At 42.5% G+C, this 57,671-nt stretch carries 44 protein-coding genes, 6 tRNA genes, 1 rRNA gene and 1 other RNA gene (1 of these 52 running past the window's edge); 46 read left to right on the forward strand and 6 right to left on the reverse strand.

The features are described 5' to 3' along the window. The 16 genes from LI288_RS06110 to LI288_RS06185 all read left to right on the forward strand — a co-directional run. A 23S ribosomal RNA gene (locus LI288_RS06110) occupies window positions 1-129 on the forward strand; the annotation flags it as partial. 197 nt (window positions 130-326) lie between these two features. Next, window positions 327-400 (forward strand) — tRNA-Asp (locus tag LI288_RS06115). Between the two features lie 34 nt (window positions 401-434). Continuing rightward, window positions 435-507, forward strand: a tRNA-Val gene (locus LI288_RS06120). A 4-nt stretch (window positions 508-511) separates the two neighbouring features. Next, window positions 512-583 (forward strand) — tRNA-Thr (locus LI288_RS06125). 56 nt (window positions 584-639) lie between these two features. Further along, window positions 640-721: transfer RNA gene (locus tag LI288_RS06130), tRNA-Tyr, on the forward strand. Between the two features lie 64 nt (window positions 722-785). Further along, window positions 786-859: transfer RNA gene (locus LI288_RS06135), tRNA-Met, on the forward strand. Between the two features lie 4 nt (window positions 860-863). Next, a tRNA-Phe gene (locus LI288_RS06140) sits at window positions 864-936 on the forward strand. 410 nt (window positions 937-1,346) lie between these two features. Further along, entirely contained in the window at window positions 1,347-2,432 is a 1,086-nt protein-coding gene (locus LI288_RS06145) for a L,D-transpeptidase family protein (protein ID WP_227089803.1), read from the forward strand. Between the two features lie 142 nt (window positions 2,433-2,574). After that, window positions 2,575-4,038 carry an aminotransferase class I/II-fold pyridoxal phosphate-dependent enzyme gene (locus LI288_RS06150; RefSeq protein WP_227089804.1) on the forward strand — a complete coding sequence of 488 codons (1,464 nt, stop codon included), beginning with the start codon at window positions 2,575-2,577 and terminating at the stop codon, window positions 4,036-4,038. Further along, window positions 4,017-4,631: a hypothetical protein gene (locus tag LI288_RS06155; RefSeq protein WP_022432109.1), complete on the forward strand. Its 615-nt coding sequence runs from the start codon at window positions 4,017-4,019 to the stop codon at window positions 4,629-4,631. The genes LI288_RS06150 and LI288_RS06155 overlap by 22 nt, the downstream gene beginning before the upstream one ends. Before the next feature lie 123 nt (window positions 4,632-4,754). Further along, entirely contained in the window at window positions 4,755-5,198 is a 444-nt protein-coding gene (locus LI288_RS06160) for a YaaR family protein (protein WP_227089805.1), read from the forward strand. 41 nt (window positions 5,199-5,239) lie between these two features. Then, on the forward strand, window positions 5,240-6,232 hold the full coding sequence (locus LI288_RS06165) for a DNA polymerase III subunit (RefSeq protein ID WP_227089806.1): 993 nt from the start codon (window positions 5,240-5,242) through the stop codon (window positions 6,230-6,232). A gap of 78 nt (window positions 6,233-6,310) precedes the next feature. After that, window positions 6,311-7,225, forward strand: coding sequence for a PSP1 domain-containing protein (locus LI288_RS06170; protein WP_227089807.1), 915 nt, complete (start codon window positions 6,311-6,313; stop codon window positions 7,223-7,225). After that, window positions 7,215-7,940 carry a tRNA1(Val) (adenine(37)-N6)-methyltransferase gene (locus LI288_RS06175; protein ID WP_227089808.1) on the forward strand — a complete coding sequence of 242 codons (726 nt, stop codon included), beginning with the start codon at window positions 7,215-7,217 and terminating at the stop codon, window positions 7,938-7,940. The genes LI288_RS06170 and LI288_RS06175 overlap by 11 nt, the downstream gene beginning before the upstream one ends. 31 nt (window positions 7,941-7,971) lie before the next feature. Then, the gene (gene rsmI, locus LI288_RS06180) at window positions 7,972-8,817 is read left to right on the forward strand and encodes a 16S rRNA (cytidine(1402)-2'-O)-methyltransferase (RefSeq protein ID WP_227089809.1); all 846 of its coding nucleotides are present in this window, start codon (window positions 7,972-7,974) and stop codon (window positions 8,815-8,817) included. A gap of 76 nt (window positions 8,818-8,893) precedes the next feature. Further along, on the forward strand, window positions 8,894-9,727 hold the full coding sequence (locus tag LI288_RS06185; protein ID WP_022432103.1) for a deoxyribonuclease IV: 834 nt from the start codon (window positions 8,894-8,896) through the stop codon (window positions 9,725-9,727). Window positions 9,728-9,807: 80 nt separating this feature from the next. On the opposite strand, the gene LI288_RS06190 is transcribed toward LI288_RS06185, so the two are convergent. Further along, entirely contained in the window at window positions 9,808-10,449 is a 642-nt protein-coding gene (locus LI288_RS06190; RefSeq protein ID WP_022432464.1) for a TetR/AcrR family transcriptional regulator, read from the reverse strand. A 210-nt stretch (window positions 10,450-10,659) separates the two neighbouring features. On the opposite strand from LI288_RS06190, the gene LI288_RS06195 reads away from it, so the two are divergent. The 4 genes from LI288_RS06195 (at window position 10,660) to LI288_RS06210 (ending at window position 16,607) form a co-directional block, all read left to right on the forward strand. After that, the gene (locus LI288_RS06195) at window positions 10,660-12,792 is read left to right on the forward strand and encodes an efflux RND transporter permease subunit (protein WP_022432463.1); all 2,133 of its coding nucleotides are present in this window, start codon (window positions 10,660-10,662) and stop codon (window positions 12,790-12,792) included. 68 nt (window positions 12,793-12,860) lie between these two features. Further along, window positions 12,861-15,437: a membrane protein gene (locus LI288_RS06200; protein ID WP_022432462.1), complete on the forward strand. Its 2,577-nt coding sequence runs from the start codon at window positions 12,861-12,863 to the stop codon at window positions 15,435-15,437. 187 nt (window positions 15,438-15,624) lie between these two features. Next, window positions 15,625-16,086: a hypothetical protein gene (locus LI288_RS06205; RefSeq protein WP_227089810.1), complete on the forward strand. Its 462-nt coding sequence runs from the start codon at window positions 15,625-15,627 to the stop codon at window positions 16,084-16,086. A 38-nt stretch (window positions 16,087-16,124) separates the two neighbouring features. Then, a complete protein-coding gene (locus LI288_RS06210; RefSeq protein WP_227089811.1) occupies window positions 16,125-16,607 on the forward strand; it encodes a QueT transporter family protein in 483 nt (160 codons plus the stop codon). Between the two features lie 29 nt (window positions 16,608-16,636). Here LI288_RS06210 and LI288_RS06215 read toward each other — a convergent pair whose 3' ends face one another. Continuing rightward, window positions 16,637-17,083: a MarR family winged helix-turn-helix transcriptional regulator gene (locus tag LI288_RS06215; protein WP_022433206.1), complete on the reverse strand. Its 447-nt coding sequence runs from the start codon at window positions 17,081-17,083 to the stop codon at window positions 16,637-16,639. A gap of 100 nt (window positions 17,084-17,183) precedes the next feature. On the opposite strand from LI288_RS06215, the gene LI288_RS14305 reads away from it, so the two are divergent. Together LI288_RS14305 and LI288_RS06220 are read left to right on the forward strand one after the other, a co-directional pair. After that, window positions 17,184-17,312 (forward strand): hypothetical protein, encoded by a 129-nt coding sequence (locus LI288_RS14305; RefSeq protein ID WP_022433205.1) that lies wholly within the window; start codon window positions 17,184-17,186, stop codon window positions 17,310-17,312. A gap of 102 nt (window positions 17,313-17,414) precedes the next feature. Beyond that, window positions 17,415-18,428 carry a sugar kinase gene (locus tag LI288_RS06220; protein ID WP_022433204.1) on the forward strand — a complete coding sequence of 338 codons (1,014 nt, stop codon included), beginning with the start codon at window positions 17,415-17,417 and terminating at the stop codon, window positions 18,426-18,428. A gap of 97 nt (window positions 18,429-18,525) precedes the next feature. Here the strand turns inward: LI288_RS06220 and LI288_RS06225 are convergent, their stop codons facing one another. Next, entirely contained in the window at window positions 18,526-19,365 is an 840-nt protein-coding gene (locus tag LI288_RS06225) for a helix-turn-helix domain-containing protein (protein WP_227089812.1), read from the reverse strand. A gap of 171 nt (window positions 19,366-19,536) precedes the next feature. On the opposite strand from LI288_RS06225, the gene LI288_RS06230 reads away from it, so the two are divergent. From LI288_RS06230 to LI288_RS06240, 3 genes are all read left to right on the forward strand, one after another. Then, entirely contained in the window at window positions 19,537-24,243 is a 4,707-nt protein-coding gene (locus tag LI288_RS06230; protein ID WP_227089813.1) for a glycosyl hydrolase family 95 catalytic domain-containing protein, read from the forward strand. Window positions 24,244-24,345: 102 nt separating this feature from the next. Beyond that, complete coding sequence (locus tag LI288_RS06235; RefSeq protein ID WP_227089814.1) at window positions 24,346-25,176, forward strand: Uma2 family endonuclease; 831 nt, start codon at window positions 24,346-24,348, stop codon at window positions 25,174-25,176. A 125-nt stretch (window positions 25,177-25,301) separates the two neighbouring features. Continuing rightward, on the forward strand, window positions 25,302-26,291 hold the full coding sequence (locus tag LI288_RS06240; RefSeq protein ID WP_227089815.1) for a LicD family protein: 990 nt from the start codon (window positions 25,302-25,304) through the stop codon (window positions 26,289-26,291). Between the two features lie 109 nt (window positions 26,292-26,400). Here LI288_RS06240 and LI288_RS06245 read toward each other — a convergent pair whose 3' ends face one another. Then, window positions 26,401-26,763, reverse strand: a complete 363-nt coding sequence (locus LI288_RS06245) for a DUF3368 domain-containing protein (RefSeq protein WP_227089816.1) — start codon at window positions 26,761-26,763, stop codon at window positions 26,401-26,403. Continuing rightward, a complete protein-coding gene (locus LI288_RS06250) occupies window positions 26,760-27,050 on the reverse strand; it encodes a UPF0175 family protein (protein ID WP_227089817.1) in 291 nt (96 codons plus the stop codon). The genes LI288_RS06245 and LI288_RS06250 overlap by 4 nt, the downstream gene beginning before the upstream one ends. Before the next feature lie 614 nt (window positions 27,051-27,664). Between LI288_RS06250 and ileS the strand changes: the two genes are divergently transcribed. From ileS to LI288_RS06280, 6 genes are all read left to right on the forward strand, one after another. Continuing rightward, the gene (gene ileS / locus LI288_RS06255) at window positions 27,665-30,877 is read left to right on the forward strand and encodes an isoleucine--tRNA ligase (RefSeq protein ID WP_022433200.1); all 3,213 of its coding nucleotides are present in this window, start codon (window positions 27,665-27,667) and stop codon (window positions 30,875-30,877) included. A gap of 104 nt (window positions 30,878-30,981) precedes the next feature. After that, entirely contained in the window at window positions 30,982-33,024 is a 2,043-nt protein-coding gene (locus LI288_RS06260; RefSeq protein ID WP_022433199.1) for an ArnT family glycosyltransferase, read from the forward strand. Window positions 33,025-33,152: 128 nt separating this feature from the next. Further along, window positions 33,153-35,621 (forward strand): glycogen/starch/alpha-glucan phosphorylase, encoded by a 2,469-nt coding sequence (locus tag LI288_RS06265; protein WP_227089818.1) that lies wholly within the window; start codon window positions 33,153-33,155, stop codon window positions 35,619-35,621. 179 nt (window positions 35,622-35,800) lie between these two features. Further along, a complete protein-coding gene (locus LI288_RS06270; protein ID WP_227089819.1) occupies window positions 35,801-36,757 on the forward strand; it encodes a SpoIID/LytB domain-containing protein in 957 nt (318 codons plus the stop codon). An 87-nt stretch (window positions 36,758-36,844) separates the two neighbouring features. Continuing rightward, the gene (locus LI288_RS06275) at window positions 36,845-37,681 is read left to right on the forward strand and encodes a M23 family metallopeptidase (protein ID WP_227089820.1); all 837 of its coding nucleotides are present in this window, start codon (window positions 36,845-36,847) and stop codon (window positions 37,679-37,681) included. A gap of 322 nt (window positions 37,682-38,003) precedes the next feature. After that, window positions 38,004-38,351: a hypothetical protein gene (locus tag LI288_RS06280; RefSeq protein ID WP_022433195.1), complete on the forward strand. Its 348-nt coding sequence runs from the start codon at window positions 38,004-38,006 to the stop codon at window positions 38,349-38,351. Window positions 38,352-38,450: 99 nt separating this feature from the next. Here LI288_RS06280 and trhA read toward each other — a convergent pair whose 3' ends face one another. Then, complete coding sequence (trhA, locus tag LI288_RS06285; RefSeq protein WP_022433194.1) at window positions 38,451-39,119, reverse strand: PAQR family membrane homeostasis protein TrhA; 669 nt, start codon at window positions 39,117-39,119, stop codon at window positions 38,451-38,453. 620 nt (window positions 39,120-39,739) lie between these two features. On the opposite strand from trhA, the gene gdhA reads away from it, so the two are divergent. The 15 genes from gdhA to LI288_RS06360 form a co-directional block, all read left to right on the forward strand. Continuing rightward, window positions 39,740-41,086 (forward strand): NADP-specific glutamate dehydrogenase, encoded by a 1,347-nt coding sequence (gene gdhA, locus LI288_RS06290; protein WP_227089821.1) that lies wholly within the window; start codon window positions 39,740-39,742, stop codon window positions 41,084-41,086. A gap of 58 nt (window positions 41,087-41,144) precedes the next feature. After that, entirely contained in the window at window positions 41,145-41,351 is a 207-nt protein-coding gene (locus tag LI288_RS06295) for a hypothetical protein (protein WP_227089822.1), read from the forward strand. After that, window positions 41,309-42,064, forward strand: coding sequence for a flavodoxin family protein (locus tag LI288_RS06300; protein WP_227089823.1), 756 nt, complete (start codon window positions 41,309-41,311; stop codon window positions 42,062-42,064). Before LI288_RS06295 ends, LI288_RS06300 begins: the two co-directional genes overlap by 43 nt. A gap of 77 nt (window positions 42,065-42,141) precedes the next feature. Continuing rightward, complete coding sequence (locus LI288_RS06305) at window positions 42,142-43,272, forward strand: 2-aminoethylphosphonate aminotransferase (protein WP_022433190.1); 1,131 nt, start codon at window positions 42,142-42,144, stop codon at window positions 43,270-43,272. 21 nt (window positions 43,273-43,293) lie between these two features. Next, a complete protein-coding gene (aepX, locus tag LI288_RS06310; RefSeq protein WP_022433189.1) occupies window positions 43,294-44,589 on the forward strand; it encodes a phosphoenolpyruvate mutase in 1,296 nt (431 codons plus the stop codon). 23 nt (window positions 44,590-44,612) lie between these two features. Beyond that, on the forward strand, window positions 44,613-45,332 hold the full coding sequence (locus LI288_RS06315) for an NTP transferase domain-containing protein (protein ID WP_022433188.1): 720 nt from the start codon (window positions 44,613-44,615) through the stop codon (window positions 45,330-45,332). A 25-nt stretch (window positions 45,333-45,357) separates the two neighbouring features. Next, entirely contained in the window at window positions 45,358-46,485 is a 1,128-nt protein-coding gene (gene aepY / locus LI288_RS06320; RefSeq protein ID WP_227089824.1) for a phosphonopyruvate decarboxylase, read from the forward strand. A 41-nt stretch (window positions 46,486-46,526) separates the two neighbouring features. Then, window positions 46,527-46,789, forward strand: an RNA gene (gene ffs, locus LI288_RS06325) — signal recognition particle sRNA large type. 160 nt (window positions 46,790-46,949) lie between these two features. Then, the gene (dnaX, locus tag LI288_RS06330) at window positions 46,950-48,644 is read left to right on the forward strand and encodes a DNA polymerase III subunit gamma/tau (protein WP_227090120.1); all 1,695 of its coding nucleotides are present in this window, start codon (window positions 46,950-46,952) and stop codon (window positions 48,642-48,644) included. Next, a complete protein-coding gene (locus LI288_RS06335; RefSeq protein ID WP_022433185.1) occupies window positions 48,644-48,994 on the forward strand; it encodes a YbaB/EbfC family nucleoid-associated protein in 351 nt (116 codons plus the stop codon). Before dnaX ends, LI288_RS06335 begins: the two co-directional genes overlap by 1 nt. Then, entirely contained in the window at window positions 48,994-49,590 is a 597-nt protein-coding gene (gene recR / locus LI288_RS06340) for a recombination mediator RecR (protein ID WP_022433184.1), read from the forward strand. The genes LI288_RS06335 and recR overlap by 1 nt, the downstream gene beginning before the upstream one ends. 6 nt (window positions 49,591-49,596) lie before the next feature. Then, window positions 49,597-51,093 (forward strand): hypothetical protein, encoded by a 1,497-nt coding sequence (locus LI288_RS06345; RefSeq protein ID WP_022433183.1) that lies wholly within the window; start codon window positions 49,597-49,599, stop codon window positions 51,091-51,093. Further along, the gene (locus tag LI288_RS06350) at window positions 51,093-51,821 is read left to right on the forward strand and encodes a DUF6063 family protein (RefSeq protein ID WP_022433182.1); all 729 of its coding nucleotides are present in this window, start codon (window positions 51,093-51,095) and stop codon (window positions 51,819-51,821) included. The genes LI288_RS06345 and LI288_RS06350 overlap by 1 nt, the downstream gene beginning before the upstream one ends. Then, complete coding sequence (locus tag LI288_RS06355; RefSeq protein WP_227089825.1) at window positions 51,808-56,364, forward strand: hypothetical protein; 4,557 nt, start codon at window positions 51,808-51,810, stop codon at window positions 56,362-56,364. Before LI288_RS06350 ends, LI288_RS06355 begins: the two co-directional genes overlap by 14 nt. A gap of 135 nt (window positions 56,365-56,499) precedes the next feature. Beyond that, window positions 56,500-57,671, forward strand: the 5' portion of a protein-coding gene (locus tag LI288_RS06360) for a tetratricopeptide repeat protein (protein WP_227089826.1). Its footprint extends 1,720 nt past the window's final position; the window shows 1,172 of its 2,892 coding nt (coding positions 1-1,172); it begins with the start codon at window positions 56,500-56,502; the stop codon falls past the right edge of the window.

Here is a 57,671-nt window from a genome sequence, read left to right on the forward strand (position 1 = left end):
CCTCAAGATGAGATATCCCATAGAGTAATCTAGTAAGACCCCTTGAAGACGACGAGGTAGATAGGTGAAAGGTGGAAGCGTGGTGACATGTGGAGCTGATTCATACTAATAGGTCGAGGGCTTAACCAAAGAAGGTTAGGTTTGCAAAAAGGAAACGGATAGAACGAGAGTTATCCAAAGGATAATCGGATGAAAAAGGTATTGCAAAAGCAGTTCCTGTATGATATATTTAATGTGCAGTTTTGAAAGAATAGTTTTAAATTTCTTTAAGACATTTCTTTTATAAAAGTTTCAGTTATCACTGTTTTTCATTGATAATAGAAAATGGCCTGGTGGCTCAGCTGGTTAGAGCGCCGCCCTGTCACGGCGGAGGTCGTGGGTTCGAACCCCATCCGGGTCGTTTACAATTTATAATTGTATATAGCATGTTTAATGGGATCATAGCTCAGCTGGGAGAGCATCTGCCTTACAAGCAGAGGGTCATAGGTTCGAGCCCTATTGGTCCCACTTTGCCGACATGGCTCAATGGCAGAGCAGCTGATTTGTAATCAGCAGGTTGTTGGTTCGACTCCGACTGTCGGCTTTCGCGGTGGCTTATCTACGGATATGAAGATGGGTTATTGCGTTTTAATTGAATATGGACGGATTCCCGAGTGGCCAAAGGGGACAGACTGTAAATCTGCTGGCGATGCCTTCGAAGGTTCGAATCCTTCTCCGTCCATTATATTCTTTTATAATTTTGCATATTTGTTATATGTTTTGCATATAATAAATTAAATGAATAACGCGGGGTAGAGCAGTTCGGAAGCTCGTCGGGCTCATAACCCGAAGGTCACAGGTTCAAATCCTGTCCCCGCTACTATGCCTAGATAGCTCAGTCGGTAGAGCAGAGGACTGAAAATCCTCGTGTCACTGGTTCGATTCCGGTTCTAGGCACTAAGTTAGGGAACTCAATCTTTTTGAAAGGTTGAGTTTTTTTTGATTGCAGATTTATAGAACAGAAAAAGAGATAATCCTAAATATAATGGGAGAAGAAAGATACTGTATAATTTTGGACCTTTGTCAAAAGGGGGAAAAAATGGTGTTTTGTCGGGAATAGAAGGTAAAAGTCCCGGAAAATATAAATACAGGTTGAATTATTATACCGATGTGTTATCATAGTAAATGTATGTGCTGAAATGGATTGAAAAAATAAAGTATTTTGAGAACATACACAGGAATGGATACAAAAACATTTTAAATTTATAAGAAAAATGTGCAATTTGCAAAAACAGCGTGAGTTGAAGCATTTTGAGCGGAAATGTTTTTAGAAGAATTTTCGGGGACTGTCCGAAACGGAGGATAAAATGAGTAAAGGAAACATTAATTATAAATATTTAAGAAGACGGAAAAACTGGTTTCAGCGCAATTGGAAAGCACTGATAATCTATATCGTACTGATTCTTGCAGTGCTGGGCGCCGGTGCATTTGTATGTATCCGGTTCACACCGCTTGGCAGTAAGTTAGGCATTACGCAGAGTAATGAAAGTAAAGAAAATAAGGCTTCACCGGGTGCGGATAATAATGCACAGGGTGACGGCAGCAATAAGAATAACGGCGAACAGCAGACCAAAGAAGTGACATGGATAGATTTAAAAGAGCCGGAACAGCAGAAGGAAGTTTCTTATACCGTACCGGCCGGAGTGGCATATCCGTATCACATTAAAGTCAACAGAGCGGCAAACTGTGTAACGGTCTACGGGATTGATGAGAGCGGTTCGTATTCAATTCCGGTAAAAGCATTTGCGGCATCCTGCGGCAGAGCAGGAGAAGAAACGATTACCGGTGAAAATTATAAAACATCGGATATGTATGTATGGCGTTTAATGGTGGACAATACCTATGGACATTATGCGTACCGTATCAGCGGCGGATATCTGTTCCATTCCGTACCGTATTTAAAGGCAGCCAATAATACACTTGAAACAGAAGAATATAATAAGCTGGGTACATTTGCATCACTGGGTTGTGTCAGAATGTGCGTCCGTGATGTATTATGGCTGTATGAAAACTGTCCGCAGGGAACAACGGTTGATATTTATGATGATGCTGCGAATCCGGGACCGCTTGGCAAGCCGGAATCTATTAAAATTCCGTTAGACAGCCCAAATGCAGGCTGGGACCCGACAGACCCGGATGAAACAAATCCATGGCATAAGGAGAGTGCGACACTTTCAGGAGTACAGGATATTACCGTAAAGGTGGGAGATACCGTTGATTTCTTAAAAGGTGTGACGGCAAAAGATACCTGCGGCAATGATATTACAGATAAAATCGCAGTAAGCGGACGATATACAACCGATGCGGCAGGCGAATATACGATGAAGTATCAGGTAACAGATGCAATCGGAAGCACAGCAACGGCTGAAATGAAATTAATTGTGACAAAATAACAGATTTAAAAGCAGACTTTGACAGAAATGTCGGGTCAGAATATAAAAGCAAAGGAGCTGTCTAAACCGGACAAGGTCAGAAAAAATAGAAATCTGGCTTTTTGCAGGTTTAAGCAGCTTTTTTGCATGAAACGGAGAAAGAATGAAAAAAGATTTATTAGAGCGGCTGGAAGAATACTGCGGTGCAGATTATGTGCCGTTACATATGCCGGGAGCAAAAAGAAATACACAGGAGTTTGTCATGCCAAACCCCTATGCGATTGACATTACGGAAATTGACGGATTTGACAATATGCATCATGCAGAGGATATTTTAAAAGAAGCCTTTGAGCGGACGGCAAAATTATTCGGTGCAGAGGAAAGTCTGTGGCTGATAAACGGAAGCAGTGCGGGGCTGTTGGCGGCAATCTGCGGAGCAACGAAAAAAAATGATACGGTGCTTGTGGCAAGAAACTGTCACCGTGCCGTGTATAATGCCATTTACTTAAATGAATTAAATCCGGTGTATCTGTATCCCAAGGAAGTCACAAGCGGCATTTACGGTGCGGTATCACCAAGTCAGGTTGAACAGGCATTCAAACAGCATGAAAATATCCGTGCGGTTATTATTACTTCGCCGACGTATGAGGGAATTGTATCGGATGTAAAAAAAATTGCGGAAATCGTACACCGGTATGGTAAGATATTGATTGTAGATGAAGCGCACGGCGCGCATTTTGCATTTCATGAAGCTTTTCCGGAATCGGCGGTATTCTGCGGTGCCGATGCGGTAATCCAGAGTATTCATAAAACACTGCCGTCCCTGACACAGACGGCGTTACTGCATTTGCAGGGAAATATTGATAAAGAGCGGGTGCGGCGGTATTGGGATATGTATCAGACTACCAGTCCGTCCTATGTGTTAATGGGTGGCATTGACCGTTGTATGACAGTGCTTGAAACGAAAGGAAAACCTCTTTTTAATGCGTATGTGACACGGCTTCTGGCATTGCGGAAAAAGTTAGAAACACTTACGAATATCCGACTGTTTCCGACCGATGACATTTCAAAGATTGTACTGCTTGTACGGGACGGAAAAAAATTGTATCAGGAATTGTTAAATAAATATCATATCCAGCTTGAAATGGCTTCTTTGCAATATGTCATTGCGATGACCAGTATCGGGGATACCGATGAATATTATGAGCGTTTTTTTGAAGCGCTCAGACAGATAGATGATGAAATGCAGACGAAAATCAGAAGAGGACAGAAATCACAACTACAGACGGAACAGGACATAAAACAAAGGAATGAATTGCCAACAGAACTTGAAAACGTAGAAAAAATAACCGCTTTTATGGAATGTTTTCCGGAGGTGAAATGTAATCCGTATGATGCGCAGAATGGGGACGCCGAGCCGGTAGAACTGGGTTTATGCGTGGGAAGAACTGCGGCGGCAGGCGTGTGCTTTTATCCGCCGGGTATACCGCTTATTCAGGCGGGAGAGGTTTATACAGGAGAAATTGCAGAGATTATCCGTGAAGGAATCCAGAAAAATCTGGAAGTTATCGGTATTGAAAAAAGTGAAAAAGGAGTATATGTTTCATGCCTGAAATCATATTTTTAATGGGAAAAAGTGCAACGGGAAAAGACCACATTTACGAACAGCTTGCACACGATGAGCAGCTTCATTTAAAGAGAATTACCATGTATACGACAAGGCCGATGCGGGCGGGAGAAGCGGAGGGCGTTGAGTATCATTTTGTAAATGATGATGAAGCCGCGCGGCTTGAAAAAGAAGGAAAAATCATCGAAATGCGCTGTTATGATACGGTTATCGGCGTGTGGAAATATTTTACGGTCAATGACGGGCAGATACAGTTAGGCGGAAAGAACCGCTATATTGTTATCGGAACGCTTGAAGCGTATGACGGATTTTGCAAATATTACGGAAAAGAACATCTTTTGCCGATATATATAGAAGTAGAGGATAAAATCCGGCTTCTGCGCGCTATTCACAGGGAAGAAGAACAGGAAAAGCCAAAGTATGCGGAACTGTGCCGTAGGTTTTTGGCAGATGAGCAGGATTTTTCCGAAGAAAATTTAAAAAAATCCGGGATTACAAAGCATTTTTCAAACAATGACGGGTTAGAAGACAGTGTGGCGGCAATTAAGCAGGAGATTTTAAGGAATATTGGTGAACAAAAAAGCCGCGATTAAAAATGTTTACTGTATATGTAAATGATATATGGATGAAACTGTGGAAACTTAGGTAAAGATTTATTGGTTTATGCGGTAAAGTATGCTATAATGCTTATATAGTGCCAAAATGGGGGTATTTTTGTGGATATTAAGGTAAATGACGTATCAAAGATACAACAGGTAGAAGAACCGACAAAGAGCGTGGACAGTGGAGATGACAGCTTTAAATTTACGCTGATCCGCAATATCGAAGAAAAGGATCTTCAGGAAAAATTAAATTCCATGATGGAGGAAATCACGGTGCAGGGTGATAAGATTTCCAAACACATGGATATTAAAGATATGAAAAAGTACAGGGAACTGGTTAAGGGATTTTTAAATGAAGTGGTGAGCCGTTCCCATGAATTTTCGCGTGAGAATTTCCTCGACAGACGCGGGCGCCACAGAGTTTACGGTATTGTAAGACTGGTGGATAAGAATCTCGATGACCTTGCGGGCGAGCTGGTCAAGGACGAAAAAGACCACCTTGCCATTATCAGTAAGATTGATGATATCCGTGGTCTGCTTTTGGATATTTCAACGTGATACAATCCGGAAATTGGAACGGAAAACAGAAAGGACAAATCATGAGTAAGTTTGCAGATATTTACGGACACGAACAGATAAAGGAACATTTACAGAATGCAATAAGACTCAATAAGGTTTCACATGCCTATATTTTTAACGGACCGATGGGTTCGGGGAAAAAGATGACGGCGGGCATTTTTGCCGAAACACTGCAATGTGAACGGCACGGACAGGAACCCTGCGGTACGTGTCATTCCTGTATCCAGAGTGAATCGGGCAATCAGCCGGATATTATCTGGGTGCATCATGAAAAACCGGGCAGTATCGGTGTCGATGATGTAAGAGAACAGGTTATCGGCGATATGCAGATTAAGCCATACAGCAGCCGGTATAAGATTTATATTATTGACGAGGCGGAGAAGCTGACACAGCAGGCGCAGAATGCCCTGTTAAAGACGATTGAAGAACCGCCGGCATACGGCATTATTATTTTGCTGACAACCAATGCGGATACATTTTTACAGACCATTTTATCAAGATGTGTCAGACTGGATTTCAGACCGCTGCGGGATACACTGGTAACACAGTATTTACAGGAAAAGTATGATTTAACGGACTATGAGTGCCGTTTTGCAACTGCATTTGCACAGGGAAAAATCGGCCGTGCCGTAACGATTGCAACATCAAAAGAATTTGCACAGTTAAAAGAAGAAGTGATGCACGTTATCCGCTATGCCAAAGAGATGACAACAGCGGAAATTATGGCGGAAGTCAAAAATATCGCCAATTATAAACTCACGATTGATGATTATTTAGATTTAATGGCAATGTGGTACCGGGATGTTTTAGTCTTTAAAAGCACAAAGGATTCCAACGCCCTGATTTTTAAAGATGAAATGTCATTGCTTGCAGAGCAGGCAAAGAACTGTTCTTATGAGGGGCTGGAAGACATTTTAAAATCCATTGACAAGGTGAAGCTGCGGTTAAAGGCAAATGTTAATTTTGACCTTGTTATTGAACTGCTGATTATGGCAATTAAAGAGGCGATGTAGGTAAAAACGGCAGTCCTGCATTTGCAGGCGGCAGTGGAGTTAGAACAGAATGAAAAGGAATAAAATGGAGGAAAACTCGTGACAAAGGTTATTGGAGTCCGGTTCCGTCAGGCAGGAAAAATTTATTTTTTTGCACCGGGAAAGTATGAAGACATTGAAACCGGACAGCATGTTATCGTGGAAACCGCGCGTGGCGTGGAGTACGGACATGTTGTTTTAGGAATCCGGGAAGTTGAAGATAAAAAGGTAATTCAGCCGTTAAAGGCAGTCATCCGGATTGCAACGCCGGAGGATGATGAGCGGGAAGCAAGAAACCGCCGGAAGGAAAAAGAAGCCTTTCAGATTTGTCTGGAAAAGATTGCAAAGCACAAGCTGGAAATGAAACTGATCAAAGTCGAATATACATTCGATAACAATAAGGTGCTGTTTTATTTTACGGCGGACGGACGAATTGATTTCAGGGAACTGGTAAAGGATCTGGCATCGGTATTTAAGACCCGAATCGAACTGCGCCAGATTGGGGTGCGCGATGAAGCAAAGATTATGGGTGGAATCGGCGTGTGCGGAAGACCGCTGTGCTGTGCGACTTATATGCCGGAATTTGTGCCGGTTTCGATTAAAATGGCAAAAGAGCAGAATCTTTCGTTAAATCCGACCAAAATATCGGGCGTATGCGGAAGACTGATGTGCTGTCTGAAAAATGAAGAAGAAACCTACGAAGAATTGAACAGTCATCTGCCAGGCATCGGCGATTATGTGACGACACCGGATAAGTTAAAGGGCGAGGTATTAAGCGTGAGCGTACTGCGCCAGCGCGTCAAGGTGGTTGTGACAACCGGCAATGACGAAAAAGAGGTGCGGGAGTATCCGGTTGCGGAAATCCGCTTTAAGCCGAAGCGCCGCAACGATAAGATGCATATTGATGATAAAGAGTTAAAGCAGCTTGAAGAATTAGAAAAAAAGGAAGGAAAATCCCATATCAATGACGAATGATAATGAGAGAATTGATGACTTACAGCGCAACGGGTACCGGATTATCCAGAATAAAGACTGCTTTTGTTTTGGAATGGATGCCGTGCTTTTGTCTTCCTTTGCAAAAGCGCAGAAAAATGAGCAGGTTCTTGATTTAGGTACGGGAAATGGGGTCATTCCCATTTTAATGCAGGCAAAAAATCCCGATGCCGCCGGATTTACCGGACTGGAAATTCAGGCGGTCAGTGCGGACCTTGCCAGAAGAAGCGTGGAACTAAACGAAATCGGAGAAGCTGTAAAAATTGTACAGGGTGATATTAAAGAGGCTTCCACGATATTCGGGGGAGCTTCTTTTAATGTTGTAACGACCAATCCGCCGTATATGAATGAGAATCATGGACTGACCAATCCGCATTCCGCAAAAGCGATTGCGCGCCATGAACTGCTCTGCACACTCGAAGATGTGGTGCGGGAAGCCTCGCGGTGTCTGAAAATGTGCGGCAGATTTTATATGGTGCACCGCCCACAGCGACTTGTGGAAATTTTTGAAGTGATGACACGGCATCATTTAGAACCCAAAAGAATCCGTATGGTATATCCGCATGAAAATAAGGATGCCAATATGGTGTTAATCGAAGCAGTCAAAGGCGGTAAAGCACTCTTAAAAGTAGAGCCGCCGCTGGTTGTATACAAAGAAGACGGCACGTATACACAGGAGCTGCTCAAAATGTACTAAAAGGCCGTTTGGCGGCAGAAAGAGTGAAGTTATGGAACATACGGGAATGTTGTATTTGTGCGCAACACCGATTGGAAATTTAGAAGATATTACCTACCGTGTGCTTCGGACCTTAAAAGAAGTGGATTTAATTGCGGCAGAGGATACCAGAAACAGTATTAAGCTGCTCAATCATTTTGAAATCAAGACCCCGATGACCAGTTATCATGAATATAACAAGGTCGAAAAGGCAAAAGTATTGGTAGAGAAAATGCTGGCAGGCACAATGGTTGCCCTGATTACCGATGCGGGAACGCCGGGCATTTCAGACCCCGGTGAGGAACTGGTGCGCCAGTGCCATGAAGCAGGCGTAACCGTGACTTCCCTTCCGGGACCGGCGGCATGTATTACGGCACTGACGATGTCTGGAAGACCGACCAGACGGTTTGCATTTGAAGCATTTCTGCCGCCTGACAAGCAGGAGCGCAAGGCAGTACTTTCCGAATTAAAGGAAGAAACAAGAACGGTTATTTTATATGAAGCGCCACACCGTCTGCTCCGGACATTAAAGGAGCTGTGTGAGGTGTTTGGCAAAGACCGCCCGCTCACGATTTGCAAGGAACTGACCAAGCGGCATGAAAAGGCGATGCTTACGACCTTTAAAGAGGCGGTTGACTTTTATGAGGAACAGGAGCCGCGCGGTGAATATGTGCTGGTCGTGGAGGGCAAGAGCCGGAAAGCGATTGAAGCGGAAGAACAGGCACAGTGGGCACAGATGAGTATTGCAGACCATGTTGACCTGTATATCAGCCAGGGCATGGATAAAAAAGAAGCGATGAAAGCGGCGGCAAAAGACCGCGGTGTATCGAAAAGAGAGATTTATCAGGCGCTGCTGTAAAAGTGGACGTACGCGGTACGCAACGATTGCAGCGTACCGGCAGTGAAAAAGAAGAATAAAAACGGGAGGAAAAAGTATGTTTCAGATAGGCTGTCATCTTTCGGCATCTAAGGGCTTTCTTCACATGGGAAAGGAAGCTGTTGCACTCGGAGGAAATACATTTCAGTTTTTTACAAGAAACCCGCGCGGCGGTGCTGCAAAGGCAATAGATGAAAAGGACGTGGAAAGTTTTAAAGCATTTGCAAAAGAAAACGGTATCCATGTGATTTTAGCACACGCGCCGTATACGTTAAATGCATGCTCCGCAGATGAAAGCACGAGAGAATTTGCAAAAAATACGTTTGCAGATGATTTAAAAAGAATGGAATATGTACCGGGAAATCTTTATAACTTTCATCCGGGAAGCCATGTAAAACAGGGCGTTGAAATAGGAATTGACTATATTACACAGATGTTAAACGAGGTGTTAAAGCCGGAGCAGACGACAAAGGTACTGCTTGAAACCATGGCGGGCAAGGGTTCGGAAATCGGAAGGTCCTTTGAAGAACTGCGCGCGATTATTGACCGCGTGGAATTAAATGACCATCTGGGTGTATGCCTTGATACGTGCCATGTCTACGATGCGGGATATGACATTGTAAATGACCTTGACGGCGTGTTAAAGCAGTTTGATGAGATTATCGGCATTGACAGACTGTATGCCATTCATATCAACGATTCCAAGAATCCGTTTGAAAGCCATAAAGACCGCCATGAAAAGATTGGTGAGGGTTCAATCGGAACGGAAGCCTTTGAACGGATTATCAACCACCCGATGTTAGCGGATAAGCCGTTCTTTCTGGAAACACCGAATGAATTGGACGGTTATGCAAAAGAAATCGCGCTGTTAAAATCCCTGCGCAGGGAGTAAAAACGGTAAAATTAAAAGAAGAAAGCACCGACAGAAAATGACATCTCATTTTCTGCCGGTGCTTTTTTAAGCGGGTAGTGTTACTGCATTTCGGCCTGCGCCTTTGGTGCGGTTTCATGCTGACGGATAATGCCGCGGATTGTGGTAAATAAATATGGCTTAATCGTTTCGATATTTGCCGGTTCTTCGTAGAGAATTGCGCTGTAGCAGGTGGAGCTGACAAGCTCGGTAATTAAAAACAGCATAATTTCCGGTTCTTCGATTTCGTATTCGGCACAGTCAATCATGGAATAAAATACATCTTTGAAATTTACATCGTCTTCCGCAATGTTACTTGTCAGGGCTTCCCTGAAAATTCCCCAGCTTAAATTTTTGGAAATAAAGGTGAGCAGGGTCTTATCTTCATTTAAAGCATTGATAATGTGGTCCGCAATAAAAATAATTTTATCTTCAAATCCCAGTGTCAGATTATTCTTTAAACAATACTGCGTAAGATTGGCGGCTGCATGTTTAAACAGCTTGCTGGATTCATGCGAAACCAGTTTATTGCGGATATCATATTTATCTTTAAAATACAGATAGAATGTACCCTTGGCAATGCCTGCATTTTTAGAAATCTCTGCAATAGAGGTCTTGCTGACACCTTTGGTCGTAAAAAGGTTAAATGCGGTATTGAGCAGAGAGGTCCGTTTTTGCAATTTATTTGATTCTAACTTTCCCATAACGTCTCCTTATCTGCAATTTTTTATAAATTACGTTTGTCTTCCATGCATAATAGAGGTTTTTAATCCGTTTGTCAATAAAAAATGACTAAAAGTCATAAATTTTTATAAACTATATTGACTACTGGTCATTTTGTGCTATAATGACAATCGCAAATGAGAATGACCAACGGTCAGTAACAATTTTGAGTATTAAAAGGAGGAATAATAATGGAAAAGGTAGGAAAAGCGATAGTTAAGCTTAGAATTCCAATTTTGATTTTAAGCGTATTGCTGCTCATTCCGGCAGGCATCGGATATGTCAAGACAAAAGTCAATTATGATATTTTGTATTATCTGCCCGGTGACATTGACACAATGAAAGGGCAGGACATTCTGATGGATGAATTTAACAAGGGTGCGTATGCCACGGTCGTTGTTAAAGGAATGGACGCTAAAGGAATTGAAAAGATAGAAGATAAAATTGAAAATGTAGAACATGTAACAGATATTATTTCTTATAACAGTATGGTAGGTGCAGAAGTACCGACTGAAATCATTCCGTCAAAGTACCGCAGCTATTTTGAAAATCAGGAAAGCGGCTGTACGATGTTTATGATTTTCTTTGATGATACAACATCAAGTGACGGCACAATGGCAGCGATTCAGGAATTAAGAAATATTGCTGACGGACAGTGCTTCATCAGCGGTATGTCAGCCGTTGTTACAGATACAAAGAACATCACACAGCAGGAAACGATTGCATACGTTGTGATTGCCGTAGTCCTTACAAGTATTGTACTGGCACTGTTTATGGATTCTTTCCTTGTACCGGTATTCTTTATGTTAAGTATCGGTATGGCGATTGTTTACAACTTAGGCTCTAATGTTATTATGGGTGAGGTTTCTTTCCTTACCAAAGCACTTGCAGCGGTATTACAGCTTGGTGTTACAATGGACTACTCCATTTTCTTATGGCACAGCTATAAGGAACAGAAAAGCGAGTATCCGGATGACCATAATAAGGCAATGGCAGTGGCTATCGGAAATACCATTACTTCCGTAGTCGGTTCTTCCATTACAACAGTAGCCGGATTTATCGCACTGTGCTTCATGACATTTACACTGGGCTTAGACCTCGGTATTGTTATGGCAAAGGGTGTTGTAATCGGTGTTATCGGCTGTGTAACGATTCTTCCTTCCATGATTCTGACATTTGACAGGGCATTGGAAAAGACAATGCACAAAGAAATTATGCCGGCAAAATTCGATAAGCTTGCAAATTTCGTTGTCAACCACGCATGGCTTCCGATTATCGTTTTCCTTGTATTATTATTCCCGGCAATTTACGGATATAATCATACAAATGTTTACTATAACTTAACAGATACATTCCCTGAATCTACAGCCTGCTCACAGGCAAATAAGATTCTGGAAGAAAATTTTGATATGAATTCCGTCTACATGATTCTTGCAGATACGAACATGACAGCAAAAGATGCAACGAAGATGTTAGACGAACTGGAAAATGTTGAAGGTGTTTCTTTTGCATTAGGATATAATTCCCTTGCAGGAACAACCATTCCGGACGAACTTATTCCGGATGACTTAAAGGATATGTTAAAAGGTAATAAGCATCAGATGATTGCAATCGGTTCAGATTACAAGCTGGCATCCGATGAAATCAACAATCAGATTTCTACGATTGATGCGATTGCAAAGAAATATGACCAGAACTCCATGGTTATCGGTGAAGCACCGTGTACAAAGGATTTGATTACCATTACAGATAAAGATTTTAAGACCGTAAGTGCCGTATCCATTGTGGCAATCTTCATTATTATCTTCTGTGTATTTAAGTCCGTTTCATTGCCGATTATTCTGGTTGCGGCAATTGAATTTGCTATTTTTATTAACATGGGACTTCCGTATTACTTAGGAACGACACTTCCGTTTATCGCATCGGTTGTAATCGGTACGATTCAGTTAGGTGCAACGGTCGATTATGCGATTTTGATGACAACAAGATATAAGAAGGAACGTAATGAGGGTGCAGGAAAGAAGGAAGCCATTGCAACGGCTCTTTCAACCTCTATTCCGTCTATCATCGTAAGTGCCTTAGGCTTCTTTGCCGCAACATTCGGTGTTGGTGCTTACTCAAGCGTAGATATGGTTGCTTCTCTTTGTAAGTTAATGTCAAGAGGTGCGATTATCAGTATGTTTGTCGTTATCTTTGTATTACCGTCATTCTTCGTTGTATTTGATAAGGTTATCAGATACACAAGTATCGGATTCGGACAGAAAGATAAGAAAGAAAAAGCTAAAAATGTGGCTTATGCTTCAACAGATACTTACAGCAAATAGTTCTGACGGCAGATGAGAAATGGAAATTAGATTGTAAAAGCCGGATTACGGCGGAAATGGAGAATTATATGATTAAGAAGAAATTATTCAAATATGGTTCAGTATTTATGTGTGCAGCATTAATGGCGTGTTCTTTCGCAGCCTGCGGAACAAATACATCATCAGCAGTTCAGAATGAAGTTGCTGCAAACGAACAGGATACAGACACAGAAACAATGATTGCAGATGTCCTGACATCACAGCTTTCTTCAGCACCAAAGGTTGCAACCGAAGCAAAGACCGATTCAAAGGAAGAAACCGTTTTTGTATTTACAAAGGCTGACGGACAGCAGGATCATGTTATCGTTAATGAAAAATTAAAGAATGTAACAGGAAAGTCTTCTATTACAGATGTTTCAAGCTTATCAAACATTACTAATTTAACAGGTGATGAAACAAGCACAACCAACGGAAACAGCCTGACATGGGCAGCAGACGGCAACAGCATTACTTATCAGGGTACAACAACACAGACCGCACCTGTCAGCATGAAAGTAACTTACTATCTGGACGGCAAGGAAATTTCAGCAAGTGACCTTGCAGGAAAGAGCGGTAAAGTCACAATGCGTTTTGACTATACAAACAATGCGAAAAAGACCATTACCGTAAACGGAAAGACAAAGACGGTTTATGTTCCGTTTACAATGGTAACAGGCATGCTTCTTCCTTCCGATAACTTTTCAAATATCGAAGTAACAAACGGAAAGATTACAGAAGTCAACGACAGCAATGTTGTATTCGGTATTACAATGCCGGGCTTAAAAGACAGTCTGGATATGAAGTTTGACAATGAAAAACTGGATTTAGATGTTCCGGAATACTTTGAAGTCACAGCCGATGTGACAGATTTTGAACTGGATATGATGATGTCTATGGCAACCAGCAACTTCTTATCTGACATTGATACAGATGATTTAAGCATTGATAACTTAAAGGATAAGGTCAATGAATTACAGGATGCGGCTGACCAGCTCACAGACGGTACGAACCAGCTTGCAGATGCAACTCCGCAGCTTGTAGACGGAAGCAAGGCACTTGCAGACGGTACACAGCAGTTAAATGACCAGGTTCCGACATTAACAGACGGTGTATCCCAGTTAGACAACGGTGCAGGACAGCTCTCAGACGGTTTAAGCACAGTAGTATCTTCTATGCCGACATTAACTTCCGGTATTTCACAGTTATATGACGGTTCAGGTAAGTTATTTGACGGTGCTAAGACTTTAAATGACGGTGTAAACCAGTTAAAGGCAGGTACATCCCAGCTTGCAGATGAAACAAACGGACTTCCGGCATTACAGGCAGGTATCAGCCAGTATACAGAAGGTGTTGCAAGTGCGGCAGACGGTTCTGACGCACTCGCAAGCGGTTCCGCACAGGTTGCAGACGGACTGGCACAGTTACAGGCACAGCTTTCAGGTGAAAACGGACTGATGGACGGTATGGTAAAATTAGCAGACGGTTCAGCACAGGTCAGCAATGGACTGGCACAGTTATCAGACGGACTGACAGCTTCTATCAGTGAGTATGAAAGCAATAAGACAAAGTTAAAGACAAGCGCACAGGCACTTGAAGCCGCAGGCACACAGTTAAACGGTACACTCTCAGCATTAGGAAATGATAACCTGCTGATCCAGCCTGCTACGGATATGTATTCAGAAAGCGGACTGACAACAGCAGCTCAGACAGCACTTGCCAATAAATACATGGATGCATATTCATTTGTAACAGCAAATGCTTCTAATCCGGTTGTAACAGCTTTAAATGCCGGTATTGCGGCAAACGCACAGTTACAGGCAGCAGGCATTACCGATTTAGCTTCTATTTATAAGAATGAAATGGTTATCCTTGTAAATACGGCAGCCAATGAAAGTGCCGGTAAGGTAGAAAATACTGTAAACAGCAGCGTGGCACAGCTTGCCGCAGGCGCAGCACAGGTTAACGCAGGTTTACAGAGTGCCGTTGCAAAGAAGGATACATTAGAAACAGCACTTGGACAGCTTGTAGCGGGAAGCAGCAGTGTTTCTTCAGGAAGCGCCCAGTTAAACAGCGGACTTTCACAGTTAAAGAGTAACAACGATACGTTAAACGGCGGTATTGCAAATGCTGTATCCGGTGCAAAGCAGCTTGATGCAGGTGCATCACAGCTTACAGCAGCATCCGGTGTTCCGGCACTCGTATCCGGCACATCTGATTTAAAGAACGGTATCGGTCAGCTCTCTGAGAGCAGCCCGGCACTTGTAACAGGCATCAATGCTCTTGATGATGGTGCAAAGCAGTTAAAGATTGGTACAGCACAGTTATTACAGGGAGCAGGTGCATTAGCAAGCGGTGTAACCCAGTTAAATGACGGCGCACACGAATTAAGCGACGGTGCAGAACAGTTAAATGACGGTGTGGTTGAATTAAACAACGGTATGATTCAGTTCAACGAAGAAGGAATCAGCCAGATTACATCTCTTGTAGGCAGTGATGCAGACGATGCAATTGATACAATTAAGAAGGTTATCAACCTTGGAAAAGATTATCAGTCCTTTGCAGGAAAGGCAGATGACATGGACGGTTCTGTAACATTTATCTACAAGACAGAAGGCGTTACAAAGTAATCTGATTTTGCGGCTGTTACAAGTAGTGCAAAATATATTTTAATAAAATAAATCAGAATCCGCCGGTGGGAATGACCGGCGGATTCTTTGTTGCGTTTTAGCATTGAGATATTGTTATGAAAATGGTAGAATTACAACGGAAAAGGAATTTGAACAGGCTGTTGAAATGCTGTAAAGGGGTGGTTCTATGATAAATAACACACTTGCAAAGAAACGGATTATAGCCGCAGTGGCAGTGACCGTAGTTTTGATTGCGGCGATAGTGGCAGTGCCGGTAATACGGCGTGAAATTTGTTATGGGACAGTTGTGGGCGAATGTGACAATCAGGAACTGGTTGAGCGCTGGCAGCAGTATGGAGAAGCTTATGCGATAGGTGCAAATAAAGACGGAATGCCTATTTTTAAAGACAGAGAGGCAGCGATGAAGCAGGCAAAGAAGGATTACGGGCTGGGATTTGAGTATTTAAGGGAATACCGGAATTTTCCAAAAATATCAGATAATCCAAAGGTCTGCCAACAGTATAAAATGTTAGGCTGGCAGACTGTACCGCCGATGACGGTGGAAAATTATGAGGAAATCGGAAGACAGTGTGGTATGGTATCTAGATTTCTGGATATTTACTGCAACAGCTTTGGGGAGGATGGATAGTATACCGGCTGAAATACAAGGAAATGAGGAATATACAGATGAAAATGAAAAAAACAACGTTTATTACGCAGGGCGCGGTCATTGCGGCAATTTATGTCGTGCTGGTATTTGTCTTTGACTACTGGAGCTTTGGTCCGATACAGTTCAGGGTTGCGGAAGCACTTACAATTCTTCCGGTATTTACACCGGCGGCAGTGCCGGGGCTTTTTATCGGCTGTCTGATTGCCAATATTACGGGTGGTGCGGTTATCTGGGATATTGTCTTTGGCAGTCTTGCAACACTGATCGGTGCAGTTGGAACCTATATGCTGCGCAAACACCCGTGGGCAGCGCCACTGCCGCCGATACTTGCAAACACTGTTATCGTGCCGTTTGTATTAAAATATGCGTATGGTACAGAAGGCATGCTGTGGTATTTTATGCTGACCGTGGGACTTGGGGAAGTGATTGTCTGCGGTGTATTAGGCAGTCTGCTCAGAGTGGCATTAAAGAAGTACCGCAATACACTCTTTCATGAATAAAAAAAGCTGCGTTTATAAGACGCAGCTTTTTAATGTTTATCTGTCCACTGTCCGAAAAATGTTTCCAGACGGTTAAAGGTCTTATTTAACACAACGGCTTCATCTTCGCTTAAATCCTGCATAATGCTATCAATCATACTCTTATGGAATTTCATGTGATGATGATATGCGGCAATTCCTTTTTCGGTCAGCGAAGCGTATACGATACGGCGGTCGCGGTCACTGCGGTTGCGGACAACGTAGCCTTTGCGGACCAGTCCGTTGATACCGGTTGTCAGTGTGCCCATTGTGACACCGAGGGACTTTGAAATCATAGACATGGTACGAGGTTCTGCAATACCAATTGCTTCGATAATGTGCATATCCGTTACGGAAATATCTTTAAATTCTTCTGTAATTAATGCCTTTTCTTCGATATTTAAAATGTCGTTGAAAAGCTTTACCAAAATGGAATTGAGTGCTGCAAATGTATCCATATTATGTACCTCTTAAATCCTGTTCCGTGTGAAAATTTCGTAAGTTTATTATAGCTTACACGCAGATAATATGCAACAAAAATAGAAAATGAGGGGAAGCATGAAAAGGTATGCTGACACGGCGATGACAGCCGTTATCGGATTCTGCATTTTTGAGGGCATTACAGACGGCAGTGTGTCCGTAAATCCGCTGTTATGGGTTGTGCTTGGCAGATTGGCAGGCAGATAAAAGACGGCAAGATTTATGTTTGCATTTTAGTGCAATCCGTAGTATGATTATTTTGTAGTATTAGCGTTTATACGACTGTGAAAATACAGAGAAGGAGACAACATGAAATTTATAGCAATTGGAGAACTGATGTTAAGATTATCTCCGCCGAATTATGAAAAAATTGTTACAACACATGATTTTATCGTAAATTATGGCGGTGCGGAAGCAAATGTTGCAGTATCATTGGCAAATCTTGGCGTAGACAGTACATTTTTTACGGTACTTCCAAATACCGATTTAGGAAAGTCTACGATTAATTACTTAAAGGCAAATGATGTACATACAAAGCACATTATCAAGGCAGACGGAAGAATGGGTCTGTATTACCTTGAGGAAGGTGTTGCCGTAAGAGCTTCCCAGGTTATTTATGACAGAGGCAACTCCGCATTTGCAGAATATGATTATAGTGATGTTGACTTTGAAGATATATTAAAGGATTATGACTGGCTGCATTTAAGCGGTATTACACCGGCGCTTTCTTACAACTGCCGCCGTATGATTGATAAGGCGGTAAAGGTTGCAAAGAAGCTGGGATTGACAGTCAGCTTTGACCCGAATTTCAGAAGTACACTCTGGTCTTTTGGAACGGCAAGAGATGTATTAAGCAAGTATCTTCCATATGTAGATGTATTAATCGGTATTGAGCCGATTCATGTATACAATGAAGACGGAACAGATGTAAAAGACGGTCTGACCATGGACCCTTCATTTAAAGATATGGACAGGGTATTTAAGGCGATTGATAAGCAGTACCATATGAAGGCGATTGCAAGAACAGTCCGCTATGTCCATTCAGGAAGCAACAACTCCTTAAAGGCATTCTTCTATACCAATGGGGAGACTTACGAAAGCAAGACCATTAATTTCGATATCGTTGACCGTGTCGGCGGTGGCGATGCGTTCTCATCAGGTCTGATTTATGCGTTGATGGAAAATATGGATCCGGAAGATGTTGTCAATTTCGCAGTGGCTTCTTCCGTAATGAAACATTCTATCCGCGGCGATACGAATATTACAAGTGTTGCACAGATTAAGAGTCTGATGAACAATGCTTCCTTTGATGTGCAAAGATAATAAATGAAGCGTAATTAATATACAGGAGCGTTTTGTCGGTGGTTTTGAGACTGCCGTAACGCTCCTGTTTTTGTTATTCGCCCAATATGGGCAAGCTTTAATTTATACCTTTAGCGTAATTTTTAGGCGAACTTCCGTAAAATTGCTTAAATGAATTGCTGAAATGTTCGCATGATGAGTAGCCGAGAATTTCAGCAATTTCACGGATTGGTTTTTTGGCTTCCAGCAGTATAATAGCGGCGGACATTCTCGCTTCAGTTCGTTTTTGTAAAAAAGTTTTTCCGTACTGTTCTTTTAACAGCCGTTCAGTCTGCCGTTTGCTTAATCCGATTCTTTCCGAGAGCAAATCTAAAGTAATAGAACTGTAATCATATAAAAAGGCGTTCTCAATTATAAGATTTCTTGCCGTATTCAGGGAAAATTCAGGCAAAATACTAAAGCTGCGTGAGGAATCTTCGTAATTTCTGATAATCAGAATCAACAGCATTTTGCATAGCGCTTCAAGATTATAAGTGTAGCCTGTAAACCGGTTTGAGAGTTCTTCAAATATTTGTTTGAAAATAATAATCAAATTCTGGTTGTCCTGTCCCAACCAGAAGGTGTTGGATAAAAATGTGTGAACTGCACTGCTTTTTTTAACCTTTTCACTTTTAAAAAACACATCAAAATTAATTCCGTATTCAGACATCGGCTCGTCCTGATTTGGGATTTGTTCGTGAAAAACTCCCGGCCCTGTTGTGTAAAGTGTATTAGGCCCGATTTCGTATGAAATATCATCTACAATGACGCTGCCGTAACCGGACGGAATATAGTGGATTTCATAACTGTTTTTGCTGTGACAGTGCTTTGGATAAGTGGAGGTAATAAGCTTATTGGATATACTTGTCACAACAAATTTTACATCATCAATTTTAAATTCAATACATAAATCTTTCATCGCAATCAATTCCTTAAAAATATATAACTAATTTTAACATAAGAAATGTAAAAATGCGACATAAATGTGTGCGTTTGTCGCAGGTATATATTTTATTTAATGTAGAAAAATAATATAATAAAAATAAGTGATTAATCGCTTAGAAATGTATATAATTTTGGAGGAGAGTACATGAAAAGAGGAAAGAGGGGATTTAGTATGGCAGCAGCAATAACGCTGTTAGCCGGTTCTATTTCATTTCCGTCTGTAAGTCAGGGTGCTGAAAATGGGTTGAAAAAATTTGACGCACAGACAACCTTGTGGATGGATACTTGTGTGGAAGAGGTGCTTGGCGAAACAGCAGCAACAACGTATGGCAATCTCGCAGAGGTAAATCCTAATGCGGATTCCAAAAATTCAAGCGGACATCAGAATCCGTACGGAAAGAGCGGAGAGACTCTGACCGACTGGGCTTATTCAGAATATCTCTGGACATACAGCTATCCTGTTGGTAACGGACGTATGGCAGGTATGGTTGCCGGAGGTGTAGACAAAGAGGTTATTCAGATTAATGAGGATACTATATGGGACGGTTCTCCGTATGGTACTATTACAGATGAAAACGGAAACACGATTACTAATATTGATGATACGGCAAAAGCCACGACAATCAGTACAAAAAATCAGACAAGCGGAAGTGTTGCAGACGGTTGGAAATTTTACCGTGGTGCAAATGAGGACGGTACGCCTGCCGCAATAGGTTCCGCAAATGCGATTGTCGGAGATGAAGCATTTCGTCAGGCTTACCCTGAATTTTCAAAGATGTCGATATCATATCAGTCATTAAATATAGATAATTCTAAAACGCAGGAAGCGGTGCAGTACAGATATTCAATGGAGCGTATGGTTGAAAGTACGGTACTTGGCGAGCCGTCTTCACAGCATGCTTACAAGTCTTTTGTCGAGGTTTATCTTGATTTTGGACAGAAGCATGAAAATACATCAAATTACACAAAGAGCCTTGATTTGACAAAGGGTATTGTGACAGTTGATTATGATTATGAAAATGCACATTTTACAAGAGAAACATTTGCAAGTTATCCTGATCAGGCAGTGGTGACACATATAAGTTCAACAAAAGGCCTTTCTTTTAGTGCGCAGCTTCATTCTTATCATAATGCAGAGGGACGCTATAAGTATGAAAAGGTAAGTGATAAAGAGGTAAAACTGACGGCAGCAGTAAGCGACGGAAATAAAAATTCCACAGTGCCGTCACAGATTAATGCTATTCAGTTTGAGGCACATATGCTTCTTGACGGTGACGGGGTATTTTCTGTATCTGATGACAATACGACTGTTACGGTTACAGGCGGCAAAGAGGCTGTAATCTATGTTGTAGGTGCATCAAATTATGTGGATTATTTGAATCTTGATAATACCAAGCCGGCAAGCGACTGTGCAAGGTACATAAAAAATATACAGTCAAAGACTTATGAAACAATTAAAGCGAGACATTTAGAGGACTTCTGTCCGTTATTTGCAGAGACTTCACTGTATCTTGAAAATGCAAACGGCGTGGATTATTCTACAACACCGACAGAGGAGAGAGTAAGAAAAGACATTAACGGTGAGTCGGGATTTACAGTTGGAGCAGGTTCTAACCTTGATTATGCACATAAGACTTCAAATGTATATTCTACATATTCAGAAGGTGATAATCAGCTTGCAGTGCTTGAATTTAACTATGGAAAATATCTGATTATCTCAGGTTCAAGAGACGGAGAAGAGGCAGAGACATCGGAAGATATTGATATTTATGAATCACAGCCGCTTAATCTTACAGGTAAGTGGAATGCTGCATTATCTGCTTCATGGAAGGGAAAATATACGGTTAATATAAATACACAGATGAATTATTGGGCAGCTCAAGGGTTAGGTCTGTCAACATGTGAGCGTCCTCTTATCGATACATTTGATGAGCTGGCGCAGTCAGGTTCAATAACTGCGGCTAACCAGTATGCAATTTATAATGAACGCGGCGATGACACTTATCAGCCGGGAGATCCATGGGTTACACACCACAATTTTGACTTGTGGAGAGGAACACAGCCAATCGATAATGCAACGGCAGGTTTATGGCCGACAGGCGGAATATGGCTGCTTGACCATGCATGGCAGTATTATCAGTACAATTTTGATACGGAATATCTTTCAGAAGTGTATCCGTACATGGTAGGTGCTGCTAAGTTTTTTACGCAGTTCGTTGTTGTAGATGAAAAGACAGGCTATCTTGTAACAGCGGCTTCATGTTCACCTGAACAGGGCGGCGTACAGCCGGGTGCGGCAATGGATACGCAGTTAATCCGTAACTTATATGATATGGTAACAAAGGCAAGTGAAATATTAGGAAAGACTGAAGAAAATAAAGAGCTTCTTGCAGTTATAGACAAGCAGATGCCGTCAACATATTTAGGAGACGAGAAAGGAACTGTTGCACCAAATTTAATAGATAATTCAGGACTTATCAAGGAATGGGCAAGAGGAGATGTAACATTTGATATTTCAAAGAGTTCATCACCTACATGGAATGTTGTAAATCCATTTGCAGCAGACCCGACACAGGCGATAGGTGTATATGCACATGGGGCTTCCAATGCATCAGGACACCGCCACTGCTCACATTTGTTGGAAATGTATCCGGGAACACATTTGAGTGCATATTCAGAAGATGAAAATGAACAGGCAATTTATGAAGCATTCTGCAAATCTGTTGCGGCAAGAGGTGCAGGAAGCGGACAGGGCTGGGGACTTGCATGGAGAATTTCATTAAATGCAAGAGCCTTAGGCGGTGATGCAGCTTCTTCTATGCTTGAACAGCTTTTTACAACGAGAACTTCTCCAAATCTGTTTGACCAGCACCCGAATTTCCAGATAGACGGAAATTACGGAGCTACGGCAGGTATTTTGGAAATGCTTATACAGTCACATGACGGAGCTATTGATTTATTACCGGCATTACCGTCACAGTGGACAGAGGGCTCTTATTCAGGCTTTAAGGCAAGAGGCGGTGCAAGCGTTGACTGCTCATGGAAAAACGGCGTTGCAGATTCAGCAGCCGTTACACCATCACAGGACGGAACGGTAAACGTAAGATATGATTATATTGCAAAGACACAGGTTATCGATTCAAACGGAAATGTAATAAAGACGCAATTAAATGAAGCTGAAAATATGATTACCTTTGAGGGTAAAGCAGGCGTTACATATACAATCAGCGGATTTGGAAAAAATGAGCCGGAATTTATTGAGGGAAGCTGGACAGCAGACGTTTCAAAGGCAACGGGATTTTTTAATACAGAGGCAGGAAAGGCACTTCCTAAGCTTGAAAACAGCAATACTAACGTAGGCTATGTATATAATAATGCTTACAATACAACCGTTGAGGATAAGGAAGTTGGAAGTGTAGGCTTTGCATATCCTGACTGTGATGTCACAGGACTTACAAGGCTTTCAATAAATTGTGCAAGAAAAGCAAAGAACGGAAGTCAGTATGTTTCAATAAGACTTGATGATAAGGACGGAACAGAAATAGCAAAGGCACAGATTACGGCGTCTTCGTATACCGATTTGGAAATGGAGGTTACAATTCCGGAAGGCGTAAGCGGCAAACATAAATTATATGCAGTTGTAACTTCGGTTGGAACGACAACTGATAAATATATTGCTAACTTTAAAGACCTGAAAGGATATTATATGTATAGTAATCCTGATTATGTGGGAGATGACGCTGTAGTATCACTGATTGCAAGTGTTGTTCCGGGAACATACAGGGAATTAAGGGAAATTGAGTTATATTCAAAGGCAGACGGAGTAAAGATTTATTATACAACGGACGGTTCTGATCCAAAGACTTCCGCAACAAAAGTGTTGTATACGGAAAAAATACAGCTTAAGGGTGAAGCAGGAAAGAGTGTAACGACAACAATTAAAGCGTATGCAGTAAATGCAGACCTCGTTGAAAGTGATGTTGCAGAATATGTATATGTTATTGAACTTCCTGAAAATACATTTACAGGTGTAGCTGCCGATGAGAACGGAAGTCTGCATTATTATGAAAATGGTAAGATTGTTGAGAAGTATAACGGAATGGCATCAGATGAAAACGGCAGAAGATACTGGTTTGATTACGGAACAGTGTCAAGAGATAAACAGGTGTATGACCCTGTTAGCGATGGCTGGTACTGGTTTGACGCTGACGGAACGCTGGCAGTCGATAAAGATGTTTATGTTCCTGAGAGCAACGAAAACAGAGAAAACGGTAAATGGGTTCGCTATGATTCAGAGGGTAAGATGGTAAAAGGCGAGGATTACCGTTATAACGGCTGGTATCGTTTTGATGAGATTACCGGAGAGATGATAAAGGGCTGGTATACGACGGAAAACGGAACAGTTTATTATTATAATGATATAACAGGTCAGATGGAGCATGGAGCTGTTGTGATTGACGGAAAACCATGTGCATTTGATAAGGTGACAGGCGTAGGTATTGACTGCGAATGGTATACAATAGACGGCAATGAGTACTGGTATGAATTGGGTGTTCGTCAGGGCTTAGAGGGCCGAGGCAAGGAAATCTACGATCCTAAGTCGGACGCATGGTACTGGCTGGATTCGATTGACGGAGGAAAGAAGGCAGTCAGCAAGGACGTATATCAGGATTCAAACGGCGGAAAATGGGTTCGTTATGATGAAGACGGCCATATGGTAAAGGGCTGGACAGCAAACAGTAATGGACGTTATTATTTTGATTTGATTACCGGAGCAATGATGAAAGGTCTGGTAAATATTAACGGAACAAATCATTACTTTGATGAAATAACGGGAATAAACATTTATTAATAGTAATGATATGTTATTGACAAATGGATATAATATGATACAATTATGCTATGTATCATATTATATCCATTTTTGCATTTGTTTGCGGAAAGAGAGGTACATATGACTTTATCACAAATGCAGTATTATAAGCAGCAGCATGGTTACTCTTATGATCAATTATCACAGCTTACAGGGATTCCGAAGGGAACAATCCAGAAGATATTTACAGGGGTTACGAAGTCGCCAAGATACGATACGCTTCAGGCATTGGAACGTGTGTTAAAGCCTGTGAATCAGGATAAACCTGCCGGATTCGCAGATGATGAACAAGCAGGCTTAATAAATCAGCCTGATATGGTTTGTGGAGCGGCTGTGCCGTATGGACAAAAGAAGCAGGGCGAGTATACGCTTGAAGATTATTATGCACTGCCTGAAGATAAAAGATATGAATTGATTGACGGTGTGCTTTATGAGATGACGGTACCGACTACGGTTCATCAGATAATAGCATTGCAGATGTGCTATCAGATAGAACGCTTTATTGAGGAAAGAGAAGGCAACTGCATGACGTATATAGCTCCCGTAGATGTCCAGCTTGACTGTGATGACAAGACGATGGTGGAACCTGATGTTATTATTCTGTGTGACAGAAGTAAGGATATTAACAGGTGTATTTACGGTGCGCCTGATTTTGTGGCAGAGGTTTTGTCAAAGTCTACAAGAAGAAAGGACATCGGCGTTAAGACATATAAATATTCTAATGCAGGTGTTCGTGAATACTGGATGATTGACCCGAAGGATATGAAAGTGATTGTCTATACATTTGCACAGAATGATGATGCGGAAGATACGGTCAGTATTTTCGAATTTCAGGATAAGATTCCTGTGGGAATTTATAACGGGGAACTTAAAATTGATTTTGCTAAAATCAGTAAAAGGCTGGAAGCATAAAAATATTTTCCAAATTCAGATGTTTTTGTGTTATCATAAAGACATCTGAATCGTGTTGAATCACGATATCAAAGGGGAGGAAATGTATGATGGTTTACTTTCTGATTATCATACACGGGTAATATATGAAATTTGATGATGATTTTTTTAAAGCAGAAGTAAGAGAAGGATTTGAGATTACATCTATGATGAAACGGGCATGGGCGGCTCAAATGGAAGTATTTCAGGTTGTAGCGGATGTATGCAGAAAAAATAAATTAAGATATTTTGCAGATTGGGGAACCCTGCTTGGCGCCGTAAGACATAAAGGAATGATTCCGTGGGATGACGATATTGATATATGTCTTATGAGAGAGGAATATAATGAGTTAATAAAAATACTTCCGAAGGAACTGCCACACGGATTTGTTGTGGCAGGAATGTATGCAGATTCACCACGTTTGCAGACGGCCGCTTTTGTACCACAATTAAGAGTAATCGCAGATGAGGAACTGTGGGATTTTAACGATTATATGAAATATTTTCACGGTTTTCCGTATCAGCGGGCAGGTATTGATATTTTTCCGGTGGATTATTTATCAAGGGACCCAGAATTTGTAACTGCCCAGAAAGAAATCATAAAAGCAGGTATGCTCATACTTGAAAAATGGGATGATTTGCGAAAAACAAATTCCTTAATAGAATGTTTAACAGCGTTTGGTAATCTGTGCAATGTAAAAATTGAATTAAAGGCAACGGTTGCAGAGGTTGAAAACCAGATATGGAAAATTATAGATAGCATATCTGCATTATGTTATAAAGAGGAAGCCGATTATGTTACCGAATTTCAATTTTGGATTGAAAAAGAAAGCTACAAAATGCATAAAGAATGTTTTAATTCAGTTATTAAAATGCCGTTTGAGCACTTTAGTGTAAATGCTCCGGCAAGCTGGGATGAAGTGCTCAGTGCGGAATTCGGTGATTATATGACACCTGTAATCGGAAGTGCCGACCACCGTTATCCATTCTATGGTCATATGGAGGAGGAACTGATTCGTCAGATTAGAAATGTTGGTTTTAAGGGCAGTGTTGATGAATTCTGTGAAGAAGTTTCAAGCGGAAGACTGCGAGTATAATAATTGAAGGAACAAAGAAATTTTGATTGGAAACAGCTTAAATCACATTACGTAAATTTCAATCTAAAACCTAAAAACAGACTTTGGATTTTATTACCCAAAGTCTGTTTTAATCTTTCAGTCGGTTTAACAGCATTTGATAATGCCGCTGTCCGATATGACGTCCTGCGTGCTGCAATCCGGTGATACATTCTTTTAACTCATCGGTCAGAACAATGGCTTCACTCTCGCCGAGGTCAAGTCCCGTTGCTCTTTTTAAGATATTAACGGATTCGGGAACATTTACAGGCTTTATGAAAATGAATTTCTTTTGACGGATTTGTTCGGCTTCTAATTGAAAACGTTCATCAGCTGTCAGTTCGTTGAATACCGCCTGTGGAATAAATACTTCTCCAAACAATTTTTCTAACAAATCCAAACGATTGATTTTAAGAAGCGATATAAGCGGTGTTGTATCTGATACAACAATCATATGGCAGCCTCCTTCTTTTTTAACTGTCTGAAAGTATTCAGTTCATCGTCTAAGTCATCCATTGTCATATCAAAATAAGAATAGCCTAATGTATCATACAAATCAATCAGTTCTGATTTTCTAATACCAAGAATTTCAGCTGCACGACCATGAGATATCGTTTGATTTAATATATATGGGTATAGTAGTAACGCATTTCTGGTAAGTTCAGCTTCCGGATTCATTGTTATCAAATATTTTGCCATTTCTGTTGGAACGTTAATAGTTACAGATTCTGTAGTTACCATTATATCACGACCTTTCTCTATGCTTCTATATCTTTGCTTTTAAAAATTCTATATTCTAAAAACAAGAATGTACTTTTTACATTTATTTCTTTATTATCATTATAGCCAGTATTTTCAATCTCTACAACTGAATTTTTTATAACCAAAGAATTAGCGTAAAATTCTTGACAAGAACCATAATCTCTTATAAAATGAACCTAAATGCTATGACGAAGACAGTAGGATATCTTTGAACGCAAAAGCGAGCCGGGAGGGTGAGAGCCGGTGCAAGTAGAATTTATCTGAACATCACTTCCAAGCATCCAAACTGAAAGCAGGAAACCTGTAAGTAAATGAGGACGGTAATCCCACCGTTACAGGGGACGCATATGCTGGTATGTCGTAATTGGTTTTGGATTTTGGATAGAACGAATGATTTTACCCTCCGCCGTATTACGGCGGAGGTTTTTTGTGTAATATTACACAAAAGGCACTACGTGCCGATGATGCGCACTCGCGCGAAGTTGCAGTTTGCCGCAGACGACCGCACTCGGCGTGGGAATGTGCAAAACCTCAAAAATCAGTAGTTTATAAATAGAAGTTATTTGCCGGAGGGCAGGAAAGGAAGTATCAATATGGTTTACGAAAAAGTATCACCGGATATGAAGTTCGTAGAAAGAGAAAAAGAAGTAGAAAAGTTCTGGAAGGATAATGACATTTTCCGGAAAAGTATAGACAACCGCAGAAAAGGTGAAGTGTACACATTTTATGACGGACCGCCTACTGCAAACGGAAAGCCGCATATCGGACACGTGCTGACACGTGTTATTAAGGATATGATTCCAAGATACCGTACAATGAAAGGCTATATGGTTCCTCGTAAGGCAGGATGGGATACACACGGACTGCCGGTAGAACTTGAAGTTGAAAAGATGTTAGGCTTAGACGGCAAGGAACAGATTGAAGAATACGGTCTGGAACCTTTTATCAAGCATTGTAAGGAAAGTGTCTGGAAGTACAAGGGTATGTGGGAAGATTTCTCATCAACCGTTGGTTTCTGGGCAGATATGGAACATCCGTATGTTACCTATGATAATAACTTTATTGAATCAGAATGGTGGGCTTTAAAGCAGATCTGGGACAAGGGTCTGTTATACAAGGGCTTTAAGATTGTACCTTACTGCCCACGCTGCGGTACTCCGCTGTCTTCACACGAAGTAGCGCAGGGTTATAAAAATGTCAAGGAACGTTCCGCAGTCGTACGTTTCAAGGTAAAGGGAGAAGATGCGTATTTTCTTGCATGGACAACAACACCATGGACACTTCCGTCAAACGTTGCGCTCTGTGTTAATCCGGAAGAAACTTATGTCAAGGTAAAAGCGGCAGACGGTTATACCTACTATATGGCAGAAGCCCTGCTTGACAAGGTACTTGGCGGACTGGCTGTTAAGGCAGGTCAGACTGTGGCAGGCGTTCAGGCTGAAGAAGGTAAGGAACTCGGAAGCGGCGCAGGTGTTGACTACGAAGTTCTTGAAAAATATACAGGTAAAGATTTAGAATACAAGGAATACGAACCGTTATATGCATGTGCGGCTGAAGTTGCCGAAAAGCAGCATAAGAAGGGACATTTTGTAACCTGTGATACGTATGTTACGATGTCAGACGGTACCGGTATCGTTCATATCGCCCCTGCATTCGGTGAAGACGATGCCAAGGTCGGCAGAAAATATGACCTTCCGTTTGTACAGTTCGTAGACGGTAAGGGTGAATTGACAGAAGAAACACCATATGCCGGATTATTTGTAAAGAAGGCAGACCCGGAAGTATTAAAGGATTTAGACAAGGAAGGCAAGTTATTTGATGCGCCGAAGTTTGAACATGATTATCCGTTCTGCTGGAGATGTGATACACCGCTGATTTACTATGCAAGAGAATCATGGTTTATCAAGATGACAGAAGTAAAGGATGACTTAATCCGCAACAACAACACCATCAACTGGATTCCTGAAACAATCGGTAAGGGACGTTTCGGTGCATGGCTTGAAAATGTTCAGGACTGGGGTATTTCAAGAAACAGATATTGGGGTACGCCGCTCAATATCTGGCAGTGTGAAGACTGCGGAGAAATGATGTCTATCGGAAGCATTGAGGAATTAAAAGAAAAATCCGACAACTGCCCGGACGATATCGAATTACACAGACCGTATATTGATGCGGTAACCTGCAAGTGTCCGAAGTGCCAGGGTACGATGAAACGTGTGCCGGAAGTTATCGACTGCTGGTTTGACTCCGGTTCAATGCCGTTTGCACAGCACCACTATCCGTTTGAAAATAAGGAAATTTTTGAACAGCAGTTCCCGGCAAAATTTATTTCTGAAGCCGTAGACCAGACACGAGGCTGGTTCTACTCACTGCTTGCGATTTCAACGCTGCTGTTTAACAAAGCACCTTATGAAAATGTTATCGTTTTAGGACACGTCCAGGATGCAGACGGACAGAAGATGAGTAAGTCCAAGGGAAATGCCGTAGACCCGTTTGATGCGTTACAGACACACGGCGCAGATGCAATCCGCTGGTATTTCTATGAAAATTCCGCACCATGGCTGCCAAACCGTTTCCACGACAAGGCAGTAACGGAAGGTCAGAGAAAGTTCATGGGAACCATCTGGAATACGTATGCGTTCTTCGTATTGTATGCGAATATTGATAATTTTGATGCAACCAAATATACACTGGAATACGATAAGCTTCCGGTTATGGATAAGTGGATTCTTTCCAAGTTAAATACGGTTGTCAAAGAAGTGGACAACAATCTTGAAAATTATAAGATTACGGAAACAGCCAGAGTGTTGGAAGACTTTGTAGACGAGCTTTCTAACTGGTATGTAAGACGCTGCCGTGAACGTTTCTGGGCAAAGGGCATGGAACAGGATAAGATTAATGCATACATGACATTGTATACAACACTGGTTACGCTGTGTAAGACAGCCGCACCGATGATTCCGTTTATGACAGAAAGCATTTACAGAAATCTTGTATGCAGCATTGATAAAAATGCGCCAATCAGCGTTCATCTGTGTGACTTCCCGGAAGTTCATAAGGAATGGATTGACAAGCAGCTTGAAGACAATATGGAAGACGTATTAAATGCCGTTGTTATCGGACGTGCATGCCGTAACGCAACCAATATCAAGAACAGACAGCCAATCGGACAGATGTTCATTAAAGCGCCGTGGAAGCTGGATGATTTCTTTACCGATATTATCGCAGACGAATTAAATGTAAAGAAAGTTGAATACAAGGACGATGTCAGAGATTTCACTTCTTACACATTTAAGCCGCAGTTAAAGACACTCGGACCGAAGTACGGCAAGTTCTTAGGTGAAATCAGAAAGCAGCTTGGTGAACTTGACGGCAATGCTGCAATGGATGAGTTAAATAAGGTCGGATTTATCACCTTACAGGTAAACGGACAGGATATCCAGCTTGAAAAGGCAGATCTGTTAATTGAAATGACACAGCAGGAAGGCTTTGTGGCAAGCTCCGATAAGGGCATTACGGTTGTTATGGATACGAATTTAACACCGGAACTCTTAGAAGAAGGCTTTATCCGTGAAGTCATCAGCAAGATTCAGACCATGCGTAAGGATGCAGGATTTGAAGTAATGGATAAGATTCATGTAACGGTCAGCGGAAATGACAAGATTTCTGCACTGATTGACAAAAATGCAGCACAGATTACAAAGATTGTTCTGGCAGAAGACATTACAGAGGGAGAAGCAAAAGGCTTTACAAAAGAATGGAATATTAATGGTGAGCAGGTAACACTGGGCGTAGAGAGAATTTAGTGTAACACTGCACAGTACTGCAACGGACAAATTGCATCAGGTTATTTCAAAAATATGCCTGATGCAATTTGTGTTTTAAGCGTAAAGAAAGAATGGAGATGAATATGGAGTTTCTAAAAAAAGTGTATCATGCAGTGGCGGCAGTGCTGCTGATGCTGGTGACATCATTGATTTACGGCGGCTATATACTGGAATGGAGAGGTAAAAGACCACTTTGTATCCTGATAGCGGCAATGGCAGTGACAGCAGTGCTGATTGCTCTGGTGTGCCGGTATCTGAAAAAATACGCAGGTCAGATTGCGGTTGTCTGTATTGTTCCGATGACATTCTGTCTGGCAACCGGACTTTATAAGCTGTATATGGTGGCAGCAGACAGCCGGAGTATTTTCTATCTGGCAATGATTTTTTTCGCTGCGGCTTATTTTATCACAGAATATCTGTTAAATCTGTGTATGGAAAATGCTTCGCTGCAAAATATACGACAATTTTTCAATACGCATAAGTGGGTACTGATTCTTATTTTTATTGCAGTTTTATGCCGTGTGCCGCTGCTTTCACAGCTTCCGCGCTGGGATTCGGGAGAATATTATTATCGGCTGATTCTCGGAACACATCATTTTGAATATACGGGTTTTAAAGAGTTCGTGGAAAATTATGCGCTGTGCGGACATCCGACACTGGGATTCTGTCTTGTATATCTGCCGGGAGAACTTGCTTTTTCACAGGAAGTCATCGGTGTTACACTGACCAGCCTGATTCTGACGGCACTGGCGCTGTGGTGTGTGTACCGCATATTCTTAAAAATCCTGCCGCAGGTTACAGAAGGAAAAGCAGCGGTGTGTACATTTTTACTGTCATTTTCACCACTGTTTTTCGGTATGACCATGTATTTTAATCCGGACTATGCACTGGCGGTATTTTTTATATTTCTGTTATACAGCTATGTGTATGACAAGGCGGTTCTTGCGGCGTTTTTTTCGCTTCTGTGCTTTCAGACGAAAGAAACAGGACTGGTGCTGGTCGGCGGACTGGTGTTTGGCATTTTTATCCAGCATATTGCAGAAAAGAGAAGCCATGCCGTAAAAGCAATTTTTAAAGATGTAAAGTTATATGCAATTCTTGCAGTGACACTGTTACAGCTGTATTATACAAAGTTTATCGGTGGTATTGCAACGTGGACACAAAACGGAAATGAAGAACCGGGACTGCGCTGGGACAGCACAGGAGAGAATTGTCTGGGCTTTCAGCCGGCATTTGTGGCAGTTAAATTAAAACAGCAGTTTTTGTTAAATTTCAATTGGATACTGACAGCCGGTATTGTCATTGCGGTTGCGTGGTGGTTTATTTTAAAAGTAAAAGGCAGGAAAAAAATTCAGGCATCGTGTAAAATCTGCGGCATCGCCGGAGCATTTGTTGCATTTTTATCGTTTTCATGTCTGTATATTACGGCATCGGTGGCAAGATATAATGTAGCGGGTGATGTTTTGCTGTATCTGATATTTTTTTATTGTATGGCGCTTTTTGCGGCAGAATTGCCGGAAAGCACATTTTTAAAGAAAAAATATGCAGGCATGGCAGTGACGGCAGTATTTGGCGTTTTACTTGCCGGTGAGTGCGTATTTACGATTGACCCGGTGACAAGAGGGTTGTTTTTAAAGCTGGATACCGGAAATACAACGCTTTGTTTTACGGGAAAGGTCAGCGATATCAACAGCATTTATTACGGGGATTACCTCATTTATAATACGCAGTATACGTATATTGACAAGGCATATGATAAAGTGCTTGCAGATGTGGATTACCACCCAGATACAACGGATATTTATATCCCGGACAGCAACGGTTCATTTATCTGCGGCAATCTTCCGTTTTATTATTTAAACTGGGATGAAAAAACGAAAAAAAGAGTTTTTTATGAGAATGAAAATACACAGGAAATGGAATTCTATAATGAAGTAAAATATTTTTCTTCCGAAATGGTATCAAAGGGAAAGGATAAGGCGGTACTGATTGTAAACCCGTACATGATAAATGTCCATGAAGAGGAGCATCTGGCAAAGCTTGCGCCGTATTATGAAATCGGCGAGCGTAAAGAAGTAAAACTGTTGCAGGGCAGTATTGTATACTACGAACTGACAAGAAAATAAGATGGAATTCATAGGAAAGCAAAAAAGATACTGATGTTGCATAAATCTGGTTCGCAGTGTATAATTATTGGTATATTATTACTTTCTTAAAGAAAAGACAGAAACTTTTTGTGAGCGGAGGGACGCAGATGGTTAGAACAAATACTTTTAACAAAGAGGAATTTAAAAAGGATATTAAGGATAATTGTAAGCTTCTGTATCGTAAGAATATCGATGAATGTGATGATCAGCAGAAGTTTCAGGCAGTTGCGTATTCTGTCAAGAATATTATCATTGATAAATGGATTGCAACCCACAAGGAATATGAAAAGCAGGATGTTAAAATTGTCTGCTATATGTCTATGGAATTCCTGATGGGCCGTGCGCTCGGCAACAACATGATTAACCTTATGGCATACGATGAGATTAAAGAAGTGCTTGCAGAGCTTGGCATTGATATTAATGTGATTGAAGATCAGGAACCGGATGCAGCACTTGGTAACGGCGGTCTGGGACGTCTTGCAGCGTGCTTTTTGGATTCTTTGGCAACACTGGAATATCCGGCATACGGCTGTGGCATCCGTTACAGATACGGTATGTTTAAGCAGGAGATTAAGGACGGTTATCAGATTGAAGTGCCGGATAACTGGTTAAAAGACGGTAATCCGTTTGAAATTAAGCGTGACGAATACCGTTATGAAGTAAAATTCGGCGGCTATGTACGTTCTTACCGTGATGAAAAGACCGGCAGAGATATGTTTGTACAGGAAGATTACCGTTCTGTCATTGCAGTACCGTATGACCTTCCGGTAGTCGGCTACGGCAACAATACCGTGAATACATTAAGAATCTGGGATGCAGAGCCGGTCAATACCTTTAATCTGAACTCTTTTGATAAGGGTGATTACCAGAAGGCGATTGAGGAAGAAAACCTTGCAAAGAATATTGTCGAAGTGCTTTATCCGAATGATAACCATTATGCAGGTAAGGAGCTGCGTTTAAAACAGCAGTATTTCTTCGTGTCAGCCAGTGTACAGAGAGCGGTAGATCAGTATAAGAAGCACCATGACGACTGCAGAAAGCTTTATGAAAAAGTTACATTCCAGTTAAATGATACCCACCCGACTGTTGCGGTTGCGGAACTGATGCGTATCCTTATGGATGAAGAAGGCTTAGAGTGGGATGAAGCATGGGACGTAACGACAAAGACCGTTGCATATACCAACCATACGATTATGTCAGAAGCGCTTGAAAAATGGCCGTTAGAGCTGTTCTCAAGACTGCTTCCTAGAATTTATCAGATTGTTGAAGAAATCAACAGAAGATTTGTTGAAGAAATCAAGACAAAATATCCGGGCGACCAGGAAAAAATCCGCAAGATGGCAATCATTTATGACGGACAGGTCAAAATGGCACACCTTGCAATCTGCGCAGGCTACTCTGTAAACGGTGTTGCTAAGCTCCATACAGAGATTCTTGAAAAGCAGGAATTAAAGGATTTCTATGAAATGATGCCGCAGAAGTTTAACAATAAGACCAACGGTATTACACAGAGAAGATTTCTCTTACACGGCAATCCGCTGTTATCCGCATGGATTACGGATAAGATTGGCGATGCATGGGTAACAGACCTGCCGCAGTTAAAGAAGCTGCTTCCGTATGTGGATGATGAAAAGGCACAGCAGGAATTTATGCAGATTAAGAGAAAGAACAAGGTCCGTCTGGCAAAATATATCAAAGAGCATAACGGCATTGATGTAGACCCGGATTCCATCTTTGACGTACAGGTAAAGCGTCTGCATGAATACAAGCGCCAGCTGCTGAATATTCTGCATGTAATGTATCTGTATAATGAATTAAAGAAAAATCCGGATATGGATATGACACCGAGAACATTTATTTTCGGCGCAAAGGCAGCCGCCGGATACAGGATTGCGAAGCTTACGATTAAGTTGATTAACAATGTGGCAGATGTGATTAACAACGATGCTTCCATCAACGGAAAGATTAAGGTTGTATTTATTGAAAACTACCGTGTATCCAACGGTGAAATCATCTTTGCGGCAGCCGATGTCAGCGAGCAGATTTCAACGGCTTCTAAGGAGGCTTCCGGTACGGGTAACATGAAGTTTATGTTAAACGGTGCGATGACACTCGGAACAATGGACGGTGCCAATGTTGAAATCGTTCAGGAAGTCGGCATTGAAAATGCAGTGATTTTTGGTCTGAGTTCAGATGAAGTTATCCGCTATGAGAATGAAGGCGGCTATGACCCGATGGAAATCTTTAACAATGATCAGGCGGTCCGTGAGATTTTAACAGAGCTGATTAACGGTAAATATTCACCGGAAGACCCTGAGATGTTCCGTGATATTTACAATTCACTGCTGAGTAACCAGGGCGGAAGACGTGCAGATACGTACTTTATCTTAAAAGATTTCCGTTCTTATGCAGAAGCACAGAAACAGATTGATGCCCGTTATAAGAACAGCGCAGGCTGGGCGAAATCCGTGATGTTAAATGTTGCCAATGCAGGTAAGTTCTCATCCGACAGAACGATTGAAGAATATGTATCTGATATCTGGAAGTTAAAGAAAGTCCACGTTCCGATGAACTAAATGGAAGTGTTGATAAATCATGCAGGTCTGTGACCGGATATAAAAATGATTATAAACGGAATTGTGCAGGCAGTCCGGAAAAGTAAATCTTTCCCGGTTGTCTGTACATTTTTTTTGATTTCTTTCATAAACTGTTATAGCAGACCTTAAAAGGTTTACGGAAAGAGATGGAAAACGCGATGAACCGGACAAGAATTTTTTTAAGAAATAAAGCCGCCGTACTGACAGCAGTGATTCTCATAGACCTGCTTGTGCCGTATGCCGTAACAGCCACCGTGACAGGCAGAATTGAGCAGAATGTGTCGGAAAGCGTAATACAGGGCAGGAAAGTCATTATACAGTATAAAAATGCCACGCAGGCGGTGGATTTGAATCAGTTTATTGTGATGGTGCTTGCGGCACGGTTTGACAAATCGCAGGAAATTGAAGTATTAAAAGCGGAAAGTGTCATGGTGCGTACCGATATTTACCGGGTGATGGGAGCGGCGATGCAGGCGGACAGTACAAGCCTTGGTCTGGAATTTTTCACCGAAAAGCAGATGAAGGCATCATGGCAGGAAAATTATGAAAGTAATTATGCGTTGATTGCAGACTGTGTGGCATCAACCGGCAGCAGTGTTTTGATGTATCAGAATGCATATATTGAGGCAAAATATACAGCAGTCAGTGCCGGAAAGACGTTGTCCGGGAGTGAGATTTCAGAAGAAAAATATGCGTATCTTGCGGCGGTGGACTGCCCGGAGGATATTAAAAGCACAGATTATTTAAGGGTAGAAACATTTACGTATAAAGACTTTGTCAAAAAGATAAAAAGCGGCTATGAGCAGGCAGGGCTGCACGAAGAAGCGCCATTTCAGGATATTCAGATTGTGTCGAAAACCGACAGCGGTTATGTGACCAAAATACAGGCAGGCAATGTCATTATGAGCGGAACGGAATTTGCAAAAATTCTGGGTTTATCGTCTGCGGCAATGACGATTGAAAACAGTAACGGCAAGATTAAAATTACGACAAAAGGCTTAGGTGATGGTATGGGTGTAAGCCTTTATACCGCAGATTTTATGGCAAAACAAGGCAGTTCTTACGAGCAGATTTTAAAGGCATTTTACAGTGGAATTACCATTGTTTCACAGTAATCAGACGTATAGTTTGATGAAAACTGGCAATCATATTAACATCAAAGGTCAGTCAGATATCTGGCGGAAAAAGGAATGGAGGTTCATATGAAAGACAGTGGATTCAAACTGAATAAAGAAAAAGTCTTTGGCACAATCATATCATTTGCTATTATTCTGACACTTGGATACGGAATTTATTCGGTGGCGGTCAATTCCGGACGAAAAGAAAATCAGGAAAATATCGTCAACTTAAATGAATCTGGACAGGATAATGTAGCACTTCGGACAGAAGATGTAACACAGGAATATTCTGACATTTTACAGGCTCCGGAAAAGACAGACGGCAGTGATGATGCGGAAGCTGCCAATGCCGGTGCAAAGGCAGAAGGACTTTCTGCCGCGCAGGAAAATATCACAACCGGTAAGGAAGCACAAGGAACAGACACGGCAGAGGAATCGCAGGAATCACAGGAAGCGCAGGCGGCAAAGACTTCTGCCAAGGCAAATCCGGCTGCGGCGTACTCTTTTGATGAAAGTGATACGCTGATGTGGCCAGTAACCGGCGATATTGTTTTAAAATACAGCATGGATACGACCATTTATTTTAAAACACTTGGAATGTATAAATGTAATCCGGCAGTCAGTATTGCGGCAGAAGCGGGAACCAATGTCGGTGTGGCAGCAGACGGCGTTGTGGAATCCGTAACTTACAGTGAAGAAACGGGAAATACCGTGGCAGTAGCAATCGGTGACGGTTATGTGACAACGTATGGACTGATAGATAATGTGGTGGTAAAAAAAGGCGACACGGTTGTGGCAGGACAGCTTTTGGGAACAGTATCCGACCCGACAGCATATTATGTAGAAGAAGGCCCGAATCTGTATTTTATGCTGACAAAGGACGGCGAACCGGTAGACCCGGCGGCGTATTTTGAAGACTAGTATGCAAAGGATAAGAAAATAAAGCGCCTTTAAAATTCACACAAAAAGCAAAGCAATAAAATCAGCCATACGGCAGGAATGGAATTTAAGTGGGTAGATAAAGGTACGCGGGCGCTTGTATTATAGATTGTGGGAGGTTTCAGACATAACAGTCGGAAGCCTCCTTTTGTTACGCTGCCTGTACGGGAAAGCAGATTTGTAAAAAGACAGACGGAATATGCAGCGTGGGACTTGTAAAAGGGGATTGCAGGCGGGTATAATAAAACGAAAAGAAAAGGAACATGGATAATAAATGAATAAGAAACTTAAAGGAGAAAGCATAATGAAAAATAAAAGTGTACCGGGGTACAAGCGTGTATTCGCGTGGATGATTGCGGTATTTGCAATGGTGATTCCGTGGATTTCGTATTTAAGAATCTGGAAACTGACAGATGCGCAGGCAGATGTCTTTGAAAATTACAATGGATATGTGTTTGATTTCTTTTTGTATTACAGGGAAGTCCTGCTTGTGGTTATGGCAGTCGTCCTGCTGGCAGTGATGATTGGTGAAAAATTAAATGATTATGGCTGGTGGTATATCAGAAACGGTGCATTGGATTTGACGTACAATGGACCGGCAGATAACCAGTATGGAACATGGAATGTTGTAAACGGACATGTAGAGGTTTAAAGCTGAAATAAAATTCAGATAAACAGCGGAATAAAATAAAAAGAATGATATACGGAAATTATGAGAATTCTCAAAAAACGTATATCATTCTTTTTTGTTTTAAGCCAGCGGAAGAACCGCAACATATTCAAACATCATAATAAAATGGCAGATGCTGCCTGCCATAACAAATAGATGAAAAATTTCGTGTGAACCGAAGTATTTGTGATGTGCGTTAAAAATGGGAAGCTTTAATGCGTAAATAATACCGCCCACCGTATAAATAATACCGCCCGCAAGCAGCCAGTTAAATGCGGCAGCAGGCAGGGAATTTAAAATCTGTGTAAATGCAAGGACACAGACCCAGCCCATGGCAATGTATAACACAGAAGAAACCCATTTCGGACATGTAACCCAGCAAAGCTTAAAAATAATGCCGAGAATCGCAATGCTCCAGACCAGTGCCAGCAGCATAAGCCCTGTGCGGCCATGCAGGACAATCAGGCAGATTGGCGTATAAGAACCGGCAATCAGTACAAAAATCATGCAGTGGTCGAGTTTCTTTAAAATTTTATTCGTGCGTTCAGACAAATCAAAAGTGTGATAAGTTGTGCTTGCCGCATACAGCAGAATCATGCTCACAATAAAAATACTTAAAGAAATGACATGAACGGTATCCGGAGCGCGCATGGCACGCAGAATCAGCGGTGTTGCGGCAAACATTGCCATCAGCATACCGATAAAATGAGTAATGGCACTTCCGGGGTCTTTTAATTTAAAATGTTTCATAATTTCCTCCAATCTCCGAGTACACTGTATTTCCATTATTTTAATGGATTTTTCGTGTTCGGCATGTCCTGATATTTTTATGTTTTGACATATACATTATAAAATATTATATGCACTGGTATTTAAAATAATCACATGTAGTATTGAATACTACATGTCGATGTAATGATAATACATCAGCGCTTTTTAAAATGCAATCCTTTTTTTCAAAAATTTCAAAAATCCGGTTCGGATTTTAAGATTGTCTTATTGATACAGAAAAAACGCGCAAAACCGCTCATAAATTCCCTTAATTTTATTAAACAATAACCGGCAGAAAGTAAAGAAAACAAAGAAGAAAAACTTTAGAAAACTTAACCAAATACGGGGGATGTGCCGGATGTTCACAAACATGGATTTATTTTCATTAAATTTGAGTTTCCAAACCTTTCACAAATTAAGGAAAAATTTAAAAAGAAAAAATTATCGAACAAACAAAGAAAAGGTTATTGACTTCTTTTTTTGACAAGTCTAACATACGCAGTGTTTTCGGAAACGGCTTTTTCATTTTGTGAAAGCACGGGGTTGCCGACGGGCATCGTGCAGGATTAAAAAAATTTAGGTTTCGGAGGTAATGTCTGATGGCATATGTAGATGAAGTAATCAAGGAAGTATCTGAAAAAAACAGTAATGAGCCGGAGTTTATCCAGGCAGTGACAGAAGTATTGGAATCTTTAAGACCAGTTGTAGAAGCAGATGACCGTTATGAAAAAAATGCAATTTTAGAGCGTATGTGTGAGCCGGAACGAATCGTTTCCTTCCGCGTACCGTGGGTGGACGATGCAGGAAAGGTTCAGGTAAACAGAGGATTCCGCGCACAGTTTAACAGTGCAATCGGTCCGTACAAGGGCGGAATCAGACTTCATCCCAGTGTCAATCAGAGTATTATCAAATTTTTAGGTTTTGAACAGACTTTTAAAAATTCACTGACAGGACTGCCTATCGGCGGCGGCAAGGGAGGCAGTGATTTCAATCCAAAGGGGAAATCAGACGGCGAGATTATGCGGTTCTGTCAGTCCTTTATGACAGAGCTTTACAGATACATCGGACCGGATACGGACTGTCCGGCAGGCGACATCGGCTGCGGTTCCAAAGAAATCGGTTATATGTTCGGTATGTATAAAAGAATTGTCGGCGGTTATAAAAACGGTGCGTTATCCGGCAAGGGCATTCCTTACGGCGGCAGTCTTGGGAGAAATGAAGCAACCGGTTACGGCGCTGTTTATTTTACGGAAGAATTATTTGAATCTATCGGAAAGAAGCTTGCCGGTACAACATTTGCATTATCGGGCTTCGGCAATGTGTCATGGGGTGTTGCAAAGAAATTAAATGAACTGGGCGCAAAAGTCGTTTCTATTTCAGGACCGGACGGATACATTTATGATAAAGACGGCATCAGCGGGGAAAAAGTGGATTATATGGTAGAAATGAGAGGCTCCCTGCGTGACCGTTGTGAAGATTATGCCGACAGATTCGGTGTGGAATTCCATGCCGGCGAGAAACCGTGGGGACGTGTAAAGGCAGATGTGTATATGCCTTGTGCAACACAGAACGAAATCGGATTGGAAGATGCAAAGCGCATGATAGAGGAGGGTACGTCAAAGCTTTTAATCGAAGTTGCCAACATGCCGACCAAAGCAGAAGCCGTTGAAGAACTGCAAAAAGCAGGATTTATGATTGCACCGTCAAAGGCAGTCAATGCAGGCGGTGTTGCCGTATCTGCCCTTGAAATGAGCCAGAATGCCATGAAGCTTTCATGGACGGAAGAAGAGGTTGATGAAAAGTTAAAAAAGATTATGAAAAATATTTTTAACAACATCGACAGTGAGGCAAAGAAATACGGCATGGACGGAAACCTCATTGCAGGCGCGAATATTGCAGGATTTTTAAAAGTTGCAGAAGCCATGCTTGACGAGGGTATTTTCTAAAAAAGACTTTTAAAAACCGAAACTGTTGAAAATGATAAAATACACAGGGAGAATTCAGATGAAGGCAGATTACTTGGAATTTAAGGATAAATGCATACAAATGCTTACCGAAATTGATTTTTTAAATCAGGTGCAGATGACAAAGGAAGAAATTTTATCGGTTCTTGCAGGCTGTCGTTTAGAAGAAGCATATGATGCACTTTTAATCCGTTCGGAACAGGTATGCTGCCGGGACACACCTTTGCAGAGGCAACCGGCTCGTTAAAAAACCAGACAAAAAATGCAATGCACAGAAACCTTTCATTAAAAGAAGCTTTTTTTGCCAATGCAGGAGAGGCGGTCTGTCATGCACTGGAATACGCAGACGGGTGTACCCCGGCACACATAGACGGACCGGCACGCCTGCTGTGCATTTATGCGGGTAATAAACAAAAGAGCAATACCTGTTTATTCTGGAAGCTGGTACGCAAGTTCCTTACCGAAGATAAAATTGTAATCCGTGAAATCAATCTAAGAAACGGGGAAGTTGCAGACTGTCTTGGCTGTCCGTTTGAGATCTGCCTGCATTACAGTGAAAAGGGTTCATGTTTTTACGGCGGTGTCATGGTGGAACAGGTCTATCCGGCACTGCTTGAAAGTGATGCGCTCATGATACTCAGTCCAAATTACAACGACTCGGTCAGCGCAAATATTATGGCATTTATCAACCGTCTGACCGCATTGTACCGGAAGGTCGATTTTAAGGACAAGCTGCTGTTTTCCATTGTCGTATCCGGCTACAGCGGTTCTGATATCTTAGCGGAGCAGCTGATTAGCTCCCTTCATTTTAACAAAGGCTTTGCGCTTCCTGCCCATGCAATCCGGATGCTCACGGCAAATGACCCCGGAGAGATTTTGTCCTGTAGGGATATTGAAAAGGAAGCCGCCGTCTATGCAGAACGTATTAAAAAAAATTTATATACATTTAATAAAAACTGATGTATAATAAAATGTACGATTCAAAAATCACCTATATATTACTTATGTAAAAATGCTTTTACAAAAGGAGTAAGACAATGAATATTAAAAGAAATATTTTGCTGAATGCCGGACCGTCTACAACGACCGATACGGTAAAAATGGCACAGGTTGTACCGGATATCTGTCCGCGTGAAAAAGAATTTGCTTCTATGATGAAGGATTTACGCGCAGATTTATTAAAGACGGTACATGCAGACCCACAGCAGTATACATCAGTTTTATTCTGTGGTTCAGGTACATTAAACATTGATGTGTGTTTGAATTCACTGCTTCCGGCAGATAAAAAGGTGCTGGTAGTCAACAACGGCGCATATAGCACCCGTGCCGTGGAAATTTGTGAATATTACGGACTGCCGCATATCAATCTGCAGTTTCCGGTACTGGAACGCCCTGATTTGGATGTGGTACGAAAGACACTGGAAGAAAATCCGGACATTGCGCTGGTATACACCACACACAATGAAACAGGAACCGGTATTTTAAATCCAATCCGTGAAATCGGTGCATTGGCACACGAATTCGGTGCGGTATTTATCGTTGATACGACCTCCACACTGGCAATGCGCCCGATTGATGTGCAGAAAGACAATATCGATTTCTGTATGGCATCGGCACAAAAGGGGCTGATGGCGATGACAGGTCTTTCCTTTATAATAGGAAGAAAAGACATTATCGAAGCTTCAAAAGACTATCCGAAGCGTTCGTATTACTGTAATCTGTATTTACAGTACCATTTCTTTGAAAAAACAGGAGAAATGCATTTTACACCGCCGGTACAGACAATTTATGCAACAATACAGGCATTAAAAGAGTATTTTGCGGAAGGCGAAGAAGCCAAGTGGGCAAGACATACCCGCGTCTTTAATGCAATCCACAAAGGACTGGACGAGCTGGGATTTAAAGATGCCGTTAAGAGAGAATGGCAGGCAGGTCTTGTAGTATCGCCGATTTATCCGGACGACCCGAACTGGGATTTTGAGAAGGTTCATGATTACTGTTATGAGCGTGGATATACGATTTATCCGGGTAAGATTTCTACAACGAACACCTTCCGTCTGTGCGCTTTAGGTGCGATTGACGAGGACGACATCACGGCATTTTTCAAGGTATTCCGTGAGGCACTGGAACATTACAATATTGCGATTCCGGTTGTATATAATGATTAATAGAAAGAAAGAGAGAAACAGATGAAAAAAGTATACGCATGTTTTTGTACCGATGTGATTCATGAGGGACATTTAAACATTATCAACAAAGCAAAAGAATATGGCGAACTGGTTGTCGGTATTTTAAGTGATGAGGCAATGATCCGCTACAACCGTTTTCCGACGATCGGTTTTGAAGAAAGAGTGGCATTGTTTAAGAATCTGGAAGGTGTCAGTGAAGTCGTAATCCAGCATGATATTATGTATGATAAGATTATTGAAGAAGTAAAGCCGGATTATGTCATTCACGGTGACAACTGGAAAGAAGGTCCGGAAGCGGCAATCCGTGCCAATGTCATTGAAGTATTAGAAAAGAACGGCGGCGAATTAATCGAAGTGCCGTATACTTATAATGAAAATGTAAAGCGTGTTGATGACCGCTTAAAAGAAAAACTGGCGATGCCGGAATTCAGAAGAAAACGTTTAAGACAGCTCATTAAAATGCGTCCGATTGTAAAGACGATTGAAGTACACAGCGGTTTAACCGGTCTGATTGCGGAAAAGACAGTTGTGGAAAATGATGGTGAATTTGACCAGTTTGATGCAATGTGGATTAGTTCCCTCTGCGATTCAACTGCTAAAGGAAAGCCGGATATTGAACTGGTAGACATGACTTCAAGATGCAGAACAATCGATGATGTCATGGAAGTTACAACAAAGCCGATTATTTTTGACGGAGATACAGGCGGACTGACAGAGCATTTTGTATATCTTGTGCGCACACTCGAACGTATGGGTGTTTCAGCCATTATTATCGAAGATAAGACCGGTTTAAAGAAAAACTCTCTGTTTGGTACGGAAGTAGCACAGACACAGGATACAATTGAGAATTTCAGCGCCAAGATTGCCGCAGGCAAGAAGGTACAGCTGACAGATGACTTTATGATTATTGCGCGTATTGAGAGTCTGATTTTAGAGCAGGGTATGGAGGATGCGTTAAACAGAGCCAGAGCGTTCCGTGATGCAGGCGCTGATGGCATTATGATTCACAGCCGTAAGAAGGACCCGGCAGAAATTCTGGAATTCTGCGATAAATTCCGTGCAGAGGATAAGGAAACACCAATTGTGGTTGTTCCGTCTTCATTTAATACAATTACGGAAGCAGAACTGGCAGAACACGGTGTTAATATCGTTATTTACGCAAACCAGCTGACAAGAAGTGCATTCCCGGCGATGGAACAGACTGCCAAGGATATTTTAAAGTATCATCGTGCAAAAGAAGTGGACAGCCGTTTAATGCCGATTAAGCAGATTCTGACATTAATTGATGAACTGTAAGCTTTTTTGAAAGGATAAGGGAAATGGAAATCGCAATTTTAATGGCGGCGGGCATGGGTACACGCATGCGCCCGCTGACCGATGTTACGCCGAAGCCGCTTGTAAAGGTACACGGCACATCAATGATTGAAACGATTATGAAGGGGCTGGAACGCAGAAACGTATCAAAGATTTACGTTGTTGTTGGATACAAAAAAGAGCAGTTTGCATATCTGGCAGAAAAATATGACAACGTGGAACTGATTGAAAATACGGAATTTGAAACGATTAACAATATTTCGTCTATTCATGCGGCAAGAAAAGTTATGGGAACGGCAGACTGCTTTATCTGTGAAGCGGATTTGTATATTTCGGATTTATCTATTTTTGATGCAGAACTTTCACGTTCCTGCTATTATGGCAAAATGGTTCCGGGTTTTTCCGATGACTGGGTGTTTGACTGGGATGGAGAACGTATTACACGTGTCGGAAAAGAAGGGACAGACCGTTATAACATGGTCGGCGTTTCCTATTTTAAGAAAGCAGATGCGGCAGTTATCCGCGATGCCATTGATGCAGCATATGAAAAGCCGGGTTATGAGGGCTTATACTGGGATGAAATTGTAGACCGGCAGTTAGATAAGTTAAACCTTGACATTCATCCGGTTGAAAAAGAGCAGATTGTTGAAATTGACTCTGTGGCAGAGCTGGCAGTGATTGATGAAAGCTACCGTGAGGTATTGGAAAAAATGCAGGCAGAATAGGTCTGTATCAGAATGGAGATAAAAAATGCAGGTTCAGAAGTTTGTTGAAATTATCGGTGCAGAGTTTTATGCAGGTGTACCGGATTCACAGTTAAAAGCACTGTGCAACTATTTAATAAATACATATGGGATAGATTCCCGACATCATGTGATTGCCGCAAATGAAGGAAATGCGGCGGCGCTGGCGGCAGGATACCATCTGGCAACAGGAAAGGTGCCGGTTGTCTATATGCAGAATTCCGGCGAAGGAAATATTATCAATCCGGTGGCATCACTTTTAAACGACAAAGTGTATGCAATTCCGATGATTTTTGTTGTGGGCTGGAGAGGAGAACCGGGGGTTCATGACGAGCCGCAGCACATTTATCAGGGTGAAGTAACGATAAAACTGCTTGAAGATATGGATATCAAGCCATTTATCGTGGGAAAAGAAACTACAGAAGAAGAATTAAAAGCTGCCATGGATGACTTTAAAACTGTGCTTGCACAGGGAAAAGATGCTGCCTTTGTAATCCGCAAGGGTGCGCTCTCTTATGATGAAAAAGTTGTTTATAAAAATGACAATACGATGATGCGTGAAGATATTATCCGCCATATTACAGACGTTTCCGGAGAAGACCCGGTGATTTCCACAACAGGAAAGGCAAGCCGTGAGTTATTTGAAATCCGTGAAGCAAAGAAGATGAGCCATAAATATGATTTCCTGACAGTCGGTTCCATGGGACACAGCTCATCAATTGCACTCGGTGTTGCAGAAAGTATGCCGGATACAAAAATCTGGTGTATCGACGGTGATGGTGCCGTGCTGATGCACATGGGAGCTATGGCACTGCTCGGAGCGAATGCGCCAAAAAATATGGTGCACGTTCTGATTAATAACGGCGCACACGAAACGGTTGGCGGCATGCCGACTGTCGGCGGTAATATTGACTGGATTGGTGTGGCAAAATCATGCGGCTATCCGAATGCAGTATCCGTAGATACGTTTGAAGCACTTGATGAGGCTTTAAAGGCAGCGAAAAACCGCAGCGAATTAAGCCTGATTGAAGTGAAATGTTCTATTGGTGCAAGAGAGGACCTTGGACGTCCGACGACAACAGCGCTTGAAAATAAAGAAAATTTCATGGCGTATTTAAAAGAGTTAAAGGGTTGACAATCTTGACAATCCGGGCCATAAAAGGTATAATCAAAGAACCGCGCAGCCGGGGCATTAGCGGCGCCTTGTACCTGCAATCCGCTATAGCAGGGGTGATATCGGGCCGAGGGCAGTTTTCTGTAGAGCTGCCCGGTATAAGTGGTGTTGACGTCTGGGTCTTTCGCAACAGGAATTCATGAACCATGTCAGGTCAGGAATGAAGCAGCATTAAGTGAAACCTCCTGTGTGCCGGAAGGGTGCCTGGGCCGAGCTAACTGTACCGGTAACGTCTGTGGACAGCTGTACGACGTCCGGTGCGCGGTTTTATGATGAGAATTGTTTTCGTCAGCACATATTATATGTAACACATATTACGTGTAACACATAGTATGTGGTGGCTTTTTTTACATTTATAAAGTAAAAGCAGTTCGCAGCGGTATTTTTAGAAAAGCGCCGTCCGTGGCGGCAGAATGAGAGAAAATATGGCATATCAGGCATTATATAGAAAATGGCGTCCTTTGGAATTTGAAGATGTCAAAGGACAGGAACATATTGTTACAACATTAAAAAATCAGATACGGGCAGACAGAATCGGGCATGCGTACCTTTTCTGCGGAACGCGCGGAACCGGTAAGACAACCGTGGCAAAGATTTTTGCAAAGGCGGTCAACTGCGAGCATCCGGTGGACGGCAGTCCGTGCGGGGAATGTCCGACCTGTAAGGCGATTGCCGAAGGGCGTTCCATGAATGTCATTGAAATCGATGCCGCATCGAATAACGGTGTTGACAATATTCGTGAAATCCGTGACGAAGTCCAGTATTCACCGACGGAGGGCAGGTATAAGGTTTATATCATCGATGAAGTGCATATGCTTTCCATAGGGGCATTTAATGCACTGTTAAAAACACTGGAAGAACCGCCTGCATACGTTATTTTTATTCTGGCGACAACGGAGGCACATAAGATACCGGTTACGATTCTGTCGCGCTGCCAGCGCTATGACTTCCACCGCATTTCTATTGAAACGATTGCAGGGCGGTTATCGCAGCTGATGGAAGCGGAACATATCAATGTCGAAGAAAAGGCAATCCGGTATGTTGCCAAGGCGGCGGACGGTTCCATGCGAGATGCGTTAAGTCTGTTAGACCAGTGCATCGCCTTTTACCTCGGACAGGATTTAAAGTATGAAAATGTGTTAGAGGTGCTTGGTGCGGTGGACACGGCGGTATTTGCCGAAATGCTGTCGTACATTTTAAAGGCGGATACGTATGCGTGCATGCAGCTTTTAGAGCAGATTATTATGCAGGGCAGGGATTTAGGACAGTTTGTCAGTGACTTTGTATGGTATTTAAGAAATCTGCTGCTTGTAAAGACAACGGATGATGAAGCGAAGGCGGAAGACATTATCGATGTTTCGGCAGATAATTTAGAGCAGTTAAAAAAAGACAGTAAACAGGTCGATGTCGATACACTGATGCGCTATATCCGCGTGCTGTCGGAGCTGGCAAATGAGCTGAAATTCTCAACACAGAAGCGTATTAAAGTCGAAGTGACACTTATTAAGCTGACGCGTCCGGCGATGGAACAGCGGCAGGATATGGGCGATGTGATAAGCCGCATCACCCTGCTTGAGCAGGAAATGCAGGAAGCCATGGAAGCGTTAAAAAACGGCGTGGCGGCAGGTACTCCGTTTGCGGCAGGTACACAGGGCATAAGCGGTATGGCAGATATAGCGGGTGCGGCAGGCAATGCCAGCGGCTATGCAGGCAATGCCAGCGGCTATGCAGCAGGCATGGCAGTGTCCCAGCCGGCACAAAAGCGCGTAATAGAGGCAATGCCGGAGGATATTAAGCAGCTGGCAAAGCAGTGGGACTCCATTGTCCATTCGATTGAAGAACCGCTAAAGCGCACCCATTTATTAAATTCACATGTAACGCTTGCAGAGGATGGGCAGAGTCTGGAACTGATGACGTCTTCCCCGACAGCCTATGAGCTGTTTTCAAGGGAAGATGACAAGGCAGAACTGGTTGCGCTCATTGAGGAGCGGACAGGAATCCATGTGAATCTGATTGTTACAAAGCTACAGGATGGAGAAGATTTTCAAAATCGATTTACAGATATCAGAGAATCCGTTAATATGGAAATAGAAGTAGATGATAAGGAGGAATATATCTAATGGCAAAAAGAGGTGGATTTCCGGGAGGTATGCCGGGCAACATGAACAATCTGATGAAGCAGGCACAGAAAATGCAGAAGCAGATGGAAACACAGCAGGCAGAGCTGGAAGCAAAGGAATTCAGTGCGGCAGCAGGCGGCGGTGTTGTAGAAGTAACCGTTACCGGTAAAAGAGAGGTTACAAAGGTCAAGATTGACCCGGAAGCCGTAGATCCGGATGATGTAGAAATGTTAGAAGATTTAATTATGGCAGCAACCAACGAAGCACTCCGCAAGTGTGAAGAAGAATCACAGGCGCAGATGTCTAAGATTACCGGAGGACTTTCAGGACTGACAGGAGGCCTGTTCTAATGGACATTTACAGCGGTCATATGAACAAGTTAATAGAACAGCTGTCGAGATTACCAGGGGTTGGGGCAAAAAGCGCCCAGCGCCTGGCATTTCACATTATAAATATGCCAAAAGAAGAAGTTGAGGGACTGGCATCTGCCATGACGGATGCCAAAGCGCATATTAAATACTGTAAAGAATGTTTTACGCTGACAGATGATGAAATCTGCCCGATCTGTGCCAATGAAAAGCGCGACCACAGTACGATTATGGTGGTGGAACAGACACGCGATATGGCGGCATATGAAAAGACCGGAAAGTATGAGGGTGTCTATCATGTACTGCACGGCGCAATCAGCCCGATGCTTGGCATCGGTCCGTCCGACATTAAGTTAAAGGAACTGATGAAACGGCTCGAAGGCGATGTGCAGGAAGTCATCATTGCAACCAATTCAAGTCTTGAAGGTGAAACGACAGCGATGTATATCAGCCGCCTGATTAAGCCGACAGGCATTAAAGTAACCCGCATTGCAAGCGGTGTGCCGGTTGGCGGCGATTTGGAATATATCGACGAAGTGACACTGCTGCGTGCATTGGACGGCAGAACGGAATTGTAGGATACTATGTTAAACGATATTATTACAGAACACAAAGAGCGTATGCTCAATCTCAAAAAATATTATCCTTTTTTTAAGCTGATGGATGTATCCTTTGCCCAGTTTCAGGAAGGCAGATATGAAATGCTGGACATGGGATATATTGTCATGGGGATTCTGCGCTTTTTTATTGAGGAGAATAACTTTAAAGAAAAGGACGTCACTTACCCGGAATATCTGGACTTTATTACATCATTGCTCAAACGGGACTTTGGGCTGAATCTTTCAGCACAGGAATACAAAGAACTTGCCGATTACATTTTCGATAAAATTAAAAATGAAGGCAGACCGTTTACATTTCCATATTATGATCCTATTGAAAAGAAAAAATGTATTTCACGTATCAAGGTACTGGAAAGTGCCATCCGTGACCATACGGTATGGTATTCCATCAGTTCCGATGCAATTGAATTCTATCTGGATACGAAAGAAATTAAAGAAGAAAGCAGAATCAGTGTGCAGCAGCTGCTCTTAGAAAAAATGATACAGGCACAGAATTTTCAGGGCGGCAAAGATGTGATTGTGCGGATTAATGAAGAAGTGGCACGCCTACAGCGCAGAAAAAATGAGATTATGGAATTGCTCGGCAAAGATGTCTTTGCGGGGATTGAAGCGTATGAAGATTTTGTCCATACGGGTATGCGCTGGTTTGATGAAGAAGAAAAGCTGTTTAAGAAAAATAAAGATTTTATCGAGGGTGCGCTTGCAAAGATGGAAGCCGAACCGGTACAGTCGGAGAGCTATTACCGTACTTTAAAGGAGATTTACGAGCTGGACAGCCAGTTACAGATAGCCATGACAAGGCACGGACAGCTTTTATCGGCATGTACACAGATGCAGCAGATGACAGAAGAAGCCGTGAAGCGGGCAAAACTCGGACGGTTAAGAAGCCATATCCATTTTGGGGCGCTTCTGACAGATTTAATCCGCAGCGACAATGCGGGATTGTTAGAACAGCTTTTGTCACCGGTATTACTGCCGCATATAAAGAAGCGGTTTACGCTGGATTCACTTGACGAGGCACTGACCGTGAAGCCAAAGCAGGCAGAAGCGGCGGAGAAAGTAGAAGAAGAACCGCCGCAGGAAATTCAGTTTGCAGATGAAATGGAAGATCAGCGTATTCGTAAAAACTATACATTTTTAATGAATAATCTGCTGGCGGCATTTGAAAAGAGAGATACGTTTACGCTTTCGGAATTTGGCGCGGCAATGAGCAGAATGTATTCGCCGGATATTTTAAAAAATGCGGATTACTATTCCTTTTTTGTCAACCTGTGTCAGAAACAGGAGTATGTCATCGGCGGTCAGACGGAAAACGAGAGTTTTCTCGATGACATTTTAAGCGGCGCATTTGCAGACCGTGAACCGGTACATTTTACGATTACGCCAAAATCCGCAGGAGCGCAGGACGAACAGCCAATGGAACAGTCTGAACTGGTGTTTGAACGGAAGGGAACAAAGTAATGGAAAGCAGAAATATAGAAAAGGCACTGGAAATATCCGCAAAACTGGCGGCGGGGGAAACGGTAAGCGAGCAGGGGACAAATGCTGCCCTGTATCAGGAATACAGTACCAACCCGGAAGTGTATGATATGGTATTGTTGTCGTTAAAGAAAATGGAACTTTCGGTTTATGAATATAATAATTCGCTGTTTGCCGCGCCAAAAGCGCACGGCAGCCTGTTTGGCTACAGCAATGAAGCGCTGCGCCGGGAGCTGGGACTGCGTACCAACGGCGAACTCTATCTGGCGTATTTTATCATCTATAATATTATTATGGAGTTTTATACGGATACCATCAGTGCAACGTATGCCGAATTTGTCCGCGTGGAAGACATTGTCCGCAAGGTGGACGATACAACGGCAGGCATTGTGGATAAGAAAAACGGCTTTGTTTTAAGTGAAATTGAGGAAAACAGCTTCCGCAGCCTTGCGTTAAGCTGGGACAGCCTGCCGGCGGCAACCGTGGAATTGTCGGAATTAAGGGCGGCGAAGAATTCCAAGTCGGGTTTTGTAAAGCTGGTCTGTAACTTTTTAGTCAGCCAGCAGTTATTAAGTGACAATCAGGAGCGGTATTATCCGACAGACCGTTTCCGCGCAGTTGTTGAAAATTATTTTGACGAATCCAGAGGAAGAATCATGGAATTGTTAGACCAGTCAGGAGAGGAGAGGGACGAACATGCCGCAGATTAACAGAATCCGTGTAAACAATGTAAAATACAATTTCGGTACGCAGTATTACGATGACTTTATGATGCGTTTTCACTGCCGTAACACGATTTATGACCTTGCAAACGGCGGCGGAAAGAGTCTTTTAATGCTGCTGCTGCTTCAAAATGTGATTCCGAACTGTACGCTTGATGAAAAACAGCCGGTTGAAAAGCTGTTCCGTCCGGGCGGCGGCAATACAGTGATCCACTCATTGATTGAATGGAAGTTAGATACCGCTAACAACGACGGCTATAAATATATGACAACGGGATTCTGCGCAAGAAAGGCAAAGGATACGGAAGCAGACGGCACGGAAGCGGACGGCATATCCGGGCGTTTTTCTGCGGCAGAAGAAGCACCGGCGGGACGTGACAATGCCAGCGTGGAATATTTTAACTACTGTATTTTTTACCGGGAGTTTGGTGAAAACGATATTAAAAATCTGCCGCTGACAAAAAACGGGGAGCGCATTACTTATAATGGTTTAAAGCAGTATCTGCGGGAGCTTGAACATAATGATTTCCACGTTTCGGTAAAAATATTTGACCGAAAGGGCGAATATCAGAGTTTTATCAGCAAGTATGGGCTGTATGAGAGCGAATGGGAAATTATCCGCGGCATCAATAAGACCGAAGGACATGTAAGAACATATTTTGAAACCAATTATAAGACAAGCCGTAAAGTTGTAGAGGATTTATTAATAGAAGAAATTATCCAGAAATCTTTCCACAATAAGCTGGCAGTGGGCAATGACGAAGGTCAGATGGCACAGACACTGCTTGATATTAAGGATACGCTTGCCAGACTGTCAAAGAAAAATGCACAGATTACCAATTATGATAAACAGATGGAGCTGCTCGATGCTTTTTCAGAGTATATTCTGGGATACCGCTCTTTATATGAAGAAAAGGGAAATCTGCGGGGACAGCTGTTAAAGCTGCTTATGCAGTGCAGACAAAATCTGTCGGGATATCGCGCGCAGGAAGAAAAGCAGAAGGACGAACTGCTTCATTTACAGGAAGAATTATTAAAACAGCAGCGCATGATCCAGACTGCAGAAGTGCTTACAGAACAGGCTTCCCTTGCGGGAATGGAAGAACTGATTGCTGCAAATGAGAAGAAGCGGGCATATTTTAAGGAACAGGAAGAACACTTAAAAAGGCAGATGGAAGAAACGGAAAGTCTGGTAGAATACCGCGAATATTTACAGTATCAGAAGCTCTACGATGAACTTTTGGCAGCCATTGCGGCAAACGGACAAACGGATGAAGAACTGACAAAACAGCTCTATGCACTGGCAGCGGTGATTGTGCCACAGCTTGTACAGAAAAAGAATGCTGCCGGTGAAGAATTGCAGAATGCAGAAACACAGTACCGGGCGTGTCAGAAAGAAGCGGCACAGGCAAAGGCAGATTATCAGGAATTACTGGGCGGGGCTGCGGCGGCAGAACAGATTGCAGTGCATACTGCCAAAGAGATTGAACAGGCAGAAAAAGAACTGGGTGCCTGTATGGAACAGGCAGGAATCCTTGTGATGGAAAAGGCAGGTGAAGAATACAGTGCCTGCACACAGAAAATTAAAGAACAGGAAGAACAGCTTTTACAGACCGAGGGACAGCTTTCACAGGTGGAAGCACTGCTTTCAAAGGGCAGACAGCAGCAGGCATCCTGCCGTGCGCGGATTGAACTGCTGACAGAACAGTTAGGACAGGCGGAAACCAAAAAAGAACAGGAACAGAAAGAAAAGCAGCAGCTTTTACAGTTAAAGGCCGTCTATGGGGAACAGGATACCCGCCGGGCATGCCGCGTTGTATTGGATAACCACCGCAGACTGGAAGCGGAATGTGAGCAGCTTACCGCTGACTGTACGCAGCTTACGCAGTTCCTTGAAAATATGAAGCACGGGATATTCAGTGCGGGCGGAAGACACCGGGAGAAGGTAAAAAGCTATCTTTCAGGACGGTACGGAGAAGATGTAAAAGAAGGCAGCGAGTGGCTTTCGGGGCTTTCGGAAGATGAAAGAAAACAGGTGCTTGCCGCATTCCCATATGCCGAGTATGCATTTATTGTTGAAAACGATTTTTCAAGAATCAAAGAAGACCCGGTGCTTGCGGACTTTGGCAGAAGTGCCTATGTGATTCCGGTATTGTCTGCACAGGCGGCAAAAGCACAGCTTACGGCAGAAAATGAACAGTATGTTGTATATGCTAGAAAGGATATGGCATTTTTAAAGGATGAAAAGCTGCGCGGGCGGGAAGAAAAGCTGGCGCAGGAAGAACTGGCGGCGGCACAGGAAAAACTGGTCAGACTGACCGACAGAAAAGAAATTGTCTGGAATGACTACGTGCGCATACAGGAACTTTCAAAGCTGGAAGAAGAACCGGCAAAGAAAGAGTTTGAAGCGCTGTCTGTGCGTTTAGAGGAACTGCAAAAGGAAGCACAGCGTTTACAGGAAGAAATGGAACAGGAGGAAGCCCTGCGTAAAAAAGGCCGGGAGCGGAAAGCACAGGTGCAGGAAAAGCTGGCACAAAACCGGGAGCGGTATCCATACGTGCAAAAGTGCGCAAAACTGGCAGAGAGTCTTCTTGTACAGTACCGTGAAAAGCAGGAATACACGCAGAGGGCGGCAGATGCAAAGCAGGAACAGCTCTTAAAAGAGCAGGAAATGCAGGCGCAGGAAAAGGCAGAACAGACCGCCTTACAGCGCAAAAATGCACTGGCAGAAGAATATGACCGTCTGCAAAGCCGTCTTGACAAGCGTTATCAGGCATATATAAGCGTGGAAGCCGACGGCGGACAGTCCGCAGGAATTCATGTGCTGCAGTCAGCGGCGGATGGCAGTGCGGTAGCAGGGTTAGCGGATGCTGACGGACATGCGCTGTCATTAGAACAGCTGGAGAACCGCTTTGCGGGAGTGAAAAAGGCATTGGATGAAAAAAATGCTGATGTGCATGATAAAGAAGAATTATTAAGACATTACCGTGCGGCAATGGGAAAATGCAGTACGGCAATTGCACGCCGCCATTTTACAATGGAAGAACTTGCGGCAAAAGAGGCACAGGGAGAAGCTGTCCCAAATCCGGATGATGCGCTCCGTGCGCTTGAGCAGGAACGTGAGCAGGCGGTACAGCAGGAAAAAGCGGCAGCAGAAGAACTGGAAGCGCAGAATGCATTAATGAACCGTCTGCAGGGAAGTATTGCACACGGAAAGAGCCAGATTGAAGAAAAGTACGGTGCTTTTGAAGCGTTTGACTGTGATAACCCGGAGCAGTTCATTGTACAGCATAAAAATTATAAGGACAGCATTGCAGGACAGATCAAAGAACTGGAAAAAGAGCAGAAACGCCAGACAGAAAAAATGCAGGATTTCCTCGTAATGGAAAAGGATTTGTCAAGAATTGTTGCCAAAGCGGGCATTGAAGTGCCGGAAGCGTCAGAAACGGAAAATGCAGATACCATGGCAGGACAGCCGGAGGATACAGACATAAATGTAGCAGATTTTTCGGGCTATGAAACGGTACAGAAAGAATTTGAAAAGCTGTGTGCGCTTGAGGTGCGCAAGCTGGAAGAATTTTTAAAGAAAAAGGATAAGCTGACGGAAGAACTGACGGCATGTGATGCAAAAGAACTGGCATTGGAGATTAAAATGTCGGTTCATGTGCCAAAGGACATTGAAGCCGTGAAGCAGTTAAAGTCCAGACTTTCCGAAACCAATACGCTGATTGCACTGGAAAAAGAGCGCGTATCCAAAGGGATTTCCGATATGGAGCGTATCAAGGATAACTTTGAAAACCGGTGTGTCCAGATTTGCTGTAATATCAAGACGGAACTTGACCGCCTGCCAAAGCTTTCAAGCATTACGATGGATAATGAGGTTATTTCTATTATCGGGCTGTCCGTACCGTATGCCAAGGAATCCGATTATAAGGAAAGAATGGCGGCATACATTGACGAAACGGTCCTGATGGCGGAAAGCTTTGACAATACACAGGAGCGGTTAAAATATATCCGCAACCGGTTAAGCTGGAAACGCCTTTTTGCCGTGATTGTAACCGATATGAACGCCATCCGCGTAAGTCTTTATAAAAGAGAGCGCATGAAAGACCAGAGCCGGTATCTGCGGTATGAAGAAGCAGTGGGTTCAACCGGACAGTCACAGGGTATTTATATTCAGTTTTTAATTGCGGTAATTCATTATATTTCAAGTATCAATGCGCCGGCAGACAGTGCGGGTGTACTGGGCAAGACCATTTTTATTGATAATCCGTTCGGTGCGGCAAAGGATATTTATATCTGGGAGCCGATTTTTAAGCTGTTAAAGACTAACCACGTGCAGCTCATTGTTCCGGCACGAGGTGCAACCCCGGCGATTACGGGAAGATTTGATGTCAATTACATTTTAGGACAGAAGCTTGTACATAACCGGCAGCAGACGGTTGTTGTCGATTACTACAGCCGTACAAAAAATGAGGAACTTGAATATACGCGCATGGATTATGAGCAGGCAGTATTCGACTTTATATAGGCGCTATAGGCAAAAAACGCCTCAACGTTGGCATTTCTTTTTAAAAGAGTTTACAAGAATACTGCGCTGTGATAAACTTGAATAGAATATGTTTAAATCATTTATTTGATATATACAGTAAAGGTGGCGTTTGTTTTGGATAAGTATGAATTTAATATAAAAGTAGATCAAATTAAAAAGCTTGCTGCCAAGAAGTCATTTCAGGAGGCGGCAGCGATTGCCAAGGAAATGAACTGGCAGAAGGTGAAGGACTGGTCCACGCTGGCAACTGTTATTAACGTACAGGAAGCAGCAGGGGATTATCTGGAAGCAAGAGATATGGCAATTCTTGCATACAACAGAAATTTAGGCGGCAGAAAGCTGGTTTATAAGCTGGCGGAGCTGCTCATTAAGCTGGAAGATTTTGAAACGGCAGAGGAACTTTATGAAGAATATGAAAAGATGTCACCGCATGATGTCAATCGTTTTCTTTTGTATTTTGATTTAAGAAAGGCACAGAATGCCTCGGATAATGAACTTGTAGAAATCTTAGAGGACTACAAAGAGCATGAAATTGATGAAAAGTATATGTTTGAACTGGCAAAGTTATATGCCAAAACAGGCAGAAAAGAAGAATGTATCAAGACCTGTGATGATATTGTACTGTGGTTTCAGGACGGACAGTATGTGGAGAAGGCGATTCAGTTAAAGCAGGAATTTGGCGTTGAACTGACCAATACACAGAAAAAAATCTTAAAGGATATTAAGAATCAGAAGCAGGATATAGAAGCAACCAGAGAAATCATGTTTGAGGAACAAAAGCAGCTTGCGGCAATCCAGAGCGATGAAATTGAAGAAGCGGTGGAAGAAGCAGAAAGTGATGCGGACGATGATATTATTCTGCCGGAAGACGATGAAAGTACCCGTGGCATTAAATCTTTCTTTAAGAAAGCATTTCATTCGCGGGCGCAGTCAGAAGAAGATATGCGCGAAATAGGCTATGAAGATGATGACGAATCCGATGATTCCGATACATATGAGAACACCGGTGCGCAGGATACAGAAAAAACACCGGAAGAACCGGTATTTTCAGCGGAAGAATTTGTAAAAGAAAAGACAGTGACGGATACCGCACCAAAAGCAGAAAAAAAGGAAGCTGATACAACGGTGGATTTGTCTGAAAGTATTGACAAGGCATCCTCATCTTTACGTGAACTGATAGAAGATGCAAAGAAGAAACTGGAAGACAGCTGCGGCGATTTATCAGGTAAAGAGGATTCATTCCGGCAGAAGGCTGTAAATACGGTCAAAGAACCGGCAGATGAAGT

The organism is Lachnospira pectinoschiza (assembly GCF_020564355.1).
Classification (GTDB): Bacteria; Bacillota; Clostridia; order Lachnospirales; family Lachnospiraceae; genus Lachnospira; species Lachnospira intestinalis.

Bases quoted from the DNA above. Each gene is read 5' to 3' on its own strand.
- LI288_RS06145 (WP_227089803.1), top strand. From the start codon at position 1,347: ATGAGTAAAGGAAACATTAATTATAAATATTTAAGAAGACGGAAAAAC.
- LI288_RS06150 (WP_227089804.1), top strand. From the start codon at position 2,575: ATGAAAAAAGATTTATTAGAGCGGCTGGAAGAATACTGCGGTGCAGAT.
- LI288_RS06155 (WP_022432109.1), top strand. From the start codon at position 4,017: ATGCCTGAAATCATATTTTTAATGGGAAAAAGTGCAACGGGAAAAGAC.
- LI288_RS06165 (WP_227089806.1), top strand. From the start codon at position 5,240: ATGAGTAAGTTTGCAGATATTTACGGACACGAACAGATAAAGGAACAT.
- LI288_RS06175 (WP_227089808.1), top strand. From the start codon at position 7,215: ATGACGAATGATAATGAGAGAATTGATGACTTACAGCGCAACGGGTAC.
- rsmI (WP_227089809.1), top strand. From the start codon at position 7,972: ATGGAACATACGGGAATGTTGTATTTGTGCGCAACACCGATTGGAAAT.
- LI288_RS06185 (WP_022432103.1), top strand. From the start codon at position 8,894: ATGTTTCAGATAGGCTGTCATCTTTCGGCATCTAAGGGCTTTCTTCAC.
- LI288_RS06190 (WP_022432464.1), bottom strand. From the start codon at position 10,449: ATGGGAAAGTTAGAATCAAATAAATTGCAAAAACGGACCTCTCTGCTC.
- LI288_RS06195 (WP_022432463.1), top strand. From the start codon at position 10,660: ATGGAAAAGGTAGGAAAAGCGATAGTTAAGCTTAGAATTCCAATTTTG.
- LI288_RS06200 (WP_022432462.1), top strand. From the start codon at position 12,861: ATGATTAAGAAGAAATTATTCAAATATGGTTCAGTATTTATGTGTGCA.
- LI288_RS06205 (WP_227089810.1), top strand. From the start codon at position 15,625: ATGATAAATAACACACTTGCAAAGAAACGGATTATAGCCGCAGTGGCA.
- LI288_RS06210 (WP_227089811.1), top strand. From the start codon at position 16,125: ATGAAAATGAAAAAAACAACGTTTATTACGCAGGGCGCGGTCATTGCG.
- LI288_RS06215 (WP_022433206.1), bottom strand. From the start codon at position 17,083: ATGGATACATTTGCAGCACTCAATTCCATTTTGGTAAAGCTTTTCAAC.
- LI288_RS14305 (WP_022433205.1), top strand. From the start codon at position 17,184: ATGAAAAGGTATGCTGACACGGCGATGACAGCCGTTATCGGATTCTGC.
- LI288_RS06220 (WP_022433204.1), top strand. From the start codon at position 17,415: ATGAAATTTATAGCAATTGGAGAACTGATGTTAAGATTATCTCCGCCG.
- LI288_RS06225 (WP_227089812.1), bottom strand. From the start codon at position 19,365: ATGAAAGATTTATGTATTGAATTTAAAATTGATGATGTAAAATTTGTT.
- LI288_RS06230 (WP_227089813.1), top strand. From the start codon at position 19,537: ATGAAAAGAGGAAAGAGGGGATTTAGTATGGCAGCAGCAATAACGCTG.
- LI288_RS06235 (WP_227089814.1), top strand. From the start codon at position 24,346: ATGACTTTATCACAAATGCAGTATTATAAGCAGCAGCATGGTTACTCT.
- LI288_RS06240 (WP_227089815.1), top strand. From the start codon at position 25,302: ATGAAATTTGATGATGATTTTTTTAAAGCAGAAGTAAGAGAAGGATTT.
- LI288_RS06245 (WP_227089816.1), bottom strand. From the start codon at position 26,763: ATGATTGTTGTATCAGATACAACACCGCTTATATCGCTTCTTAAAATC.
- LI288_RS06250 (WP_227089817.1), bottom strand. From the start codon at position 27,050: ATGGTAACTACAGAATCTGTAACTATTAACGTTCCAACAGAAATGGCA.
- ileS (WP_022433200.1), top strand. From the start codon at position 27,665: ATGGTTTACGAAAAAGTATCACCGGATATGAAGTTCGTAGAAAGAGAA.
- LI288_RS06260 (WP_022433199.1), top strand. From the start codon at position 30,982: ATGGAGTTTCTAAAAAAAGTGTATCATGCAGTGGCGGCAGTGCTGCTG.
- LI288_RS06265 (WP_227089818.1), top strand. From the start codon at position 33,153: ATGGTTAGAACAAATACTTTTAACAAAGAGGAATTTAAAAAGGATATT.
- LI288_RS06270 (WP_227089819.1), top strand. From the start codon at position 35,801: ATGAACCGGACAAGAATTTTTTTAAGAAATAAAGCCGCCGTACTGACA.
- LI288_RS06275 (WP_227089820.1), top strand. From the start codon at position 36,845: ATGAAAGACAGTGGATTCAAACTGAATAAAGAAAAAGTCTTTGGCACA.
- LI288_RS06280 (WP_022433195.1), top strand. From the start codon at position 38,004: ATGAAAAATAAAAGTGTACCGGGGTACAAGCGTGTATTCGCGTGGATG.
- trhA (WP_022433194.1), bottom strand. From the start codon at position 39,119: ATGAAACATTTTAAATTAAAAGACCCCGGAAGTGCCATTACTCATTTT.
- gdhA (WP_227089821.1), top strand. From the start codon at position 39,740: ATGGCATATGTAGATGAAGTAATCAAGGAAGTATCTGAAAAAAACAGT.
- LI288_RS06295 (WP_227089822.1), top strand. From the start codon at position 41,145: ATGAAGGCAGATTACTTGGAATTTAAGGATAAATGCATACAAATGCTT.
- LI288_RS06300 (WP_227089823.1), top strand. From the start codon at position 41,309: ATGCTGCCGGGACACACCTTTGCAGAGGCAACCGGCTCGTTAAAAAAC.
- LI288_RS06305 (WP_022433190.1), top strand. From the start codon at position 42,142: ATGAATATTAAAAGAAATATTTTGCTGAATGCCGGACCGTCTACAACG.
- aepX (WP_022433189.1), top strand. From the start codon at position 43,294: ATGAAAAAAGTATACGCATGTTTTTGTACCGATGTGATTCATGAGGGA.
- LI288_RS06315 (WP_022433188.1), top strand. From the start codon at position 44,613: ATGGAAATCGCAATTTTAATGGCGGCGGGCATGGGTACACGCATGCGC.
- aepY (WP_227089824.1), top strand. From the start codon at position 45,358: ATGCAGGTTCAGAAGTTTGTTGAAATTATCGGTGCAGAGTTTTATGCA.
- dnaX (WP_227090120.1), top strand. From the start codon at position 46,950: ATGGCATATCAGGCATTATATAGAAAATGGCGTCCTTTGGAATTTGAA.
- LI288_RS06335 (WP_022433185.1), top strand. From the start codon at position 48,644: ATGGCAAAAAGAGGTGGATTTCCGGGAGGTATGCCGGGCAACATGAAC.
- recR (WP_022433184.1), top strand. From the start codon at position 48,994: ATGGACATTTACAGCGGTCATATGAACAAGTTAATAGAACAGCTGTCG.
- LI288_RS06345 (WP_022433183.1), top strand. From the start codon at position 49,597: ATGTTAAACGATATTATTACAGAACACAAAGAGCGTATGCTCAATCTC.
- LI288_RS06350 (WP_022433182.1), top strand. From the start codon at position 51,093: ATGGAAAGCAGAAATATAGAAAAGGCACTGGAAATATCCGCAAAACTG.
- LI288_RS06355 (WP_227089825.1), top strand. From the start codon at position 51,808: ATGCCGCAGATTAACAGAATCCGTGTAAACAATGTAAAATACAATTTC.